General features: G+C 58.1%; 52 protein-coding genes, 1 other RNA gene and 1 pseudogene (2 of these 54 running past the window's edge). 25 read left to right on the forward strand and 29 right to left on the reverse strand.

From position 1 onward, the window contains the following. From ALO43_RS03220 to ALO43_RS03230, 4 genes are all read right to left on the reverse strand, one after another. On the reverse strand, positions 1-9 hold the beginning of the coding sequence (locus ALO43_RS03220; protein WP_005888064.1) for a 5-formyltetrahydrofolate cyclo-ligase. Its footprint begins 603 nt before the window's first position; only the first 9 of its 612 coding nucleotides appear in the window; the start codon lies at positions 7-9; the stop codon falls past the left edge of the window. Positions 10-97: 88 nt separating this feature from the next. Then, positions 98-276, reverse strand: a non-coding RNA gene (gene ssrS, locus ALO43_RS28190) — 6S RNA. Positions 277-306: 30 nt separating this feature from the next. After that, complete coding sequence (locus ALO43_RS03225; RefSeq protein WP_005888066.1) at positions 307-636, reverse strand: cell division protein ZapA; 330 nt, start codon at positions 634-636, stop codon at positions 307-309. After that, positions 633-842, reverse strand: a complete 210-nt coding sequence (locus ALO43_RS03230) for a TIGR02449 family protein (RefSeq protein ID WP_003380080.1) — start codon at positions 840-842, stop codon at positions 633-635. The genes ALO43_RS03225 and ALO43_RS03230 overlap by 4 nt, the downstream gene beginning before the upstream one ends. Before the next feature lie 151 nt (positions 843-993). Between ALO43_RS03230 and ALO43_RS03235 the strand changes: the two genes are divergently transcribed. The 4 genes from ALO43_RS03235 to ALO43_RS03250 all read left to right on the forward strand — a co-directional run bounded on the left by ALO43_RS03235 (position 994) and on the right by ALO43_RS03250 (position 5,425). Then, the gene (locus ALO43_RS03235) at positions 994-1,548 is read left to right on the forward strand and encodes a YecA/YgfB family protein (protein WP_005888068.1); all 555 of its coding nucleotides are present in this window, start codon (positions 994-996) and stop codon (positions 1,546-1,548) included. Positions 1,549-1,625: 77 nt separating this feature from the next. Next, positions 1,626-2,960, forward strand: a complete 1,335-nt coding sequence (gene pepP / locus ALO43_RS03240; protein ID WP_054997094.1) for a Xaa-Pro aminopeptidase — start codon at positions 1,626-1,628, stop codon at positions 2,958-2,960. Next, on the forward strand, positions 2,957-4,144 hold the full coding sequence (gene ubiH / locus ALO43_RS03245) for a 2-octaprenyl-6-methoxyphenyl hydroxylase (RefSeq protein WP_005888072.1): 1,188 nt from the start codon (positions 2,957-2,959) through the stop codon (positions 4,142-4,144). The genes pepP and ubiH overlap by 4 nt, the downstream gene beginning before the upstream one ends. A 51-nt stretch (positions 4,145-4,195) precedes the next feature. Further along, positions 4,196-5,425 carry a 2-octaprenyl-3-methyl-6-methoxy-1,4-benzoquinol hydroxylase gene (locus ALO43_RS03250; RefSeq protein WP_005888074.1) on the forward strand — a complete coding sequence of 410 codons (1,230 nt, stop codon included), beginning with the start codon at positions 4,196-4,198 and terminating at the stop codon, positions 5,423-5,425. 171 nt (positions 5,426-5,596) lie between these two features. Here ALO43_RS03250 and ALO43_RS03255 read toward each other — a convergent pair whose 3' ends face one another. Further along, positions 5,597-6,589, reverse strand: a complete 993-nt coding sequence (locus ALO43_RS03255) for an AraC family transcriptional regulator (RefSeq protein WP_005888075.1) — start codon at positions 6,587-6,589, stop codon at positions 5,597-5,599. A gap of 635 nt (positions 6,590-7,224) precedes the next feature. Here ALO43_RS03255 and ALO43_RS03260 point away from each other — a divergent pair. The 4 genes from ALO43_RS03260 to ALO43_RS03275 all read left to right on the forward strand — a co-directional run bounded on the left by ALO43_RS03260 (position 7,225) and on the right by ALO43_RS03275 (position 11,315). Next, the gene (locus tag ALO43_RS03260; RefSeq protein ID WP_024668693.1) at positions 7,225-8,508 is read left to right on the forward strand and encodes an MFS transporter; all 1,284 of its coding nucleotides are present in this window, start codon (positions 7,225-7,227) and stop codon (positions 8,506-8,508) included. A gap of 214 nt (positions 8,509-8,722) precedes the next feature. Beyond that, positions 8,723-9,304: an alpha/beta hydrolase gene (locus ALO43_RS03265; protein WP_005888081.1), complete on the forward strand. Its 582-nt coding sequence runs from the start codon at positions 8,723-8,725 to the stop codon at positions 9,302-9,304. Between the two features lie 82 nt (positions 9,305-9,386). Then, positions 9,387-10,337: a sigma 54-interacting transcriptional regulator gene (locus tag ALO43_RS03270; protein WP_054997095.1), complete on the forward strand. Its 951-nt coding sequence runs from the start codon at positions 9,387-9,389 to the stop codon at positions 10,335-10,337. A gap of 195 nt (positions 10,338-10,532) precedes the next feature. Continuing rightward, the gene (locus ALO43_RS03275) at positions 10,533-11,315 is read left to right on the forward strand and encodes a MetQ/NlpA family ABC transporter substrate-binding protein (RefSeq protein WP_005888085.1); all 783 of its coding nucleotides are present in this window, start codon (positions 10,533-10,535) and stop codon (positions 11,313-11,315) included. A gap of 167 nt (positions 11,316-11,482) precedes the next feature. Here the strand turns inward: ALO43_RS03275 and ALO43_RS03280 are convergent, their stop codons facing one another. Then, on the reverse strand, positions 11,483-12,739 hold the full coding sequence (locus ALO43_RS03280) for a lipase family protein (RefSeq protein ID WP_024690260.1): 1,257 nt from the start codon (positions 12,737-12,739) through the stop codon (positions 11,483-11,485). 466 nt (positions 12,740-13,205) lie between these two features. Here ALO43_RS03280 and ALO43_RS03285 point away from each other — a divergent pair, with 466 nt between their 5' ends. From ALO43_RS03285 to ALO43_RS03310, 6 genes are read left to right on the forward strand one after another with little or no spacing between them, the layout of a single operon-like run. After that, entirely contained in the window at positions 13,206-13,886 is a 681-nt protein-coding gene (locus tag ALO43_RS03285) for a class I SAM-dependent methyltransferase (protein WP_005888089.1), read from the forward strand. A gap of 35 nt (positions 13,887-13,921) precedes the next feature. Further along, positions 13,922-15,463, forward strand: a complete 1,542-nt coding sequence (locus ALO43_RS03290) for a class I adenylate-forming enzyme family protein (RefSeq protein WP_081004281.1) — start codon at positions 13,922-13,924, stop codon at positions 15,461-15,463. A 16-nt stretch (positions 15,464-15,479) separates the two neighbouring features. Then, a complete protein-coding gene (locus ALO43_RS03295) occupies positions 15,480-16,511 on the forward strand; it encodes a hypothetical protein (protein ID WP_024668696.1) in 1,032 nt (343 codons plus the stop codon). Further along, positions 16,504-17,685: an acyl-CoA dehydrogenase family protein gene (locus ALO43_RS03300; RefSeq protein ID WP_053931650.1), complete on the forward strand. Its 1,182-nt coding sequence runs from the start codon at positions 16,504-16,506 to the stop codon at positions 17,683-17,685. Before ALO43_RS03295 ends, ALO43_RS03300 begins: the two co-directional genes overlap by 8 nt. Positions 17,686-17,720: 35 nt before the next feature. Continuing rightward, positions 17,721-18,107, forward strand: a complete 387-nt coding sequence (locus ALO43_RS28205; protein WP_003403190.1) for an ectoine synthase — start codon at positions 17,721-17,723, stop codon at positions 18,105-18,107. 48 nt (positions 18,108-18,155) lie between these two features. Next, the gene (locus tag ALO43_RS03310; RefSeq protein ID WP_024690263.1) at positions 18,156-19,382 is read left to right on the forward strand and encodes an MFS transporter; all 1,227 of its coding nucleotides are present in this window, start codon (positions 18,156-18,158) and stop codon (positions 19,380-19,382) included. A gap of 127 nt (positions 19,383-19,509) precedes the next feature. On the opposite strand, the gene ALO43_RS03315 is transcribed toward ALO43_RS03310, so the two are convergent. From ALO43_RS03315 to ALO43_RS03335, 5 genes and pseudogenes are all read right to left on the reverse strand, one after another. After that, positions 19,510-20,127 (reverse strand): GAD-like domain-containing protein, encoded by a 618-nt coding sequence (locus tag ALO43_RS03315; protein ID WP_024690264.1) that lies wholly within the window; start codon positions 20,125-20,127, stop codon positions 19,510-19,512. 54 nt (positions 20,128-20,181) lie between these two features. After that, complete coding sequence (locus tag ALO43_RS03320) at positions 20,182-20,799, reverse strand: GAD-like domain-containing protein (RefSeq protein ID WP_024690265.1); 618 nt, start codon at positions 20,797-20,799, stop codon at positions 20,182-20,184. Between the two features lie 54 nt (positions 20,800-20,853). Continuing rightward, positions 20,854-21,471: a GAD-like domain-containing protein gene (locus tag ALO43_RS03325; protein ID WP_005888101.1), complete on the reverse strand. Its 618-nt coding sequence runs from the start codon at positions 21,469-21,471 to the stop codon at positions 20,854-20,856. After that, positions 21,464-22,856 (reverse strand): annotated as a pseudogene (locus ALO43_RS03330) (DUF6861 domain-containing protein). Before ALO43_RS03330 ends, ALO43_RS03325 begins: the two are co-directional and overlap by 8 nt. Positions 22,857-23,025: 169 nt before the next feature. Further along, positions 23,026-26,124: an autotransporter domain-containing protein gene (locus tag ALO43_RS03335; protein WP_054997096.1), complete on the reverse strand. Its 3,099-nt coding sequence runs from the start codon at positions 26,122-26,124 to the stop codon at positions 23,026-23,028. Positions 26,125-26,343: 219 nt separating this feature from the next. Here ALO43_RS03335 and ALO43_RS03340 point away from each other — a divergent pair, with 219 nt between their 5' ends. The 9 genes from ALO43_RS03340 to ALO43_RS03380 all read left to right on the forward strand — a co-directional run bounded on the left by ALO43_RS03340 (position 26,344) and on the right by ALO43_RS03380 (position 37,371). Continuing rightward, on the forward strand, positions 26,344-27,240 hold the full coding sequence (locus tag ALO43_RS03340; protein WP_024668701.1) for a TauD/TfdA dioxygenase family protein: 897 nt from the start codon (positions 26,344-26,346) through the stop codon (positions 27,238-27,240). A gap of 16 nt (positions 27,241-27,256) precedes the next feature. Beyond that, a complete protein-coding gene (locus tag ALO43_RS03345; RefSeq protein ID WP_024690269.1) occupies positions 27,257-28,138 on the forward strand; it encodes an ABC transporter ATP-binding protein in 882 nt (293 codons plus the stop codon). A 175-nt stretch (positions 28,139-28,313) separates the two neighbouring features. Further along, positions 28,314-29,180, forward strand: coding sequence for an ABC transporter permease (locus ALO43_RS03350; protein ID WP_005621338.1), 867 nt, complete (start codon positions 28,314-28,316; stop codon positions 29,178-29,180). Positions 29,181-29,218: 38 nt separating this feature from the next. Continuing rightward, positions 29,219-30,238 carry an ABC transporter substrate-binding protein gene (locus ALO43_RS03355; protein ID WP_005888111.1) on the forward strand — a complete coding sequence of 340 codons (1,020 nt, stop codon included), beginning with the start codon at positions 29,219-29,221 and terminating at the stop codon, positions 30,236-30,238. 112 nt (positions 30,239-30,350) lie between these two features. After that, positions 30,351-31,085, forward strand: coding sequence for an RHS repeat-associated core domain-containing protein (locus tag ALO43_RS03360; RefSeq protein WP_042932076.1), 735 nt, complete (start codon positions 30,351-30,353; stop codon positions 31,083-31,085). Positions 31,086-31,232: 147 nt separating this feature from the next. Next, positions 31,233-31,799 (forward strand): hypothetical protein, encoded by a 567-nt coding sequence (locus ALO43_RS03365; protein WP_005888115.1) that lies wholly within the window; start codon positions 31,233-31,235, stop codon positions 31,797-31,799. Positions 31,800-32,084: 285 nt separating this feature from the next. Next, complete coding sequence (locus ALO43_RS03370; RefSeq protein ID WP_054997097.1) at positions 32,085-33,203, forward strand: efflux RND transporter periplasmic adaptor subunit; 1,119 nt, start codon at positions 32,085-32,087, stop codon at positions 33,201-33,203. Then, positions 33,200-34,270 carry an efflux RND transporter periplasmic adaptor subunit gene (locus tag ALO43_RS03375; protein ID WP_054997098.1) on the forward strand — a complete coding sequence of 357 codons (1,071 nt, stop codon included), beginning with the start codon at positions 33,200-33,202 and terminating at the stop codon, positions 34,268-34,270. The genes ALO43_RS03370 and ALO43_RS03375 overlap by 4 nt, the downstream gene beginning before the upstream one ends. Beyond that, on the forward strand, positions 34,267-37,371 hold the full coding sequence (locus ALO43_RS03380; RefSeq protein WP_054997099.1) for an efflux RND transporter permease subunit: 3,105 nt from the start codon (positions 34,267-34,269) through the stop codon (positions 37,369-37,371). Before ALO43_RS03375 ends, ALO43_RS03380 begins: the two co-directional genes overlap by 4 nt. 132 nt (positions 37,372-37,503) lie before the next feature. Here the strand turns inward: ALO43_RS03380 and ALO43_RS03385 are convergent, their stop codons facing one another. The 12 genes from ALO43_RS03385 to ALO43_RS03440 form a co-directional block, all read right to left on the reverse strand. Next, complete coding sequence (locus tag ALO43_RS03385) at positions 37,504-38,127, reverse strand: class I SAM-dependent methyltransferase (RefSeq protein WP_054997100.1); 624 nt, start codon at positions 38,125-38,127, stop codon at positions 37,504-37,506. A 56-nt stretch (positions 38,128-38,183) separates the two neighbouring features. Then, positions 38,184-38,828 (reverse strand): methionine ABC transporter permease, encoded by a 645-nt coding sequence (locus tag ALO43_RS03390; protein WP_005888124.1) that lies wholly within the window; start codon positions 38,826-38,828, stop codon positions 38,184-38,186. Further along, entirely contained in the window at positions 38,818-39,948 is a 1,131-nt protein-coding gene (locus tag ALO43_RS03395; protein ID WP_054997101.1) for a methionine ABC transporter ATP-binding protein, read from the reverse strand. Before ALO43_RS03395 ends, ALO43_RS03390 begins: the two co-directional genes overlap by 11 nt. Continuing rightward, a complete protein-coding gene (locus ALO43_RS03400; RefSeq protein ID WP_024690274.1) occupies positions 39,945-40,733 on the reverse strand; it encodes a MetQ/NlpA family ABC transporter substrate-binding protein in 789 nt (262 codons plus the stop codon). The genes ALO43_RS03395 and ALO43_RS03400 overlap by 4 nt, the downstream gene beginning before the upstream one ends. A gap of 114 nt (positions 40,734-40,847) precedes the next feature. Further along, positions 40,848-42,206, reverse strand: a complete 1,359-nt coding sequence (locus tag ALO43_RS03405; protein ID WP_054997102.1) for an LLM class flavin-dependent oxidoreductase — start codon at positions 42,204-42,206, stop codon at positions 40,848-40,850. Next, positions 42,206-43,411, reverse strand: coding sequence for an SfnB family sulfur acquisition oxidoreductase (locus ALO43_RS03410; RefSeq protein WP_005888132.1), 1,206 nt, complete (start codon positions 43,409-43,411; stop codon positions 42,206-42,208). The genes ALO43_RS03405 and ALO43_RS03410 overlap by 1 nt, the downstream gene beginning before the upstream one ends. A 25-nt stretch (positions 43,412-43,436) precedes the next feature. After that, positions 43,437-44,609: an SfnB family sulfur acquisition oxidoreductase gene (locus ALO43_RS03415; RefSeq protein WP_234778708.1), complete on the reverse strand. Its 1,173-nt coding sequence runs from the start codon at positions 44,607-44,609 to the stop codon at positions 43,437-43,439. Positions 44,610-45,137: 528 nt separating this feature from the next. Next, positions 45,138-45,866, reverse strand: a complete 729-nt coding sequence (locus tag ALO43_RS03420; RefSeq protein WP_053479816.1) for a hypothetical protein — start codon at positions 45,864-45,866, stop codon at positions 45,138-45,140. Positions 45,867-46,440: 574 nt separating this feature from the next. Then, positions 46,441-47,184, reverse strand: a complete 744-nt coding sequence (tcyN, locus tag ALO43_RS03425; protein ID WP_005888136.1) for an L-cystine ABC transporter ATP-binding protein TcyN — start codon at positions 47,182-47,184, stop codon at positions 46,441-46,443. A gap of 3 nt (positions 47,185-47,187) precedes the next feature. Then, positions 47,188-47,856, reverse strand: a complete 669-nt coding sequence (tcyL, locus tag ALO43_RS03430) for a cystine ABC transporter permease (RefSeq protein WP_005888137.1) — start codon at positions 47,854-47,856, stop codon at positions 47,188-47,190. Further along, complete coding sequence (gene tcyJ / locus ALO43_RS03435; RefSeq protein WP_054997103.1) at positions 47,853-48,650, reverse strand: cystine ABC transporter substrate-binding protein; 798 nt, start codon at positions 48,648-48,650, stop codon at positions 47,853-47,855. The genes tcyL and tcyJ overlap by 4 nt, the downstream gene beginning before the upstream one ends. A 193-nt stretch (positions 48,651-48,843) precedes the next feature. Beyond that, positions 48,844-49,842: a D-cysteine desulfhydrase gene (locus ALO43_RS03440; RefSeq protein ID WP_054997104.1), complete on the reverse strand. Its 999-nt coding sequence runs from the start codon at positions 49,840-49,842 to the stop codon at positions 48,844-48,846. 177 nt (positions 49,843-50,019) lie between these two features. Here ALO43_RS03440 and epsC point away from each other — a divergent pair, with 177 nt between their 5' ends. Then, a complete protein-coding gene (gene epsC, locus ALO43_RS03445; RefSeq protein ID WP_054997105.1) occupies positions 50,020-50,994 on the forward strand; it encodes a serine O-acetyltransferase EpsC in 975 nt (324 codons plus the stop codon). A 14-nt stretch (positions 50,995-51,008) separates the two neighbouring features. On the opposite strand, the gene ALO43_RS03450 is transcribed toward epsC, so the two are convergent. From ALO43_RS03450 to hutC, 6 genes are all read right to left on the reverse strand, one after another. After that, positions 51,009-51,716, reverse strand: a complete 708-nt coding sequence (locus tag ALO43_RS03450) for an anti-sigma factor (RefSeq protein WP_053479818.1) — start codon at positions 51,714-51,716, stop codon at positions 51,009-51,011. Continuing rightward, the gene (locus ALO43_RS03455) at positions 51,713-52,279 is read right to left on the reverse strand and encodes a sigma-70 family RNA polymerase sigma factor (RefSeq protein ID WP_024690280.1); all 567 of its coding nucleotides are present in this window, start codon (positions 52,277-52,279) and stop codon (positions 51,713-51,715) included. Before ALO43_RS03455 ends, ALO43_RS03450 begins: the two co-directional genes overlap by 4 nt. A gap of 104 nt (positions 52,280-52,383) precedes the next feature. Next, positions 52,384-52,917, reverse strand: a complete 534-nt coding sequence (locus tag ALO43_RS03460; protein ID WP_005888144.1) for a DUF3455 domain-containing protein — start codon at positions 52,915-52,917, stop codon at positions 52,384-52,386. A 105-nt stretch (positions 52,918-53,022) separates the two neighbouring features. Beyond that, complete coding sequence (nhaA, locus tag ALO43_RS03465) at positions 53,023-54,198, reverse strand: Na+/H+ antiporter NhaA (protein WP_054997106.1); 1,176 nt, start codon at positions 54,196-54,198, stop codon at positions 53,023-53,025. A gap of 50 nt (positions 54,199-54,248) precedes the next feature. Then, the gene (locus ALO43_RS03470; RefSeq protein WP_054997107.1) at positions 54,249-54,845 is read right to left on the reverse strand and encodes a HutD/Ves family protein; all 597 of its coding nucleotides are present in this window, start codon (positions 54,843-54,845) and stop codon (positions 54,249-54,251) included. Beyond that, positions 54,842-55,552 carry a histidine utilization repressor gene (gene hutC / locus ALO43_RS03475; RefSeq protein ID WP_162235569.1) on the reverse strand — a complete coding sequence of 237 codons (711 nt, stop codon included), beginning with the start codon at positions 55,550-55,552 and terminating at the stop codon, positions 54,842-54,844. The genes ALO43_RS03470 and hutC overlap by 4 nt, the downstream gene beginning before the upstream one ends. Positions 55,553-55,739: 187 nt before the next feature. Here hutC and ALO43_RS03480 point away from each other — a divergent pair, with 187 nt between their 5' ends. Further along, positions 55,740-56,792 carry the 5' portion of a formimidoylglutamate deiminase gene (locus tag ALO43_RS03480; protein WP_054997109.1) on the forward strand. It continues 312 nt past the right edge of the window, so only the first 1,053 of its 1,365 coding nucleotides appear in the window; its start codon is at positions 55,740-55,742; its stop codon lies beyond the right edge, outside the window.

Consider the following 56,792-nt stretch of genomic DNA (forward strand, 5'->3'; position numbering starts at 1 on the left):
GCTGATCATGAGAGAGGTCATGCAGGCTGATCCGAGAGGTTGAAACCAAAGCTGGATCGTCGTTGCCAGGCGGGTTGCCAGGCAACGTGTTGAATATGGACTCCCCGACGTACCGCTGTCGGTGTAGCCCTTGAACCCGAAAGTTCAAGGTGGAGATTGCAGGAGGTTTTAAGGCTTTCCGTCTAGCGGACATGCACACCAACCCCAACGTGCAACCCCCGTGGTTGTGCGTATCGGCTCAGGGACATGACCGACTGGCAAGCACTCCAGGGAGCGGCGCAAGTATACAGAAATGCCCCGAAATAATCAGCCCCGAGTTGAATCCGGTGTGCCGGGCGTGTCTGTGGCCAGCACCAGATCCACCTTGTCGAGCAGGTCGCGCACCTGTTCACGGGTCGAGCCGCTGGTCTGCACGTCAGGCACGTGCTCCTTGTGCAGCAGGTCGTGAGTGATGTTCAGGGCAGCCATCACGGCGATGCGATCGGCCCCGATGACTTTGCCGCTGCTGCGGATTTCACGCATCTTGCCATCCAGGTAGCGGGCGGCGCTGACCAGGTTGGTGCGCTCTTCCTGAGGGCAGATGATGGAGTATTCCTTGTCGAGGATTTGAACGGTAACGCTGTTGCCATTGCTCATGAGTCTTGCTCCAGGGCTTTGAGGCGCGAAATCATTGACTCGACCTTCTGCCGGGCGATTTCGTTTTTTTCAATGAGTTGGGCGCGTTCCTCGCGCCAGGACTTTTCCTGAGCTAATAGGAGTGCGTTTTGGCCTTTAAGTTGCTCGGCGTACTTCAGGAGCAACTCCACACGTTTCATCAGCGCTTGCAGGTCGGTGTCTTCCATTGTTTTCCACTGGATACTTTCTGATGAATGGCAGGGGGGAGCGATGCTCATGCTCAAGCTCGAACCGCCGTCCGGGTGATCTTGTCGCGCGGATAGTCTAGGATACAAGGCCTCCATTCTAGACATTGCGCCGTTTGGCGACTAGCTACCCATGCCCATTCAGAATTCTCCGTACAAAGCGTTTGCCACTCTGCTCAACAGTGGCGGTCACAACGTATCACCTGCCGAGCTGCACGGCCTGCTGTTGGGCCGCAGTTGCGCGGGGGCCGGCTTCGACAGCGAAGGCTGGTTCGCCGATGCCTCGATGCTGCTCGAAACCGAGCCGCAAGATAACATTCGTGCTGCGCTGGTCGGTCTGCAAGAGATGGCCAAAGGTGAGCTCACCGGCGACGACATGACTGTCGTGCTGTTGCTGCCCGGTGATGACGAGCCGCTCACCGAGCGCGCCGCCGCACTGGGCCAGTGGTGTCAGGGCTTTTTGTCGGGCTTTGGCCTGGCCATCGGCGACAAGGAGCTCGGCAGCGAAGCAAAAGCGGTGCTCGAAGACCTGGCTGCCATCGCCCAGGTGCAGGATGCGCTGGAAGAGTCCGAGGACGGTGAGACCGATTACATGGAGGTCATGGAATACATGCGCGTGGCACCGTTGCTGCTGTTCACCGAGTTCAACGAACCTGCCGCGCCGGAACCAAAGCCTTCCCTGCACTGACCGATAGCGACTACTGCGACACCGGCGCGGGCTGATACCGCCTGCGCCGGCAGACTCCATCAGGACTCATGCTGCCAATGATTCAAATCCCGAAGTCCGAATACGCCCGCCGCCGCAAAGCTCTGATGGCTCAGATGGAGCCGAACAGTATCGCGATACTGCCGGCTGCTGTGGTTGCCATTCGTAATCGCGATGTCGAGCATGTCTACCGGCAGGACAGTGACTTTCAGTACCTGAGCGGCTTCCCCGAACCAGAAGCGGTGGTGGTGCTTATTCCCGGACGCGAGTACGGCGAGTACGTGCTCTTCTGCCGCGAGCGAAACCCCGAGCGGGAATTGTGGGACGGCTTGCGCGCCGGGCAGGAAGGCGCGATTCGGGATTTTGGTGCGGACGATGCGTTCCCGATAACGGATATCGACGAGATCCTGCCGGGGCTGATAGAAGGCCGCGACCGGGTGTATTCGGCGATGGGCAGCAACCCCGAGTTTGACCGGCACCTGATGGACTGGATCAACGTGATTCGCTCCAAGGCGCACCTGGGCGCCCAGCCGCCCAAGGAGTTTGTCGCGCTGGATCATCTGCTGCATGATATGCGTCTTTACAAGTCTGCAGCAGAAATCAAGGTCATGCGGGCGGCGGCAGGTATCTCCGCGCGTGCTCATGTGCGTGCGATGCAGGGCTGTCGCGCCGGTCTGCACGAGTTCAGCCTGGAAGCCGAGCTGGATTACGAGTTCCGCAAGGGCGGCTCGAAGATGCCGGCATACGGCTCGATTGTCGCTTCGGGCCGTAATGGCTGCATCCTGCATTATCAGCAGAATGACGCAGCCTTGCGGGACGGTGATCTGGTGCTGATCGACGCAGGGTGCGAAATCGATTGTTACGCCAGCGACATCACCCGCACCTTCCCGGTGAATGGCAGGTTTTCAGCCGAGCAAAAAGCCATTTATGAATTGGTGCTCAAGTCCCAGTACGCAGCGTTCGACGCCATCGGCCCCGAGAAGCACTGGAACCAGGCGCACGAAGCGACGGTCCAGGTTATTACTGCGGGCCTGGTCGAGCTGGGACTGTTGCGCGGCGATGTCGATCAATTGATCGAGACTGAGGCCTACAAAGCGTTCTACATGCACCGCGCCGGCCACTGGCTGGGTATGGATGTGCATGACGTCGGCGAATACAAGGTCGGCGGCGAATGGCGAGTTCTGGAGGTTGGCATGACGCTGACCGTCGAACCCGGGATCTATATATCCCCCGACAATCTGGATGTCGCGAAGAAATGGCGAGGTATAGGTGTGCGAATCGAGGATGACGTGGTTGTAACCAGGCAGGGCTGTGAAATCCTGTCCGGCGGCGTGCCCAAGACCGTCGCCGAAATCGAGGCGCTGATGGCTGCTGCACGGGGGCAGGTCGCATGAGCCGGTTCAATATCGCGATTGTCGGCGGTGGTCTGGTTGGTGCAAGTCTTGCGCTTTCGCTTCAGGCGGGAGCCAAGGCGCGCGGCTGGAAGATCGTGCTGATCGAGCCTTTTGCGCCTGGCGAAGCCTGGCAGCCCAGTTACGATGCCCGCTCTTCGGCGCTGTCGTTCGGTGCCCGGCGTATCTACGAGCGGCTGGGTATCTGGCAGCAGATTTCCCGCCGCGCCGAGCCGATCCTGCAAATTCAGGTCTCGGACCGGGGCCGCTTCGGCGCCACCCGTTTGTCCGCGATCGAAGAGGGCGTTCCGGCGCTCGGCTATGTGGTGGAAAACGCCTGGCTCGGACAGGCTCTCTGGGCCGGGCTCGATCGGGATGTCGTCAGCTGGCGGGTGCCGGCAGAGGTCAGGCAAATGCAGCCGCTGGCTGATGGTTATCGTCTGACGCTGAACGATGACTCCGAGCTGGAGTGCGACTTGGCAGTGCTTGCCGACGGTGGTCGTTCCAGTCTGCGTGACCAGTTGGGGATTGGTGTGCGGCAGCGTCCCTATGACCAGAGCGCGCTGATCGCTAACATTTCGCCGAGCGAAGCCCATTGTGGTCAGGCGTTCGAGCGTTTTACCGATGACGGGCCGATGGCCCTGTTGCCGTTGCCTGACAATCGCTGTGCGTTGGTCTGGACGCGTCCTGGCAACGACACTCAGCGACTGGCCGAACTGGATGACCGCAGCTTTCTCGAAGAGCTGCAGGGCGTATTCGGTTATCGTCTGGGTGCATTGCGTCAGGTCGGCGCGCGCCATGTGTACCCGCTGGCGTTGGTCGAGGCCGAGGAACAGGTGCGCTCGCATCTGGTTATTCTGGGCAACGCTGCCCATAGCCTGCATCCGATTGCGGGGCAGGGTTTCAACCTCTCATTGCGCGATGCCGATGCACTGGCCGAGACATTGCTGAACAGCGACGCACCGCTCGGCGACCTGCCGACGCTGGAGCTGTACCGCGAGCGTCAGCGGCAGGATCAGCAGTTGACCGTTGGCTTTTCCGACAAGGTGACGCGCCTTTTCGGCAGCAGCCGGTCGGCAGTCGCCACTGGTCGTAATCTTGGGTTGCTGGGGCTGGACCTGCTGCCCGTTGCCAAGCGCTGGTTTGCTCGTCAGGCCATGGGGTTGGGGACGCGAACCGATGTGTGAAACAAACAATTTCAATAACCGGCTACGGCCGCAAGCGAGAATAGTTTGACCATGGAAACGCGCGCAGATGTGCTGATTGTCGGAGCCGGAATGGTCGGCAGCGCTCTTGCGCTGGCCTTGCAGGAAAGCGGGCTTGACGTGCTGGTGGTCGATGGTGGCCCGATGAGCGTCAAGCCGTTCGACAGGCAGTCAACGTTCGAGCCGCGGGTCAGTGCCCTGTCGGCCGCCAGCCAGCGGATCCTGCAGCGCCTCGGTGTGTGGGAAGGTATCGTGTCACGTCGTACCAGCCCGTACGCGCACATGCACGTCTGGGATGGTAGCGGCACCGGGCAGATTCACTTTTCTGCCTCCAGCGTGCATGCCGATGTGTTGGGTCATATTGTCGAAAACCGTGTGGTGCAGGATGCGCTGCTCGACCGGCTGCATGACAGCGATATCGGGTTGCTGGCCAATGCGCGTCTCGAGCAGATGCGTCATTCCGGTGATGACTGGCTGCTGACGCTTGCCGACGGGCGCCTGCTGCGGGCGCCGCTGGTGGTTGCGGCCGATGGAGCGAACTCGGCGGTGCGCCGTCTCACCGAAACACCAACCCGGGAATGGGATTACCAGCACCACGCGATTGTCACCAGCGTGCGGACGGCCGATTCCCACAGAAAAACCGCATGGCAGCGTTTTACCGACGACGGCCCGTTGGCTTTTCTGCCGCTGGATCGCGAGGGTGAACACTGGTGCTCGATCGTCTGGTCGGTCACGCCGAGCGAGGCTGAACGCTTGATGCTGCTGGATGACGAGCCGTTCTGCCGCGAGCTGGAAAGCGCGTTCGAGGGCCGGCTCGGTCAGGTATTGAGTGCCGACGCACGCCTGTGTGTGCCGCTGCGCCAGCGTCACGCCAAACGCTATGTGGCCAAAGGGCTGGCACTGATTGGTGATGCTGCGCACACCATTCATCCGCTGGCGGGGCAGGGTGTGAACCTGGGGTTTCTTGACGCTGCCGTGCTGGCCGAGGTGTTGACGCACGCTGCACTGCGCGGCGAGCGCGTGGCGGATACACGTGTCCTGGGTCGCTACGAGCGGCGCCGCATGCCGCACAATCTGGCGCTGATGGCTGCGATGGAAGGCTTCGAGCGTCTTTTCCAGGCCAACCCGCTGCCTTTGCGCTGGTTACGTAATGCCGGGCTCAAGATGGTCAATCAGATGCCGGAAGCGAAAGCCCTGTTCGTGCGCGAAGCACTGGGGTTGTCCGGCGACTTGCCTGAGCTGGCGCGTATCGACGCCCGCTAGGCTCGACGCAGAGCGATAGTGTCCACCCGCACTTATCGTTCCTCACGCTCAGCGTGGGAATGCCTTGGGTGACGCTCTGCGTCACAGATCTGCGCCGCACGGCCTGTTCAGGATTGGACGCAGAGCGCCCAGAGCGTTATGCCGACGTGGAGCGTCGCACGGTAGTCGGGATCACCGCCCCGATGCACTTCGATACTCCTCGGGCGTCAGTCCTGTCCAGCGTTTGAACGCGCGGCTCAGGCTCTCGGTATCGCCGAAACCCAGTAGCCAGGCAATCTCGCTCAATGAAGTCTGTGGCTCGCTCATGTGCAGCAGCGCCAGATTCTGTCGGCACTGGTTGAGCAGCAGGTCATAGCAACAGCCCTCATCTGCCAGATGGCGCTCCAGACTGCGGGGGCTGAGGTGCAGGGCTTCTGCGATGTTTTGCGCAGTGGGCTCGCCATCCGGCAGCAACGTCTCGATGGCCGAGCGCACGCGTTGCTCCCAGATCAGCGAAGGTAGAAGATCGCTGGTGCTTTCCTGCTCATTTACCTGCATCGGACCATCGTCCAGATGACTGTCGAAATCTTCGCCGCCAAACACCAACAGGTTTTCGTTTGCCGAGAAATTCAACGGCGAACGGAACAGGTCTTCCCATGGTCGGGGATCTTCAGGCGCGGGGCGTTGCAGGTGTATGGCCAGAGGGGCATAGCCTCTGCCCAGCCGGTTGCGACAAGTGCGCACGTAAATGGCTGCGAAAGCGTCCAGCAGTTCATGAACCGGCGATTGGCACGACTTCGGTGTGCCGAAGCGGAATTCATAGCGCTCGCCGACTGTTCTGAAGTCCAGCTCCAGAGAGTCCTCAGCCGTCGAGCGGTAACGCACGATTCTCTCGAAAACCTCCCGCAGTGAACCGCTGGCCACCAGCGTATAGCCCAGCGCATGGAACGCAGTGGGGCTGACAAAGCGCGAAACGCGCAGCCCGAGCGCCGGATCGCGGCTGGATGCAACCGCCAGTTGCCAAAGCCTGGCGGTGACGTCTGCCGGAAATTGCATGCTCGCGTCGTCCAGCGACTTTGGGTCTATTCCGGCCCTGCGGCACAGCGCTTCGCTGTCCGTGTCCACAGCGTCAAGTTGCTTGCGCAGAGCGCGGTTCCAGCTGGCGAGACTGCTTGGTTCAGGCATGCGGGCGCCTCTTCCTTGGATCGGTGGCAGTTAACACCGGGTCAGGCCCGGACAGATGTCGCCAGCAGTTCCATTGCCTGACACCAGCGCCAGAATGAGATCATTTGTGACCGTTGTGCAAGCGCCTGAAGAGGTTTCTTGCATTCGGTCTGAAATCTTTTGGCACTGCCCGCTGGAAGTCGGCAGCCATAAGGGCGATGCGCCGCCCAAAATCGCCGGTTTACGCTAGTTGTCGTATAACGCGAAAGGCTAGCCGTGATCGAAAAACCCTTCGGGCGTCCGTACAGCATGGCCGAGCACCGTTTTGACAATTGACAGCGTCATGGCAAATGACTATAACTGCGGCATGTTGTACGACAACATAAGACTTCGATAAAATTGCAACCATAAAAATAATTCAAAGAGTAACAAGTCTATGGTCAGTCTTTTCCTTCAGGCAATAAGTACGCCTGCGTTACGCAAAAAATCTTATTTTTTGCACGAAAAGCTGCGATCAGTGGCGTTTTCCCTCCCTGTACAATTGAAATCTGACGTTACATAAATCCAGCCGCCTCTCGGTTTCGGCCGCGGGACGCTCATCGCCAATCTAAAAATAATCAGGTGAAGAGATGAAGATAAAAGGCATTAGGTGGTGGATGGTGGGCCTGGTCACGGCCGGCCTGGTCGTCAACTACCTCGCACGTAACACGCTGTCTGTCGCAGCGCCGACGCTGATGAGTGAGCTGAGCATTTCCACTGAGCAATACGCGCACATCGTTGTTGCCTGGCAGCTCTGCTATGCCGTCATGCAGCCGGTGGCGGGTTACATCATTGATGCAATAGGCACCAAGATGGGCTTCGCCATTTTCGCGGTGGCCTGGTCCGCAGCCTGTGCGGCAGCAGCGTTCGCAACGGGCTGGCAGAGTCTGGCGATTTTCCGTGGTCTGCTCGGCCTCACCGAAGCTGCCGGCCTGCCTGCCGGCGTGAAGACCACAACCGAGTGGTTCCCGGCCAAAGAGCGTTCGGTCGCCATTGGCTGGTTCAACATCGGCTCGTCGTTCGGTGCATTGCTTGCACCGCCGCTGGTGGTCTGGGCGATTCTGCAAAGTGGCTGGGAGCTGGCGTTTCTGATCGTGGGTGGACTGGGAATAATCTGGAGCGGTGTATGGATGCTGCTGTACAAGCATCCCCGCGATCAAAAGCTGCTGAGCGACACTGAGCGCGATTACATCCTCAGTGGCCAGGAAGCACGCCTGAAGGATGCTCCCGCGCAAAAAGGCAGCTGGAAGCGGCTCTTCAAGAACCGCAACTTCTACGCCATTGCTTCAGCGCGCATCCTCTCCGAGCCTGCCTGGCAAACCTTCAACGCGTGGATTCCGCTGTACCTGATGACGGAGCGCCACATGAACATCAAGGAAGTCGCGATGTTCGCCTGGCTGCCGTTCCTGGCGGCTGATGTCGGCTGCGTGCTGGGCGGTTACCTCAGCCCGCTGTTTCACAAATACTGCAAGGTATCGCTGTTCACTTCCCGCAAGATGGTCATGCTGTTCGGCTGCTCCTGCATGATCGGACCCGCCTGTATCGGCTTGGTCGAGAGCCCTTATACGGCGATCGCATTGCTGTGCATCGGCGGCTTCGCACACCAGACCCTGTCAGGTGCGCTGTACTCGATCACCTCGGATTCGTTCGGCAAAAACGAGGTCGCCACGGCCACCGGCATGGGCGGGATGTTCGGTTTTTTTGGTGCGGCGGCATTCACGATGGTGTTTGGCGTGCTGGTCACCAAAATCGGTTACAGCCCACTATTCGTGGTGCTGGCGGTGTTCGATCTGATCGCTGCGATCGTGGTCTGGAACGTGGCTCGGGAAGTCCCGCAGACCGACGCGTTGGCGATGCCGGAGACCTGCCAGTCAGGCGTGCGTCCTGTGCCGGCGACATGAGGTCCGTCGTATTCCTGTAACCAACGACGAGTAGTCTTTGCTCTGAAAGTGATTTGTTAGGGGCTGTTCCTTGAAGGCAGGGTGCAGTCCCTTTTTTTTTGCCTGTGAATTAATATTCCTTTTGGGAATTAATAAATACCTTCTTATTCCTTAGAGGATTACGCTTCGATCCTTATACTCGCCTTATGAACGCATATGTGCAGGAGGCGAATCCATGCATAAAGAGTCGATCCGGTATCTGATCGTGCCAGGCTGGCAAGGGTCTCCTGATGATCATTGGCAAACCCATTGGCAAAACAGCCTGCCCAACAGCACACGCGTGGAGCAGGCCGACTGGCTCAAACCACGCCGTGAAGACTGGGTGGGCGAATTGCAGCGCACGATTGCGGCCGACAGCACGCCGGTGATCCTGATCGCTCACAGCCTGGGGTGCGTCACGGTCGCGCACTGGGCACAGCTCGCGCCGCTGGAAACGCTACGCCAGGTGCAAGGCGCACTGCTGGTCGCGCCCGCCGATGTCGAGCGCCCTAATTGCCCACCCGCGTTGCGCAACTTCGCCCCGATTCCTGGTGACCTGCTGCCGTTTCCTACACAGATTGTCAGCTCCGACAACGATCCTGCCGTCAGCTCCCAGCGTGCTATCGAAATAGCGCGTCACTGGGGGGCCGAACTCGGCTTTCTGAGTCAGGCCGGGCACATCAACGTCAAGTCCGGCCATAAGCGGTGGGAACAGGGTTTTGCCTATCTCTACAGGCTGCAAAATCGTCTGGAGCAACGCGCGCGCCGTCGCGCATGACCGGACTACCTGTTTATCGGGCCTGTCTGGCCCTGTTTTTTTAACGCGTCAGCCGTCGCAAGGGCTCGCGCGGGAGTGTGTCATGAGCCTTCACGAAACTTTCGGCCAGCCGCTGCTGACCTTTCCCGATGCGGAAAAAAGCCCCCTCAGTATCCGCGCCAAGGCGCTGGTTTTCATCGATCCGCGTTCGCGTCGTCTGCGCGAGGAGATGGAGCAATTGGCGTCTCGTTCGCTGCCTGTTCTGATCCGCGGCGAGTCGGGGACCGGTAAAGAATTGCTGGCACGGCATATTCATCGCGGCAGTGATCGCGCTGGCTTGTTCGTGTCGGTTAACTGCGGAGCGATCAGCCCGACCTATGCCGACGCCGAACTGTTTGGCTACGCAGCCGGAGCCCACACTGGAACCGTCAGCAGCCGGGCAGGATGGTTTGGTTCTGCCAATGGCGGCACCCTGTATCTGGATGAGATCGGCGATTTGCCATTGCCCATTCAGGTCAAGCTGCTCGCCGCGCTCGAAAATCACGAAGTCACCCGTGTAGGCGCACACCAGCCCAGCCCGGTTGATGCACGCCTGGTTGCCGCCACCAGTATCGATCTGGCGCAAGCGGTGGCCGCCGGGAAATTTCACGAGCGGCTTTACCATTATCTCAGCGAAGGGCGGCTAGACCTGCCTGCATTGCGCGAGCAGCCGGGCAACATCCTGCCGCTGGCCGAATACTTTGTCGGCATTTATAGCCAGCGCCTTAACCTGCCAGTGCAACTGATCAGCGAAGACGCGCAACGCACGCTTGAAGCACACAGCTGGCCCGGCAACACTCGCGAGCTGGAGAACGTCATCCACTTTGCCTTGCTGGTCAGCAGCGGCGACGAGATTCAGGCCGAAGACATCAACTTGCCGGACATCGCCACCCCGCTGACGCTGATCGAGCGCCAGGCGCGTCTGCTGCTGCAGAAAGGAAACCGCGAACAGCTTTCCGGGTTACGCAAACTGCTGGAAGCCGTCACTGCACAACTTGACCAAAAGACCGCCTGACAAATCGGTGGCGGGCCCACTCAGACATGCACTGCGCGAAAAAGCATAAGCATTCGCTTAAAAAGTCTTTTCTCGGAATATAAAACATCGGTAATGTCTACATGATGTCGCAGCACTGGATAAGGCTGCGGCAAACCCCTGAATATTAAGGCGCCATCTTTTGATGACGCTCCTGGATCTTGCTAAGGACACCGCATGAAAAAGACGTTTCTGATGACCGCACTGGCGGCAGTATTCTCGATTGGCCTGGCTCATGCCGGCGAAAAGCTGGTGGTCGGCGCGACGCCGGTGCCCCATGCGGAAATCCTTGAACTGATCAAACCAACCCTGGCCAAGGAAGGTGTGGACCTGCAAATCAAGGTCTTCACTGACTACGTACAGCCGAACGTTCAGTTGAGCGAAAAGCGTCTGGACGCCAACTACTTTCAGACCAAGCCATACCTGGATGGCTTCAACAAAGGCAAGGGTACTAATCTGGTGACTGGTGTTGGTGTCCACGTCGAGCCGTTTGGCGGCTATTCCCGAAAGTACAAGAACCTTGCCGATCTGCCTAAAGGCGCAACCATCGCCATCCCAAATGAAGGCAGCAACGCTGGGCGTGCGCTTTTGCTGTTGCAGAAGGGTGGTCTGATCACTCTGAAAGATCCGACCAACGCACTGTCTACCCCGAAAGACATCGCGAGCAACCCGAAGAACTTCAAGTTCCGCGAGCTGGAATCGGCGGTACTGCCGCGCGCACTGGATCAGGTTGATCTTGCGCTGATCAATACCAACTACGCGCTGGAAGCCAAACTCAATCCGAAGAAAGACGCGCTGATCATCGAAGGTGCGGATTCGCCGTACGTGAACTTCCTCGTCACTCGCGAAGATAACGCCCACACCGACGCCATCGAAAAGCTGTCGAAAGCGCTGACCAGCCAGCAAGTCAAAGACTTCATCAACAAGAAGTATGAAGGCGCGGTATTGCCTGCGTTCTGACCCACTGATTATCGCTCCCGCGCTGAGGAACGATAATCTCAACTATTGTGCGACGCTCAGCGTCGCATGCCGTTCTGGATGCTCCGCGTCCGATCTTTTACACACGGAGCGTCACCCACGGCATTCCTACGCTGGAGCGTGAGGAACGATAAGTGCCTGGCTCAAGATCAGCGCTGGCGCATCGCCCCAATCGCCCCACAGTTCCCCGCCATAAACTCCCCCGAAAACGCTTTCTCGACAAAACGTGTCGAGTCCGGCAGAGAGCCGTTCACAGCCCCCGAATGATCCAGTTGCGAATAGTAATGCCATTCAACGCGGTCACCAGCGGCGCACGCATCCTTGACCAGCGCGATCTGGCTGCGGACCGGTGAAACGACATCCTTGCCGCCTGTACCTATAAAAATCGGGATGTCCGACGTCAACGTCGGGTAGGACGACTCGCGGTTCACCTGATCAAGCGCAGCCTCCGGCGAGCGCCTGAAACTGTTGTTGAACGTCAGCCCATCTGCAACAACCTCACGCTCAATGGCATGCAGGCAATCACGCTGACTGACTCCAAACGCAGGCAGTGCACGGTCGCTCAGATAATCAGTGGGCACGAACGACGGGTTGATCAGCCCGGCAGTGCTCAGCCGCAGCAGGTTGTAAGCCAAGGATGGCGTGACCTGATCGCGTGACGTGTCCCGCCCGATAACCCCCGCATACCCTGAAGCCATCGGATAAGGCGTCCCGGTCGCAACTACACCGACAATATTCAACTCCGGTGCGTAGGTTTTCTTGTAGGCCGCCGTCGCAAACGCAGCACGACCGCCCTGCGACTGACCAAACACAACAACCCGCGAAGACAGATTGAAATCCGCCCCCTGAACCGCACGAATGCTGTCCAGAACGCCGTAAGCCAACGGGCTGCTCAGCCCGAATGGATGCAGCCCCGGCGTCCCCAGACCCTCATAGTCAGTGGCCACAATCGCGTAACCGCGCCCGAGCCATTCATTCAGATAGCGCGTGTCGCGACCACTGCGCCCGGCAAAAGAAGGCGCGCAGACATCCGCACTACCAACCGTGCCATGCGCCCACGCCATCAACGGCCATCCACCGTTCGGCGGCGTGCCCTTGGGAGTGAACAGTGCGCCGGAGACTACGACTGGCTGGTTGTTGAGCCCATCGGTGGAGGTATACAAAATACGGACATTCTGGCCAGCATTATCAAGGCTCTGAATGGGCGTCAGTGGCTCGGCGCGCAGCATTCGTCCGGGCGTTGACGGCACTTTATCTGTCCATGCGTAAAACGCGGGAACACCGCCTTCGCCTGGCTGGGTAGCGGCGACAGTTTTCGCGCTAGTGCCTGGTGCTCCGCTACAGCCTGTGAGCAGAGCTATCAGCAAGGCGACCAGAGCGGTCGAGGATCCTGGCGACGAGTACATGAATATTTCTCCGCACGTTCACAGGAGAGGGTGTATCAGTGTCTTCGATAGTAAGCCGATTGAAGTACCAGCGTCACTGAGTGCAGCAGGTCCAGTGCATGAATCGAGCGATGTGAGCAAGCCTGCTATTCTATTCGTACTTTTGAACTAAGACCCTCATATGGATGGATCCTGACATTCGTCGGTGACAAAACACCGGATCCAATACCTTGATTTTTCTTGACAGAAAGTGGGGTTAGGTGTAGATATTTCGCCCGCTGCAATCCGTTTATTAGGCTGTTAAAAATGGATGCGACACGACTAATAATAAAATGGATTTTAAATGATGCCCTATTGTCTCGATCGCCATCTTCTATTCGCTACAGCGCTTCAAAGTCCATAATATCATTGTTGGTATTTGCAGGTCGCGCCGGTAGCGCGAAACAATGTGTTGTACATTGACCTCTAAAATGGACAGGGAGTTACTATGAGAGTAGTGGACAGTTCCGTTCTGAAAAAGTGGTACGACAGCGAGTACAGTGCGTGCAGTAGTGGTACTTTGTTTGGCGAGTTAAGGGAGGAGTTAAAACGGTTTTTATCAAACTTGCCTGATGGTCCTGGTGATGTGCTGGAGCTTGGCTGCGGAGACGGTCGCAACCTCGCGGCTTTGGCGCTTAAAGGCTACAGCCTTAGCGGCGTGGACATGGTTGACAGCACGGTACATAGCCGCCAGCTCAACCCATGGCTAAAGGACATGAATTTTCAGCAAGCGAATATCCTGAACTACACTCCAGCACCTGAAGGTTACGACGTACTGGTGTGTTCTGAAGTGCTCCACTTTTTCACTAAAGATGAGCTTCAACAGGTCATGCCGAAAATAATCGGTGCAGTGAAACCCGGCGGGTATATCGTTCTGGACTTGTTGTCCGACTTGACTCGTTTCTTTCAAGCTACGGGAGAGCCGTTTATCTGGGATAAAGAAGCCGGGCTCTCCATTCAGGACAGCGAGGGCTTTTTTGATCGATGGCTTAGTGGATTCGATATTGTTGATTTTAGTCACTTTTTTGATAATCAAAGTTGGCCACTTACCGACTCCGTAAGCCTGCCAATAGAGCCTTATACTTGGCAAGGTACTTATGTGTCGGTGTGTGCTAAAAAACGTAAGTGATGCCAGGGATGTTTCGCTTAAAAGGAAGTTAAACGATGCAGTTATTTCATCAGGTTATCGCAGATAACGCCAGTCGATATCCGACCAAGCCGGCCATTATTCTAGACGGGCAAGCGACTTCTTATCGGGAATTGCAACAGCGGGTAGATGACATCGCGTCGTTGCTTGCAACGCTCGGTATCCTCCCTGGCGACCGTGTAGGTCTCTATGCGCCTATCTCCATTGACCTGATTGCAAGCTATCTGGGTATGCTGCAAGCCGGAGTGATCAGCGCTGCGACTCATCACACCCTCAGCCGTACCAAGCTGATTCATCAACTCAAGCATTCCGGTGCCCGTGTGTTGATCACCGACTGCACTGATGATTTGCCTGACTTGATCAATGAGGCCGGTCTCGAGCTTGTTTTGCTCACCGTCCCGATTCCAACAGCAATACCTGGGGTTATTCAACTTGCCGAGGCTGTCTCGGGGTACCGCGAGGAAGTGAGCGCCGTAGCCTCATTATTGACCGATGACCCTGAACGCCCCACATCGATATTTTATACCTCGGGATCGACCTTCAATCCGAAAGGCGTACTCGTCAATCACCGCATCATGTTGGCGGCCAGCAGTCGGGTCACGGCTTACCTGGGTAACGAAGCCGATGACCGAATCCTCAGCTATTCAACACTGGCATCGGACTACGGCGTCTATAACGTAATGATGCCGTTGTACGCAGGGGCTACCAGTGTCATTGAGAGCCGGCCTGCAGGTAGTGCAGAAGAAATACTCGCGGTCGTCGAACGCGAGGCGGTGACCGCAATGCATGTCTTTCCTCCGGTATTTTTCCTGCTGGCCAATGCCGGATCTGAGTGGCAGGCACGGGTACCTGCCTTGCGTTATATCTCCAGCAGCGGACAGGCCCTTCATAGCCGTCACATTCAGCGCATTCGCCAGGCGCTGCCTCAGGTGCAGATTTTCTCTAACTACGGACTCACTGAATGCAAGCGCGTGAGCTACCTGCCCCCTGAGGAAATTGATCGACGGCCAACGTCTGTAGGCAAACCTCTGCCCGGTGTCAGTCTGTACTTGCTGGACGAGCATGACCGGGTGATCGACCAGCCTGGGCAGGTTGGCGAGCTGCTGGTGACAAGCGACTACCTGATGCTTGAGTACTGGGACATGCCTGAAGCGAACGCCAGAGCCTTTGTTCACAATGCTTTCGGTCACTCGCGGCTGTACCGCACGGGCGATCTGTTCAAGCAGGACGCAGAGGGCTATCTCTACTATGTTGCCCGCAAGGACGACGTATTTGCGCGCAATATCTGGAACGTGAACCCGCGGGAGATCGAGCAGTGTCTGGCTTCGCACCCGGCGGTTGCCGAAGTGCTGGTGGTGCCGGTCGCTGACGAGTCGGCCGGGCATGTGCCCAAGGCTTGCATCGTGCTTGATAGCGACCACCGTCAGACCAGCGGACAAACGCTGATCGACTATTGCAAGGCGCATCTGGATTGGCACATGGTCCCGACTCAGTGCGTGTTTCTTGAGGCTCTGCCAAAAACCGATTCGGGCAAGTTTTCCGCCAAAGGACTAATCTGATAGAAGGAGCTATGCCATGAAGACGTCACTCCAGCCAAATGTCGACACGCCCCTCGACCGTGACCTGCAACAGAGTGCGATGTTGAAACTTTCAGGACACTTCCACAGTTTGGCAACAGGTGCCACTCAAGTGCCCTTGCAGTCCCTGGACAGTCATCTACGGTGCGAAATCCAGGACCCGCAGGTCCTTGATTACCACGATCGACTCATCTCGGGTGCCGGGCCATTATTTTCCCACTTTCTGGCCAGCGTGCCCTACATCCTCGAGGAACTGGCCAGAGTCGGCGTTGCGCTGACCCGTTTTGCTCAGCTAAATAGCAGGGAAACAGGTCAAACCTTCAGCCTGTTCGAAGTGGACGCCTTTGACGGAAGTAACGGCCGCGCACTCGCGGGTCATTCGCATGGCTTGATTCAAAGCTTTACGTCCTCTCCGAACGCAGCCAATCAGATTACCTTCAATCGGCATGCCGACCCGGCGTTGTCGTTGTTCTTTGCGCAGTCGGTGTTCAAGGTAACAGGCGCTCTGTTGGCTACCCCCGAATACGATCGCTTCAGGGGGGGATTCGACTTCATCTATGAGATGGCCGCATTCCAGTTCTATACCCGTGACCGCGTTGGCCAGATTTCCCACATCAAGCAATTTCTGAAGCCGGGCGGCCTGGTATTTTTTCTGGAGAAGCTCGATCACCCCGATCCGGAAGAATACCTTTTGCGGGAGCGGATCAAGGATGAGCTGTTCAAGACCCGCTACTTCAGTGAAGAAGAGATACGCTGGAAGCGCCAGCAGATGCTCGAACACATGCAAAACGGTCAAGTCGCGCTGGAGGTGCTGGTGAGCGCTCTTTGCGCTCGCTTCAAATGTGTGCACCTTCTATGGAGCAGCAGCAACTTCTGTGAGTTCGTTGCCTCGGACGACCCGCAACAGTTAGAACAGTTTCTGGATCTACTGGGCCCGACAGTCCAGCCAGCGGATTTTTGCTTTGAACGTTCGCGTCTTGGCGCCATAGCTCCTTCGCAAAAAGGTGTTGTGGAGTTTGGCGATGCTTGAGCCTGCCGAGCAAGCGTTCCAGCGCAACGTAGTGTCCTTAATGTGTCAGCGGGCGGCCGCGTATCTGCCTTTGTGGCGAGAGCGGGCTGCTGTGGCCGAAAAAAATCGCCGGCTGAGCAGTAGCACATTCGACGAACTGTTTACCGAAGGCTGGCTGGATCTGATGTCGCCACGCGCGCCTGTCACACGTACGGGTCACTGGCCCACTCTGGTAGAAAGCGCACGGATTGCGGCTCGGGCGTGTGCCTCTACAGGCTGGATGCTGGCGTTGGTGGGTGGTCACGGCTCAATCGCCCGGCGACTGCCCCCCTCCTGCGTAGACCAGCTTTACAGGCATGGTCCACGACAGTTGTTCGCTTCAGCATCTACCAGTACCGATAGCCTGCTGTCCTTTGAGCCAGAAGGTGTTCGGGTTGACGGGCGCTGGCGCTTCAGTTCGGGCATTGAGGATGCTACCTGGTTAATGCTCAACGCCCCCTGCGCTGACCACCCCGAAGCCGCTTGCACCCCGCGCTTTCTGGTGCTGGTCGCCGCCAACGAAGTGGAGAGGCTTCACAGTTGGGACAGCTGCGGCATGGCGGCAACCGGTTCTCACGACGTGCTGCTCCGGCGGTTGTTGGTGCCGCATGACCGCGTCTTCGCGCTGCACGAAGTGTTTGCGCAGGACCCGCTTGCATTGGCGTGCGACTACATCGACAGGTTGCCCCTCGTGCCCTATCTGACCACCTCGATCATTGGCCCGCTACTGGGCTGTGCAGAGGGTGCTCTTGCCGCGTTTGTAGCTGCCTTCAACAGTTCATGGGCGGTAAGTGATCCCCGGATCGCCGAACAGGCTGCTCACTCGGCCGCACAGCTCTACAGCGTCGAGCTGTTGTATGACTCGTTGATCTCCCGGCTGCACGAGGCGGGACTCAGTGACCGGGTTCTGGACGCAGCGCAATTGTTGCAGCTCAAGCGCGACCGCGCCTATCTGGCGCAACAATGCGTGCATGCCGTGCACCGGTTAGTGGAAAGGCTCGGTGCGTCTTCCTTGGTCGCCAGTAACCCGCTTCAGCGTCACTGGCGTGATATCCAGGCGATGGCCGCGCACCGAGACGTGGCCTGGAACGAAACGATGCAGGCCTGTGGCGACGCGATTCTGCGGCCTGCCACTGACAACGCTCAAAAGAATTGAGTTTCCCCCCGTCGGCCACCTCAGAGAGATTTCACATGTTTGTTCGCAACAAAACCGATGTCGAGAACACCCCTTATTTCGTCGAATGGGGCGCCGGAACCAGTCACCGTCTGCTCACTGAACGTGATGCTATGGGCTTTACGCTGTGCCACACCATTGTCCGCGCGGGCACAGAGTCGCTCTTGCATTACCGTAATCATCTTGAGGCGTGCTATTGCATTGGAGGCGAAGGCGAAGTCGAGGACATGCAAGGCAACGTATTTCCGATCCGGCCTGGGGATGTGTATGTGCTTGACCAGCATGATCGGCACTTTCTGCGCGGAGGCAAGGAGCAGGACCTGATACTGGTCAGCGTCTTCAATCCGCCTTTGCGTGGGGACGAGCGACATAACCTCAATGACGGTACGGGATCCGCCTACTGATGTTTCTTCTGGCCGCTATGCCACACTGCTTACTGATAGGAGTTCTCCATGCGTAAGGATTACCTCGCTTTTTTTATCTCGCTTTTTCTATCGAGACTGGCGGATCAGATCCTGTTGTTTATCGTGCCGCTGGTGGTGTTCCAGACCACCAACAGCGCCTCATGGGCCGGGCTGGCTTTCTTTGTCGAATCTTTACCGAGATTTCTCGCGTTTCCGTTGTGCGGTGCCCTGTGCGACAAGTACTCGCCTATCAGAATTCTGCACATCAGTCAGGTCTACCGGGCATTGCTCTGCGTGCTGGCGATGGGGTTCTACGCAATCTTTGGTGGCATTGGATGGCTTGTGGTGCTTTCGGCATTGTGCGGGGTGTTGACCACGCAAGGCATCATGGCTCGCGAAGTGCTCATGCCCCATATCTTTCAGCACTACAGCTACACCAAAACGTTGTCCTATTCCCAGATCGCCGACCAAACGGGGCTGGTGCTCGGGCCTCTGGTGGCGGCTCTGATGCTGGAGGTATGGGCCTGGCACTGGGTGGTGCTCTGGGTCGCCGGATTATTCCTGCTGGCAGACCTGAGTATGTTGGCGTGGCAACGTCTTAGCCGTATTACGCTTGCGGTGTTCGAGCAGCATCAGGACATCTGGCTGCAACCTTTGCGGATTGCTGTTGGGCACATCCGTGGCCTGGCGGAATTGAAAAAGATCATCACGCTGGCGGTAGGGGTCAACCTGATCGTCGGTGTGACGTTGGCGACCTCGGCAGCCATGATGATCGGCGAGTACAGCGCAGGCAAAGACAACTATGCAGGACTGCAGGCGGCGGGTGCGGTGACCACTATCGTGATCCTGTTCTTTCTGGCCCGTGTCGTGTTGCCTCTGCGGGTTCTGGGTGGGGTCGGGTATTCAATGATTGCGATCGGGGCATTTATCAGCGCCCTGAGCCCTAACCTGATCGGCTATGCGGTGGGGTTTCTGTTGATCGTCGGTTTCGACAAGATGTTCAACGTCTACATGCGCACTATCCGGCAGCGGGTGATACCGGCCCAGGACTTCGGCAAGACAGTGGGCGTGATCACGTTGCTGAACAACCTGTCCCAGCCTTTGGCAGGTTTGCTGGTGGCTTTGCTGGCCGCACCCTTGGGCACCCAAAAGGTAATCCTGATACTGGCCGTGCTGACCTCCATTCTCGGGGCAGGCGCAGTGTGGTGGTTTGCAAAGGCCCACGCGCCATTCCCGCCCTTGATGCTTGAGGCTGATCGGGATGCCGGAAAATGAAAAATAGGGCTGACTCCGTTTCGCCGAATCAGGCGAGAGCCGGGGCTGAATCCTTAAAAAAAGCACCGTTTTTGTCCATTACGCAATCCGGGTCAATACCTCCGTGAGCGCTGATCCGTTGGGGGATTCAAACGTCAGGAAATCCCCAATCCTGAAGTGGCGAGAGCTGAGACAGGAATGTTAAGTGCTCGATGGTTTTTACTTTTTGTAAATTTTCTAATTCCATCGGTCCGCCGAGTGCCAAAGCAGGAACGAAACCGTACATTTCATCACTTTTTAGTGGGCCGAGTTTTTCTCGTGCAGGCTCAAAAAAGCCGTCGATGTCGTTGTGATTAGGGCTCATCGAAAAGAAAAATGCATTAACTCCTGCATCCAGCTTTTCTCCTGTAAATCTGGAGATGCGAGAGGAATACCGCGCTCGATAAGATGATATGGTCAGACAATAGCCTTGCTCTTGACCCCATACATAAAGAATGCCGAATGCGCTGCGGGCAATCACATAATAGTTGTCGTTTTTAGGAAGGTTAGTTTCGCTAAGCCAATGGCTAAGTATAGTTTCGTATTCTTGCGGGTTAACGGTCCAGAATATTCCGTCCGCATAACCGCACCATCCGTACTCTTTCCAATATTCAAGCAGCTGGGCGGGTAGTTTTTTCTCGTATCGATCAATGCTTGATTGCGGGACTTCTTGGCGGTCAGTTGTCGGGTTAAAGTCCTTAAGGAATGATGCATAGTGCTCGTCCATTACACAGTCCGTGCTAGCAGAGTCACGAAGAAAGCCAAGTTTTGGTTCCCGACTTTAAACATCAGGAAATCCCCAGTCCTGAAGTGGAGATGTTTGAGATAAAAACGCAAGGTGCTCAATGGTTTTTACTTTTTGCAGGTTTTTTAATTCCACTGGTCCGCCGAGCGCCAATGCGGGTACGAAGCCATACATTTCATCCGCTTTGAGCGGGCCAAGACTTTTTAGCGCGGGCTTGAAAAGGCTGTCTAAGTCATTATGCTCAAGCTGCATTGATGAGAAAAATACTTTAATTCCAAAGTCCAGGTTTTCGCCAGCAAATACTGAGCTGTTGGTAGAGTAGCGTGACATATAGCTGGTTATTGACAAGCTGTCTGCGCTTTTTTCTCCCCAAAGATACAGCTCTCCAAAAGCGCTGCGAGCGATGACGTGGTAGTTGTCACTTTTGAAAGCTTCTATACCTGCAAACCAAGTGTTGAGCAGGCTCTCGTAATCCAGCGGATTCACAGTCCAAAACAGGCCTTCAGCGTATCCGCACCAGCCAAAATCTTCCCAATAATTTAATAGCTGTTCAGGAAGTTTGTTTGTGTACCTGGCAATGCTTGGCGCTGGAACCAGCTGTCGTTCAACTGCAGGGCCAAATTTTTTGAGAAAAAAAGCATAGTGCTCGTCCATCATGCAGTCCAAGCTAGCATTATTACAAAGAAAGCCAATTTCTGGTTCCCGAATTCAAACATCAGGAAATCCCCAGTCCTGAAGTGGAGAGAGCTGAGATAGGAATGTTAAGTGTTCGATGGTTTTTACTTTTTGCAGATTTTTTAATTCCATTGGACCACCGAGTGCCAACGCAGGAACGAAGCCGTACATTTCGTCACTTTTGAGTGGGCCGAGTTTTTCGAGAGCCGGTCTGAATAGATCGTCTAAATCGCTTTCGTCAGGTTTTTTTGACGAGAAAAAAACTTTTATGCCGAAGTCAAGCTTTTCGCCTGTAAATTTAGAGGTTCGTGGAGTGTATCGGGCTAAGTAGCTGTTAATGGTCAGGCAACTACCTTGTCTTTCACCCCACACATAAAGCTTGCCAAAAGCGCTACGGGCTATAACATGATAGTTGTCCTGTTCAAATATATCTGTGCCCACAAGCCATTGTTCAAGTAATTCTTCATAGTCTTGAGGGTTGACCGTCCAGAATATTCCTTGAGCATATCCGCTCCAGCCATGATCTTTCCAGTATTCAAGTAGCTGATTAGGTAGTTTGTTTTTGTACCGATCAATACTTGATGTGGGAACCTCTTGGCGGCTAAATTCTGTGCCGAATTTTTCTAGAAAAAAAGCGAAATCCTCATCCATTTTTAACCCCTTTCTTATCACATCTTTCAAGTTTCGCGTTAATCTTCGTGCTATCACGAATTGACTCAGGAATATCGTTGGCAGCGCTGTCCAATCCGCCTATACGGTTCGACCACTGAGGGCCTATGCTTGAATTGATCCGTTTGTCACCAAAGCCCCCGATAATGTCTTTTCCTCCGGCAAATAAGTCAGGATTATGCAAGGCTGCTAATGTAGACATTTTTTGTGCGGCCAGTAGCTCTGCTTGACTCTCTGCTTCCGATGCACTTATATTTTTTTGACCTTAGTTCATCTATGAAGTCTTGTTTTAACTTTTGTCTAAATTCATTGCGTGCATCCCTCGCCACCTTAGGATCCCTTACAACATCGCCATCCGTAAAAGCCTTCCGCCCTTTCAGGTACTCATCCACCGTCAGGTCATTCAGCCCATTTTGCTGAGCTTCTAGCTGGTCATCAAACTCTTTAGCAAGGTTGCGGTGCTTTTCACTTAATCTAAAGCATGGCACCTCATGCTCCGCCATACCCAACGGTTTCTTCGGCTCAGGCTCGTCCGCACGTCGATTGGGTGGTGGAGGCGGGGGCGGTGACTCCGGTTTGTCCAGCGCCCCTCTACGAGGGCCGGCGTTTTGCAGGTCGGGGTGTCTTTTCAGGGCTTCTTCGTGCTGGAGCATCCATTGGCCCAGCTTCGCACCTTTTGAACTGGCCTGCATTTCGCTGGCAAGCACGCTTGCATTGCCTCGGCCGCGCGTCAGGTAGGCGACGATGGCGCCCAGTAGCAGTATCACCACTTCTTCGTGGCCTTGGGCGATGTGATAGGCGGCGCGGTCAACAACCTGGGGATCATCGCCGCCGAAGGGGTTGAGGCCAGGCTCGCCACGGGTGCCTTCCCAGGCGACTTTGATGCCACGCACGTAATGGTCGAAAATCTGCGGAAGGCCGTCGACGAAAAATTCGGCAATGGAGGCCAGGCCGAGAATCGCCAGGATCCAGGTGCTGACTTCCAGGCCGATTGCGGCACCTGCTGCGCCAGAAGGAAGCGCGCCGATCCCAAAGAAACCGAAGCCGATCCCTGCACCTATCGCGCCTCCGACGAGCGTACTGCCCGCGACGATCATGGCCATTTGGCTAACCACGTCTATCAGGTCGTTGATGATGCTGGCGATGTCGATGGCTGCGAAACGCCGCCCAAGTCGGCGGGCCGCTTGCCATTCGGCGCGGATGAATGCGGTTCTGATATTGCTGATACGGCGAAGGTTGAGCTGTAACGTCGAAACAGGCTCATTGTTGGGGCTGCGCTGGAAGCTGGCTCCAGGCTGGTAGCCCATGCTTCGGCTAAAACGTCGTTCTATATCGAACCACGTTGGCACAATGCTCCATAACGGCATTCGGCGTCTCCCTGACTGCTCCGGCTGGTAGGGGCACGATAGAGAAGGCCGATAATGAAGTCAAAGCGACCTGAGGTTTTCTGATGGGTCCTACACATTGAGTCGCAAAGTCCTGCATGCAGTGCAGCTCTCTGAACTTGCAGAGCTGCACAGTTGGGGATTTTCAGTTTTAAAACGCCAACGTCACCCGCGCATTCAGCGTCTGATCAGACGCATCGCTGCTCACTTGTCCGTTGTAGCTCAGCCCTACGCTCAGCGTGTCGCTCAACCCCAGATCAACACCTGCGCCGAGTACCGCTGCGCTGCGTGCGATCGGTGCGCCGGAGAGTTCGAAGGTGCTGCCGCCGCTGAACGCTGCACGGCTTTCCGGAGTGACGTCGCCATAAGCTCGACGCCAGCCCAGTGTGGCGTTGGGTTTGACGGCGACGCTGCCGACACTCAGACGCGTGGCTGCGCGAAGGCCGAGGGTACTAAAGGTGATGTGATTGTCCTGAGACTTGTTCTCCAGGCTGATCGCGTTGCTGTTTTCATCGAACGCGTCAGTGTCCAGCCGTACGTGTGCGAGGTTGGCGAAGGGTTCGAGCTGCGCGTTACCCATGTCGATGGCGTAACCCAGTTCGCCGAAGACCTGATTGGTCGCCGCTTTGTAATCTTCCTTGAAATGCTCGGACGAGCCCGGCAGGTCCAGCGTGCGTTTGGCTGTCAGTTCATGCCAAGTGCGCACTGCACCGAGGCGCAGGCCCAGTTGGCCCCACTTGGCCCCGGCATAGACACCCAGATGGTAGTTGTCGCTGTCAGTGGAGCCCGACGCATGGCGCAGGTCGAAGCTGCTGTTGCTGAAACCGGCCATTGCGCCCAGGCGCCAAGTGTCGTCGAGCGGCACGTCCGCGCCGAACAGCAAACCGCTGGTGTGGGTGTCGAGGCCCGAGACATCGCGGGTGCTTTCAGTCTTGCCGGTAGCACCGATGGCTTGAGTCCAGACCACGCCACGTGAAGCGTCGCCGGCGAGGGTTTGTGTCGAGCTGCCGAAAGCCTGTGCGGACTGCGCTTGCTGCATGCGGTCATTCAGGGCGTTGCGCACCAGCCGACTGTCTTCGATCAGCGCAGACTGCGTCGATGCATGCAGTTCGTTGGACAGCGCCTTGAAGGTGGCTTGTGCCGTGGAGGCGTCGGACTGCACCACCTCACGCCACAGCGCGTTGTTTGCGCCCGAACTGTCCAGGCCTTGCGCGACGGCGCGGGCGTTGCCGGTGGTCGCCAGGCTGGAAAAGCTCTGTGCGTTGCGATCCAGCGTCAACCCGACATCGGTCGCGGTGTAGTTCAATGTAGGCGTAAGGAACGCAAAGTTGGTTTGCACTGCTGTAAACGCGCCGCTCACGCCGCCGGCTGCCGAGATGATCGAGTAACGGCTCGCGGCCAGCCAGTTGCCGCCTTCGACCAGTGACAGCGTGCTGTTATTGATGGTTGCGCGGCCACTGGCGACAATGCGGTCGGCGTTGCCGTTGGCGTCAGACTCTACCTGGTAAACCGCGCCCTGAGCGAGGTTGACGTTACCGTTCACGTTTAACTGGCCTACCGAATTGCCAGGTGCAACCACGCCGCCCTGAGCGACGTTGATGCCGCCGACGGTGCCGTTGCCACCCAGCGTTGCGCCTTGTTGCACGCTGACGATGGAGTTGCCCAGGTTGCCGTTTACCGCCAGGCGACCCGCTTGCACAGTGGTTGCACCCGACAGGCTGTTGTTGCCGGTCAGGTTCAACGAACCGGCACCGCGTTTGATCAACGCACCGCTGCCCGCCAGGGTGTTGGCGAGTGTGTCGTTCGTGGACTGATCGACCACCAGCGTCGCGTTGTCGGTGATCGTCCCGCTGCCGAATGCCTGGGCATGACCGGTAAGTACGCCGCCGTTGATCACGGTGCCGCCCGTGTAAGTGTTGTTGCCGGTCAGCATCAGGTTGCCGGTGCCGTTCTTGATCAATCCGCTACTGCCGCTTATGTCGTTGCGCCATGCGTCGATGGCGTTGTAGCCGCCAAGGCTGGCATTCATGTTAACCGTGACATTTGAGTTGAACGCCGCGTAACCGTCGCCCGCTGCGTAAAGGTTCAGGCGGCCGTAACCACCAGACTGGTCGATGACTGCATAGCCGGACGAAATCTCGGTGGTCGCCAGAATCTCGCGGCGCTGGCTGGCGTCCAGGTACGGGAAGCGGGTTTCCAGCAGGACTTCAGCGTTGGTCGGCACCACTGGCGCCAGGTTGGTCGGGCCTACCGGATCGAAGCCGTACGTCATGCGCGAGGTGTACAGCGCCTTGTCCTGTGCGTGTTGGGACGTGCGATCGGTGGCCGGGTCGATGCTCGCCATGCAGTTGTTGACGTCGCCGCCGCACTGCGTCGTGAAATAACTCAGTGCCTGCGCACGGGCGTCGGCGCGTAACTGGGCGTTAGCCGGGTTGGACAGGTTGTCGATGGCGAAATAGGTTGCGGTAATGCGCCCGCCCATCACGTCGAAGGGCGAGTGCATGCCGGCTTCGATGCGGTTGTCGCCAATTTCCGAAGCGCGCAGCATCAACTCGCTGAAACGTTCGGGAATCGCGTAGGCCAGTGCGTAGGAAGAAAGATAAGCCGCGTTGGTGTGGCCACTGGGGAAGCCCGAGTCGCTGGCTGGCGTGGTGCTTTCGGCCGGGCGCAGGGACGGCGCAACCACGAACGCCAGGTTTTGACCGTCCAGGCTCTGTCGCCACGGGCGTGGGTACAGATAGTGGGATTTGGCCGGTGTGGTGGATGCATCGTTGCGCACAGCACCTACCAGATCGACCACCTTGCCCAGTGCCGAAGTCGAGCTGCCGGCGCCGTTGCCTTTATCGTCGTACTTGACGGTTTTGTTGCTGTCATCGAATTGAGTGATGGTTGTGAAGGCACCCGCGCCGGTCTTGTAGGCTGCACTCAATGAACCCAGACCGCTGATTGCGCTGTAGCTTTGATCGCGGCGGTCGTCAAAATAGGCGGCTGTTTCCTGCGCCAGGGTACGCGAGTTCGCGCGATCGACCACGATCTGCAGGTTGCGCCGAAGCAGGCTCTGGCCCAAAGCGGTCGGCGTGCCCGTATCCCAGGTTGCACCGGTGGTCCACAAGGTATTGAACCCGGAAAGCAGGTCGACACCGTTTATACGGTTGTCACCTGAACGGCTTGCCGCCTGAACGGATACGGCGAGCAACGAAAGTATCAATGACGACACTATTACATGGGCAACCGGTTTATTGGATCGCATAGCGGGCGCTTCACTCGATTCGGATGAGGCGCCGACCCTAGCAAGCAGTTCTGACACTTCGATGTAACTGTCATGACACATTTATGGTGAATCAGGCCTGCGTGAAATGGGTATGAAATATTCGGCGCTATCGATATTCCCTAACGGTATTTAAAAACTCTTTCTTATGCCTATAGAGTTTCTTCTTTCAGTCTTGTCTGTTCTGGAGTCGGAGTTCTCATGCCAGCAGCCTCCCTCGCTTCATCGTCCGCTCACATCGCCTCGCAATCGTTTGATGTGCGTCCATTCACCGACAAGGTGGGCGCTGAAGTCGTCGGGCTGGATCTGTCCAGACCTTTAAACGACGCAGACTTTGCACGTGTGCATCAAGCGCACCTGAATCATCACGTCGTGGTCTTCCGCGACCAGCACATCACGCCGCAACAGCAGATCGATTTCAGCCGTCGCTTTGGCGTGCTGCAGATCCACGTGCTCAAGCAGTTTCTGCTGCCCGATCACCCGGAGATCCTGATCGTCTCCAACATCGTCGAAAACGGTCAGCCGGTAGGTTTGGGCGATGCCGGTAAATACTGGCATTCGGATCTGTCCTATAAAGAACTGCCGAGCCTGGGTTCAATGCTCTACGCTCAGGAACTGCCCAGTGAGGGCGGCGACACGTTGTTCGCGGACATGCACCAGGCGTGGGACACATTGCCGCAACATCTGCGCGATGCCGTTGAAGGCCGCTCGGCGGTTCATAGCTATACCGCGCGCTATGCCGAAGGCCATAACGCCGCCAGCTGGCGGCCGACCCTGACAGCCGAGCAATTGGCTCAGGTGGTCGAGGTCAGTCACCCGATTGTGCGCACTCATCCTGAAAACGGTCGCAAGGCATTGTTTGTCAGCGAGGGTTTCACCACGCGTATTCTCGGCCTGCCTGAAGCTGAAAGCCGGCAGATTCTCGACGAAATCTACGCCCACAGCGTGAAGCCCGAGCACATATACCGGCATCAGTGGCAGCCCGGCGACATGGTGTTCTGGGACAACCGGTCCCTGATTCACCTGGCTGCCGGTTGCCCGGCCCATCTGCGACGCAAGCTGCATCGCACGACCATTCAAGGCACCGCGCCGTTTTGAGTCAGGAGAGCCTTTCATGAATGCTGTCGCGCAAGGCCACACGGCCAGCACGAGCGCCCAACTGCAACCGGTTGTTCAGCACACCGCCGAACCCTTGCTGCAGGTTCGCGGCGTCAGCCTCGAATACCGCACGCCAGAACGTGTGGTGCGGGCAACGCATCAGGTCAGCTTCGAGGTCGACCCGGCAGATCGCTTCGTGCTGCTTGGTCCATCTGGCTGCGGCAAGTCCACTTTGCTCAAGGCGGTGGCCGGTTTCATTCAGCCCAGCGAAGGCGAGATTCGTCTGGCTGGCAACCAGGTCACCGAGCCCGGTCCGGATCGCATCGTGGTGTTTCAGGAGTTCGACCAGTTGCCGCCGTGGAAAACCGTGATCGAGAACGTCATGTTTCCGCTGCTGGCATCGCGCACCTTGAAGCGCCCTGAGGCGCTGGAGCGCGCACGTTATTACCTGGAAAAGGTGGGCCTCAGCGCGTTTGCCGACGCCTATCCACATACCTTGTCCGGTGGCATGAAAGCACGTGTGGCGATTGCCAGAGCCTTGGCCATGCAGCCGAAAATACTGCTGATGGACGAGCCGTTCGCCGCGCTGGACGCACTGACCCGACGCAAGATGCAGGAAGAGCTGCTGCAGCTGTGGGAGGAGGTGCGTTTCACCTTGCTGTTCGTCACGCATTCCATCGAAGAGGCGCTGGTGGTAGGTAATCGCATCCTGTTGCTGTCGCCGCATCCGGGACGTGTGCGGGCGGAAATCAACAGCCATCAATACGATCTGAAAAGCCTTGGCGGCGTCGGCTTTCAGCAAACCGCCCAGCGTATTCATCGCCTGCTGTTTGACGAAGGTGAGACTGAGCCGGTCGATCGGGAACTGAACTTCCAGGACATCCGGATCGCTTATTGATACGCGCTTCTGCCCGCAGGGGCGTGGGAGCGAGCTTGGTCGCGAAGACGGTAGTTCAGACGATGCATCTTCAGAGAGTGCACCGGCCCTTTCGCGGACAAGTCCGCTCTCACAAAAAAACCGTTTCCCAGAGCGCTGTGTATACGCTTTTTACGACTACCGAGAAACCCAAACCATGAGCCTCGCACCTCCTGCTCGCGAAGAGTACGAAATCACGCTGGAGCCTTTCACTCAGGAAGACCTGGCCCGAGACCTGCCGCTCGCGCAGCGCATCTGGCAGCTGAGCTGGGTGCGCAAAAGCGTGATCATGATCGCCCTGGCCGTTATCTGGGAGCTTGCCGCGCGGCTGCAGAATAACGATCTGCTGCTGCCGAGTTTCCTGCAGACGGCCGCCGCCTTTTATGACGGACTGATCTCCGGCGAGCTACCGGGCAAGGTGTGGATCTCTCTGACGGTGCTGATCCAGGGCTACCTGATCGGCATCGTACTGGCGTTCGCTCTGACCACACTGGCAGTGTCCACTCAACTGGGCCGCGACTTGCTGAGCACGTTGACCGCCATGTTCAACCCGCTGCCTGCCATTGCGCTGCTGCCGTTGGCGCTGTTGTGGTTCGGACTGGGGCAGAACAGCCTGATCTTCGTGCTGGTGCATTCGGTGCTGTGGGCGTTGGCGCTCAATACCTACGCGGGCTTTCTCGGCGTTTCGGAAACCCAGCGCATGGCCGGGCGCAACTATGGCCTGAAGGGCTTGCGCTTCGTCTGGCACATTCTGATTCCTGCTGCCCTGCCATCGATTCTCGCCGGCCTGAAAATCGGTTGGGCCTTTGCCTGGCGCACTCTGATCGCCGCCGAGCTGGTATTTGGTGCCTCGTCCGGCAAAGGCGGGCTGGGTTGGTACATCTTCCAGAATCGTAACGAGCTGTATACCGACAAGGTTTTCGCTGGCCTGGCTGCAGTGATCCTCATTGGGCTGCTGGTCGAGAACCTGCTGTTTGCCAACATTGAGCGCCTGACCGTCAAGCGCTGGGGCATGCAGCGTTGAAACGCCTTCTTCTTTCGAATAATCAGGGTGAGAACCACATGACAACTGCATTTCAACGCCAGGCACTGACTGTGCTGGCAGCCGCTCTCGGCTTGTGCGGTGCCTTGCTCAGCAGCGGCGCGCAGGCGGAAGGCAAGATCAGCATCGCTCAGCAATTCGGTATCGGCTACCTGATCCTCGACGTGGTGCGTGATCAGAAGCTGATCGAGAAACACGGCAAGGAGCAGGGGCTTGACATCAAGGTCGACTGGAACAGCATTTCCGGTGCTACGGCAATGAACGAGGCGCTGCTGGCCGGTGCTCTGGATGTTGTATCGGCAGGCGTGCCACCGATGCTGACCATCTGGGACCGTACCAAGGGCAAGCAGAACGTCAAGGCCATCGCTTCGCTGGGATCGATGCCCAACTATTTGCTGACCAACAACCCCAACGTGAAAACCATCAAGGATTTCACTGACAAGGACCGCATAGCCGTACCTGCTGCCGGCGTGGGTTTTCAGTCGCGCACCTTGCAGATCGAGACCGCCAAGGTATTCGGTAACGACAACTACAAGAAATTCGACAACATCTCGGTGAGCCTTGCGCACCCGGATGCAACGTCAGCGTTGATTGCTGGCGGCTCGGAAATCAACTCGCATTTCTCCAGCCCGCCGTTCCAGTATCAGGCACTGGAAAACCCCAATGTCCACAAGGTGCTCAGCTCTTATGACGTGCTGGGTGGTCAGGCGACGTTCAACGTGCTCTACACCACCGAAAAATTCCACGACGAAAATCCCAAGACCTACAAGGCGTTCTACGCCGCACTGGCCGAAGCCGAGAAGATCATCAAGGCCGACAAGCCGGCTGCCGCGCAGACCTACATCCGCGTCGAACAATCGAAATTGCCGCTGCCGCTGGTAGAGAAAATCGTCTCGGACCCGGAAATCGACTTCACCATCACCCCGCAGCGCACCTTCATCTACGCCGAGAAACTGCATGAGCTGGGCGTGCTGAAAAACAAGGCCGCGAGCTGGAAGGATTACTTTTTCGAAGAAGCGCAGGGTACTGACGGCAGTTGATCAGTGTATGAAAACCTAGCAACTCTACGAGTAGCGGATGCCTCTTCAACCCTTCACTGTGAGGAGCAGTGAGGCGTACCTCGCTTTACCCACCGCTACCTGGTTACTCGCCATGCCTCAGCAAATCAGTCTGTGCCGATACCGTTACGACGCGCTTGACCGTATCGCGACCCGCACACCGCTCGCCAAGGCCATCACGAAGGTATCCCGGCAGTCCGGCCCGCTGCCGGGTTTCAATGGCGAATTGCTTGATTCCATTACCGGTCACTATTTGCTGGGTAATGGCTACCGCGCCTACAACCCCGTGTTGATGCGCTTCAACAGCCCCGACAGTCTCAGCCCATTCGGCAAAGGCGGGCTGAATGCGTATGCATATTGTGGGGGGGATCCGGTTAATCGCGCTGATCCGGACGGACGTGAGTTCATAGATGTATTACTCTCATCTGTCTATATCGGTGGGGGTCTTTTCACGGCAGGCATTGGTCTGATGCTTAATCGTTCATCGATAAGAGCGGTGATCAAAGGAGTAAAGGTGAATTCCGATCTGGATGCACCTCCCGGTCAGCTCGTCACGGTGCCCAGAAGAAAGGCAAATACGACGGAGAGAATTTCAGCTGTTGTTGCGATAGGGGCGGTGGCAAGTGGTATTACGTGGGCCTCTTCTTTTGTTGTCCGAAATGTCGATCCTGACTCAGCTGTCGCTCTCCCATTGACAGCGGTCGCTGTAGCTTTTTTTGTTCCAACTGTAGGCATGCGTAGCTGGGGTTTTGCGCGTACAGAAGCGGCAAAGCGCGCGGCACGCCGAACTGCAAATATCCGTAACGAAGATGAAGTGACCCGCTTATAGGTCATACGTATCTGAGCGCTGATCTAAATACCTATCGACGTTGATAGTATTTTCTGACAACCCCTCGTGCCACTCTGACGTTCCCTGCAACATGCTGCGTCATGTTGCGCTAAACGGAAGTTTGATGGTTGACAGCACGGAGAGGTCATGAATATTAAGACGGCGGTATATATAAAAAAAGGGTGCAGGCCGCACAGTACTCTTATCAAAACGATAGCGACGGTGACAGTACTGTCGACATTGCTGGGCTGTCAGCCTCGCATGACCACCCCGACAGTACCTCTTGAGGTGCCACACTCTGCCGGCAAAGCCGCTGCACTGGAATTATGGCAACGAGACAAGAATGCTCCTGGCGGGTGGAAAATGACCTGCAGCATTCCGTGGGGTCAAAAACTCGTTCAAATGGGCGGCGACTATTCATGCGACAATGATGCTGCTACTGCCTACAGGTTAAGCAATGTTTATCCTCTAGACGGCACTCCGACCGTCATCGCTTTTTATGACGATAGATGCAATGACGGCAATCGTTTTGACGACGATTATTATAAGTACAAATTGACCAAGTCTATAGAGAATTTCTGGCCTAACTCTCTAGCGCCGGACCTTCCGCCGGGTGATGTAACAGACGGGCTGGAATATTTTGAGGGGCTTTATAAAGACGGTATTGACGGGAAATTATCCTGTGTGAATATCTACAAAGAAAGCGCTGAATAAAGATGTGTGGATTTAAGGGGCACTGTGTGCGGCTGTTCATGTTGCACCGGTGACCCCGCGTTTCCCAGCCGGCGTCTCTGAGGGGCATCGGAGGGTAATCCTCCTCGTCAGATCACTCATTCTTGCTCTTCGGCTCAAAAAGACATCGCAGGTCTGGCCCACGCCGGGTTATTCCAGTGCAAAAGTTCTTCGCCCAATGAACCCTGCCCCTCGCGCAAAGTCGCATGCTCACGTTATTCTCTCCTGATATCTCGCCCACCCCTGGCTGCCGCACAAGGAGTCTGCATGCCCGTTCGTCCTTCTAGACTGATTACATTCGGTCTCGCTGCTGCCTTGGCGATGCTGGCGGGGTGTGGCGAGGAAAAGCCGCTCGCTCCGGAGCTGCCAAGGGTTTATGTGCAAACGGTAAAAAGTGCCGACTTCGCGGCCAGCGTGGCGTTGACGGGCGATGTTCAGGCCCGTGTGCAGACCCGCCTGTCTTTCCGGGTCAACGGCAAGATCGTCCAGCGCAATGTGGATGTCGGCGATCGCGTCACTGCCCGGCAGGTGCTGGCCCGACTTGATCCCAAGGACCTGCAGATCAATGTCGATTCCGCCGCTGCCTCGGTGGCTGCCGAGCAGGCTCGCGTGAGCCAGACCCGCGCAGCTTTCGTCCGCCAGCAAAAGCTGTTGCCCAAGGGCTACACAAGCCGCAGTGAATATGACTCTGCTCAGGCGGCTGTGCGCGGTAGCGAGAGTTCGTTGAAAGCGGCGCAGGCGCAGCTGGCCAATGCTCGCGAGCAACTGAGCTACACCGCGCTGATTGCAGATGCGCCAGGGGTGATCACTGCGCGTCAGGCTGAGGTCGGACAAGTCGTGCAAGCTACTGCACCGATTTTCGATCTGGCCCGTGACGGCGAGCGCGATGCGGTGTTCAACGTGTATGAATCGCTGTTTGTCCAGCCGCCTGTCAATCAGCCGGTGCAAGTCACTTTGCTCGAAAACCCGAATATAAAAGTCAGCGGCAAGGTGCGCGAAGTGACGCCTGCCGTCTCGGCGCAGACCGGCACGTTGCAGGTCAAGGTCGCGCTCGATTCGTTACCGCAAGGCATGGACCTGGGGTCGGTGGTCAGTGTGGCGCTGAGCGCACCTGCCAGTGCCAGCGTAGAGTTGCCTTGGGCGGCGCTCACCAAGGACCTTGGCGAGCAATTAGGCAAGCCCGCCGTGTGGGTGGTGGACGAGCAAGGCAAGGTCAACTTGCGCAAAGTCACTGTCACCCGCTACCTGACCGCCAAGGTCATCATCGGTGACGGGCTCAAAAATGGAGAAAAAGTTGTGGTGGCAGGCGGACAGTTGCTACATCCGGACATGCAGGTCGAAATTGCCGAACAGCCTGAACAGCAAAACGCGCAGGTGAAGCCATGAAACGCCTGTCATGTCTGTTGCTGGGCGGCCTTTTGTTAAGTGGTTGCGGCAAGGATGAAAAGCCCCCCGAGCCGGTACGCCCTGTGGTCTTCGTTGAGGCATTGCCTGAATCGAATCTGGCTTTCGGGCGTTTCGCCGGCAACATTCAGGCGCGTTACCAGAGTGTGCTGGGTTTTCGAGTGTCGGGACGTATCGCCCGGCGTAACGTCGACGTCGGCAGCGAAGTGAAGAAGGGCGACTTGCTCGCCACCCTCGATCCGACCGATCAGCAGAATAACGTACGTGCCCGGCAGGGCGACCTGGCCAATGTTCAGGCGCAGTGGATCAACGCGCAGGCCAATGCCCGTCGTCAGCAAGAGCTGTTCGACCGTGGCGTCGGTGCTCAGGCGCAGCTGGACATCGCACTGACTGACCTGAAGACTGCCAGCTCGTCGCAGGAGCAGGCCAAGGCCGCTGCCCAGCAGGCGCGCGATCAATTGAGCTACAGCGAGCTGCGCAGTGATCACGACGCCGTGGTTACCGAGTGGAAGGTCGAAGCCGGACAAGTCGTCACCGCAGGTCAGGAAGTGGTGACTCTGGCGCGCCCCGACATCAAGGAAGCTGTTATCGACCTGCCCGCTGCATTGGCGGAGCAATTGCCTGACGATGTGGTTTTCACCGTTGCCAGTCAGTTGAACCCTGAGATGAACACCACGGCGATCATTCGTGAAATCGAACCTCAGGCCGACAGTACAACGCGCACACGCCGCGCGCGGCTGTCACTGACCGATACCCCGCCAGCGTTCCGGCTGGGTACCGCCATCAGCGTGAAGCTCAGCTCGACCATCTCGCCGCGTATGCGTTTACCGATCAGTGCCCTGCAGGAAGTCGATGGCAAACTTCAAGTGTGGATCGTCGACCCGCAAAGCCAGACGGTGAGCCCCAGAACAGTGAGCATCATCAGTCGTGACAACGACAGCTTTCTGCTGGCAGACGGTGTCAAAGCGGGCGAAAAAGTTGTAAGCGCAGGCGTCAACAGCCTCAAGCCGGGTCAGCAAGTCAAAGTCGATGGGGAACGCTCGCGATGAAAGGGAATTTCAATCTGTCCGAGTGGGCCATCAAGCATCAGTCGTTTGTCTGGTACCTGATGTTCGTCGCGCTGTTGATGGGCGTGTTTTCCTACATGAAGCTTGGGCGCGAGGAAGACCCGTCTTTCACCATCAAGACCATGATTATCCAGACCCGCTGGCCAGGCGCGACGGTGGACGAGACCCTGGAGCAGGTCACCGACCGCATCGAGAAGAAGCTCGAAGAGCTGGACTCGCTGGACTACGTGAAGAGCTATACGCGGCCGGGTGAATCCACGGTCTTCGTTTATCTGCGTGACACCACCAGTGCCAAGGCGATACCGGAGATCTGGTATCAGGTGCGCAAAAAGGTCGACGACATCCGCGGCCAGTTCCCGCAGGGGTTGCAAGGCCCGTCGTTCAACGATGAGTTCGGCGATGTCTACGGCTCGATCTACGCGTTTACCGCAGACGGCTTCTCGATGCGGCAGTTGCGTGACTACGTAGAAAAGGTTCGTGCCGACATCCGCGAAGTGCCTGGTCTGGGCAAGGTCGAGATGATCGGCCAGCAGGATGAAGTGCTCTACCTGAACTTCTCCACGCGCAAACTCGCTGCGCTGGGCATCGACCAGACTCAGGTGGTACAGAGCCTGCAATCGCAGAACGCGGTGACGCCTGCGGGGGTGATAGAAGCGGGGCCAGAGCGGATTTCCGTGCGCACCTCTGGGCAGTTTGCTTCCGAGAAGGATCTGGCCGCGGTCAACCTGCGGATCAATGACCGTTTTTACCGCCTGAGCGACATTGCCGACATCACGCGCGGTTACACCGATCCGCCCAAACCGCTGTTTCGCTTTGACGGCAAACCGGCCATCGGGCTGTCTATCGCCATGCAGAAGGGCGGCAACATTCAGGCGTTCGGCAAGGCGCTGCATGAACGCATGGACGCCACGACCGCCGAGCTGCCTGTTGGCATCGGCGTACACAAGGTATCGGATCAGGCCGAGGTGGTGAACAAGGCGGTAGGTGGCTTTACCAGCGCGTTGTTCGAGGCGGTGATCATCGTGCTGTTGGTCAGCTTCGTCAGCCTCGGGTTTCGTGCGGGACTGGTGGTTGCCTGTTCGATTCCGTTGGTGCTGGCGATGGTATTCGTGTTCATGGAATACAGCGGCATTACCATGCAGCGGATCTCTCTGGGTGCGTTGATCATCGCCCTAGGTCTGTTGGTGGACGACGCCATGATTACCGTGGAGATGATGGTCACACGGCTGGAAATGGGTGAAACCAAGGAGCAGGCCGCGACTTACGCCTACACCTCGACAGCGTTCCCGATGCTCACCGGTACACTGGTAACAGTGGCCGGTTTTGTGCCTATCGGTCTGAACAACAGCTCGGCGGGGGAGTACACCTTCACGCTGTTTGCTGTGATTGCTGTGGCGATGCTGGTGTCGTGGGTGGTTGCCGTGCTGTTTGCGCCGGTGATCGGCGTGCATATTCTCAAGGCCAATATCAAACCGAAATCCGAAGAGCCCGGCCGCATTGGCCGTGCGTTCAACGGCAGCATGCTTTGGGCCATGCGCCATCGCTGGCTGGCGATCGGCATCACGGTAGGGTTGTTCGCCGCGTCGCTGTTTTCCATGCAGTTCGTGCAGAACCAGTTCTTCCCGTCTTCGGACCGTCCGGAAATTCTGGTCGACCTGAACCTGCCGCAAAACGCCTCAATCAACGAGACGCGCAAGGTAGTGGACCGCTTTGAAGCGAGCCTCAAGGACGACCCGGACATTGAGCGCTGGAGCACCTACATCGGGCAAGGTGCGGTGCGCTTCTACCTGCCGCTCGATCAGCAGCTGGAAAACCCGTTCTATGCCCAGTTGGTGATTGTCAGCAAAGGCCTGGAAGAGCGGGGCGCATTGACCGCTCGGCTGCAGACGCGTCTGCGCGATGACTTCGTCGGCATCGGCTCCTACGTACAGGCGCTGGAAATGGGCCCGCCGGTGGGTCGTCCGCTGCAGTATCGCGTCAGCGGCGAGAATATCGACAAGGTGCGTCAGCACGCCATCGAGCTGGCCACGTTGCTGGACCAGAACCCGCATGTGGGCGAAGTTATCTACGACTGGAACGAGCCAGGCAAGGTCCTGCGCATTGACATCAATCAGGACAAGGCCAGGCAACTGGGGCTGTCGTCCGAGGACGTCGCCAAACTGATGAACACCGTGGTCAGTGGTTCTACCGTGACTCAGGTGCGTGACGACATCTACCTGATCAACGTGGTCGGACGCGCTGAAGACGCCGAGCGTGGTACGCCGGAAACCTTGCAAAATCTGCAGATCGTGACCCCGAGCGGTACCTCGATTCCACTGCTGGCATTTGCCAATGTCGGCTATGAGCTTGAGCAGCCGCTGGTCTGGCGGCGTGATCGCAAGCCGACCATCACCGTAAAGGGCTCGGTGCGCGACGAGATTCAGCCGACCGATCTGGTCAATCAGCTTAAGCCGGAAATCGACAAGTTTTCAGCCGGTTTGCCGGTAGGCTACAAAGTCGCGACCGGTGGCACGGTTGAGGAAAGCAGCAAGGCGCAGGGGCCGATTGCCAGTGTTGCACCGCTGATGCTGTTCCTGATGGCGACGTTTCTGATGATCCAGTTGCACAGCGTGCAGAAGATGTTTCTGGTGGCCAGCGTCGCACCGCTGGGCCTTATAGGCGTGGTGCTGGCGCTGATTCCTACAGGTACGCCGTTGGGGTTTGTGGCGATTCTCGGGGTTCTGGCGCTGATAGGCATCATCATCCGCAACTCGGTGATTCTGGTGACCCAGATCGATGCCTATGAGCGCAGTGGGTATCTGCCTTGGGACGCTGTGGTCGAAGCCACCGAACATCGCCGTCGGCCGATTCTGCTGACGGCGGCAGCGGCCAGCTTGGGCATGATTCCCATTGCCCGCGAAGTGTTCTGGGGGCCGATGGCCTACGCCATGATCGGCGGCATCATCATCGCCACGCTGCTGACCTTGCTGTTTCTGCCAGCGCTGTACGTGGCCTGGTATCGCATCAAGGAGCCGACAGACGAACAGCGTAAGGACGCCGAGGACAAGAACGAGAGCGAAAACGCACAGCCTGCGCAAGGATGATTATTGCCCACGCCCCCGGTTTGATTATCGTCCCCACGCTCCGCGTGGGGATGCATTTCTAGACGCTCTGCGTCGCAAAGGGGACGCAGAGCGTCCTGAACTTCTGGCCAATGCGGCGCATTGACACGAGGCCTAGCGCCGCCACACGCTTGCCAGCCACGGCTGCTGTTCCCTCGGCAGCCCCGCTGGACGGTAGTAGTGTTCCAGCTCGGTAAACCCGGCTTCAGTCAGTAATTCGCGCCACGCTTGCAGGTCGTGATAAGCACCATAACGCTCGCCGTTCCAGCCTTCCTGGTTCTGACCGCGCGGGTTGGAGCTGAACAGCACGCCTTCCGGTTTGAGCGTGGCATACAGCTCGCGCAGCACGCGCGGCAGTTCCTGCTTCGGTATGTGGAACAACACCGCATTGGCGAAGATGCCATCGAAGCGGCCTTCCGGCAGGTCGAGTTCAAGGAAGTTTTGCTGAAACACTTCGCAACCGGTTTCGGCACGTGCCATTTCAGCGAAACGCTCGGAGCCGTCGAGCCCGACCGCCACATGCCCCATTGCCGTGAACGTCTTCAAATCACGCCCCGGGCCGCAGCCGAAATCGAGAATCTGCCACGGCTTCGGTCCGTCGATGTGGCGCAGCAATGCATCGATATTCTGGCTGACGTCGTGGTCGCGGGTGCCTTCGCGGAAGTCGTCAGCCACGCTGTTGTAATTACTGACGGTGGTCGAGGTAATCTGCGCAAGGGTCTGTGGGTCGAGTTTCATCAAAGGCGGTCCGGTAAAGGAAGACCGCCAATATACCCTCGGACCGCGCGGGCTGCTCAGCGTCTGTCGAAACTGCGCGCCAGCCGGTCACCGCCCAGTTGCACCAGCGCCACGACCGCCACCAGTAACACGATCACGGTCAGCATCACCTGTGTGTCGAAGCGTTGATAGCCATAGCGATAAGCAATGTCGCCCAGCCCACCTGCCCCGATCGCGCCGGCCATCGCCGACGAGTTGATCATGGTCACCAGCGTGATAGTGAAGCCGCCGACGATGCCGGGACGCGCTTCTGGCAGCAGCACATGCCAGATGATGTGCCAGCGCCGACAGCCCATCGCCTGCGCCGCCTCTACCAGACCGTGATCGACCTCGCGCAGGCTCACTTCAGCTATTCGCGCAAAGAACGGCGTGGCTGCGATGGTCAGTGGCACGACGGCGGCCCATACACCGTACGTGGTGCCGACGATCATCCGCGTAAACGGGATCAACGCCACCATCAGAATCAAAAACGGAATAGAGCGAAACAGGTTCACGAAACCGCCCAGCGCCCGGTTGATCGCTGGTGCCTCGTAGATGCCGCCTTTGGAGCTGGTGACCAGAATCACCGCCAGCGGAATGCCCAGCAGCAATGCGATCAATGACGACACGCCGACCATCAGAAAGGTGTCGAGGGTGCCTTGCAGCAAGCGATCAGTCCACATAGCCCAATACCTCCGCGCGCGGTGCCAGTGTGCGGGCGCGGCCCAGCAGTTCGTCGCGACCGTGCGGCGAGCCGGCAACCAACAGAATCATGTGCCCGATGGCCCGGTCCTGAATACGCTCGACACCGCCCTGCAGCAATTGCACCTTGCCGCCCAGTGTCGCAAACAGCGCTGCCAGGTCAGGCCCTTGGTTGCTTGTGCCGGTGAAATGCACGTCCAGCAACATGGCCGAATCCGGTCGTTGCGGCTGATCGCTCAGGCGCTCGGTCCATTCCTTCGCCAGCCCGAGCTGCAGCGGTGCCAGCAGGGTTTTGCTCATCTCGTGCTGCGGGTCGCCGAACACTTGCCAGACCGGGCCTTGCTCGACGATGCAGCCCTGTTCCAGCACCACGACGCGGTGGCAGATATCGCGGATCACTGCCATTTCATGGGTGATCAGCACAATGGTCAGGCCCAGACGCTGATTGATCTCGCGCAGCAGGGCAAGAATCGACTGGGTGGTTTCCGGGTCCAGCGCTGAGGTGGCTTCGTCGCAGAGCAGTATCGCCGGGTCGTGAACCAGTGCGCGAGCGATGCCGACGCGCTGTTTCTGCCCGCCGGACAATTGCGCCGGATACGCTTTGTGCTTGTCCTGCAAACCCACCAGTTCCAGCAACTGTGCGACCTTGAGCGCTCGTTGCTCTTTCGGCACGCCAGCGACCTTGAGCGGCAGCTCGACGTTCTGCCACACGGTCTTGGCCGACATCAGGTTGAAGTGCTGGAAGATCATGCCGATGCGTCGGCGCAGTTCCACCAGTTTGTCTTCGTTGAACTCGCCGATGTCCACCTGATCGATCAGCACCCGGCCGCTGCTGGGTTGTTCCAGACGATTGAGGGTGCGGATCAGCGACGACTTGCCTGCGCCGCTACGACCGATGATGCCGAAAATCTCGCCGCGCTGGATGGCCAGGTCTATATTGCCCAGGGCCTCCACCGGACCTTGCTTGCCGTGGTAGGTCTTGCCCAGGTTGATGAACCGCACATGGGCGCGGTTCAGCTCCGGGTGCAGCTCGGTGTGTTGCGCCAACTGACCTGTGCCAGTGGTGTCAAATGGTAGTTGCCGTTGCGCGGTTGCCGTCATTCTTTCCACCCTGCCTGGTAGAGCTTGCCGTTGACCTTGTCCAGCGCGGCGCGGACCACCGGCGAGTGCTGGTAGATATCGACGAATTTTGCCAGGCGTGGATCGTCCTTGTGATCGGGTTTGATCACGAACTGAATCACGTATTCAGGGTGATCCATGCCGTCGAACAGAATCGCCGAATCGGCAGGAAAGGTCTTGGCCAGGCGGATATAGGCGGGATAGCCCTGCACCAGATCAGCGTCATCGTAGGCGCGCACCAGTTGCACGGCCTCGACCTGAATGAGCTTGAGCTTTTTCGGGTTGGCGGTGATGTCTTCCTCGGTGGCCTTGTAGCCAACGCCCTCCTTGAGGGTGATCAGTCCGGCTTTGGCCAGCAGTTGCAGACCGCGTCCGCTGTTTATCGGATCATTGGCGATGGCCACGGTGGCGCCGGTCGGCAACTCATCGAAGCGCTGGTACTTTTTCGAGTACAGCCCGACGTTATTGATGATCCCCGGCGCATAAGGCACCAGACCGAAACCGGCGGCTTCATTGGCGTTGGTCAGAAACGGAATGTGCTGAAAGTAATTCACGTCGATATCACCTGCGGCAAGGCTGACGTTGGGCGCGATCCAGTCGGTGAACTCCACCAGCTCGACTTCAAGGCCCTGCTTGCCAGCCTCTTCGACAGCGGCTTCCAGCGGTATCGCAAAGGCTGCCGTGGTGCCGACCTTCAAGGGTTTATCTGCGGCGTAAGCGGTCAGGGTCAACAGCCCGAGGGCCAGTGCTGCGAGGGTTTTGGTCATGGTGCGGTCCTTTAAGAGATTCTTGTTCCTGCGTTCTACACAAAGTCCTGGGGTTCCTTGAATATGGAGCTTTGTGAGAGCTGTGTGTAACCAGCGTGGGAGCGCATGTCATCATCAAATATGTCTATGTGCCGCCCCCGCATGCCGTTCCGGTAAACGATCAGTACCTTCCGGAAACAGTTTTTTACGCAAGGTGCCGTCCTGATAAGCAATCTTGTATGACCCGCGGCGTTGCAGTTCAGGGATGACCAGATCGATGAAATCCTCATAGCTTTCCGGGGTGACGATTCGGGTCAGGTTGAAGCCATCCAGGCCGGTTTCCTCGATCCACGATTCCAGCTCGTCGGCGACCTGTTCGGGCGAGCCGATCAAGGTGATGTAGCGGCCACCCAGCGCGTGCTGGTCGAGCAATTTCTGGCGGGTCCAGTCGTTGTTCTGGAGGTTTTTGGTCGCGGACTGGATGGCATTGTTCTTCACGTACTGAATGGGTTCGTCCAGCTCGTATTCGGCGAAATCAATACCGGTCGATGCCGCGAAATGCGCCACCCCCGCTTCTGCGCTGGCATAACGGCGGTATTCAGCGTGCTTCTCGCGGGCCAGCGCCTCGGTCGCCGCAACAATCACGTTCAGGCCCATGAATACCTTGATGTCCTCCGGGTTGCGCCCGGCCTGTACCGCGCTGGCGCGCACCTTGTTCACTTGCTCGCGGGTCGCCGCCTTGTTCTGGCCGCTGATGAACACGCACTCGGCGTTCTGCCCGGCAAACTGAAGGCCGCGCTCGGAACTGCCCGCCTGAAACAGCACCGGCGTGCGTTGCGGCGACGGTTCGCAGAGGTGATACCCCTCGACCTGATAGAACTCGCCCTGGTGCCGAACCTTGTGAACCTTGCCCGGCTGGGCGTAGACGCGCTGCTGCGTGTCGTTGATGACCGCGTCGTCCTCCCAACTGCCCTCCCAGAGCTTGTACAGCACCTCCAGGTATTCATCGGCCTGGTCGTAGCGCCGGTCGTGCTCGTTCTGCTCGCTCAGGCCCATTGCCCGTGCCGCGCTGTCGAGATAACCGGTGACAATATTCCAGCCCACCCGACCACGGCTCAGGTGGTCCAGCGTCGACATGCGCCTGGCGAACAGGTACGGCGCGTCGTAGGTCAGGTTGGCGGTCAGGCCGAAGCCCAGGTGTGTCGTCACCCCGGCCATTGCAGACACCAGCAGCAGCGGATCATTGACCGGTAACTGAATGGCTTCCTTGAGCGTGACGTCCACCGAGTTCTGGTAGACGTCGTACACCCCCACGATATCGGCGATGAACAACCCGTCGAACAAGCCACGTTCCAGCAGTTTCGCCAGGTCGGTCCAGTATTCCAGGCTGTTGAATTGCGTGGAGGTGTCACGCGGATGCGTCCACAGGCCATGATTGATGTGGCCGATACAGTTCATGTTGAACGCATTGAAAAGGATCTTCTTGCGCGCCATCAGATCGTCCCCCGCAATGGGGGGGGCGTGTCATTGAGGTAGTAATTGCCAATGGCGTGAAACTTCCAGCGCACCGGGTCGTGCAGCGTGTGTACGCGGGCGTTGCGCCAGTGGCGATCGAGGCCGTGTTCCGCCAGGGTGGACTGGCTGCCGGCCAGTTCGAAAAGTGTGCTGCCAGCCGCCAGGGAAATCTCCGTGCTGATGGCGCGTGCCTCGGCCACGGCTATCGAGGCCGCCGCCACATTCTCGGCGTTGCTCTCGGCCTGTGCGATGTCCAGGAATTCTCCGGCCCGTTCCAGCAACGCTTCAGCTGCATGCAGGCGAATGCCGAGCCTGCCGAAGCTGTGCAGGGTCAGCGGATCGTCTACGGCCTTTTCGATACCCGAATCGATCCACGGTCGGGTGCGTGTGCGAACGAACGTCAGAGCGTCCTCGAACGCTGCGCGAGCTATACCGGTGTCGATGGCTGCGTGAAGAATCTGCGCCAGCGGGCCTACTGTCGTGGGGCGCTCGAAAGCGCTCTGGAATGGCACAACGTCGTCGGCGCTGACATACACGTTGTCGAATACCACTGAACCGCTGCCGGTAGTGCGCTGGCCGAAGCCGCTCCAGTCATCGATAACCTTCAGCCCCTCGCTGTCGTGCGCTACGAACACCAGTTGCTGCACGCCATTGTCGTCGATCACCGAGGTGGGAATGCGCTGGGCATACAGCGCGCCGGTTGCATAAAACTTGCGCCCGTTGATGCGATAACCATCGCCATCGCGTGTAAGGCGTGTGGTGCGGTCGTGTGCCGTCCTGGTTCCCAGTTCAGCCAGTGCGTTGCCAAAGCGTCGACCGGCCAGCGCTTCGGCGTACAGCCTTGCCTGCTGTTGCGCGCTGCCGTTCACGCGCAGCACTTCGAGCGCATAAAAATGGTTTTGCGGAATCTGTCCCAGCGAGCCATCGGCTTCGGAAATCAGCTGGATCACCTTGGCCAACGTCACGTTTGAAACACCCGCGCCGCCAAACGCTTTCGGCACGCTGATGCCCCACAGCCCGGACTGACTGTAAACGTCGAGTTCGGCATGGGGCAAACGGCGCTCGCGGTCGCGTCGGGCGCTTTCGGCTTTGAAAATTAGTGCCAGCTCGCTCGCCACGCGCAAAGCCTGAGCGTCACTGGTAATCAGCGCAGCGTTGTCACGCGCTTGAGTATTGAAGCTCATGAAGAGTGTTCTCCAGTGGTCTGGCTCAGATCCAGGAATGGCGAGCGGGCAGGGTACCGTTCAAATGCCAGGTGCCAACTGCGTGGTATTTCCAGCGCACCGGGTCGTGCAGGGTGTGGACGCGCGCGTTGCGCCAGTGGCGGTCAAGATTAAACTCGGCGAGAGTCGCGCGGCTGCCTGCCAGTTCGAAGAGCTTTTCGCTGGCCAGCAGTGATATCTCGGTGGTCAGCACCTTGGCGCGCGCCACGGCAATCGACGCGCGGGCTGCCGATTGCTCGTCTATGGGGCTGGCATTTATTTCGTCCAGCTCCTGTCCGGCTTTACGCAACAGGGCTTCGGCGGCATGCAAATCAAGCTTCAGCTTGCCGATATCGGCGATCACGTACAGGTCGTCGCTGGCACGCTCTACTCTGGCATCGATCCACGGACGGGATTTCTCGCGAACAAAGGCGATCGCATCATCGATTGCGCCCCGGGCAATACCAGCATCGATTGCCGCCTGAATGAGTTGCGACACGGCGCCCTGAATATTGGGTGTCAGTCCCAGACGCCAGTTGTCTATCACCTGTTCGGCATCCACCGGCACGTTGTCGAGCAGCACCGTGCCGCTCGCTGTGGTGCGTTGCCCGAAGCCTGACCAGTCGTCGACGATACTCAGCCCCGGCGAACCGCGTTTGACGAACGCCATGATCTGTTGGCCCTGGTCATCAAGCGCCTTGACCGCCACCCAGTGCGCAAACAATGCGCCGGTGGAGTAGAACTTCTGACCTGTGATGCTCAGGCGGTCGCCTTCAGTTGTGATCCGCGCCTTGAGTTCAAGAGTGTTTTTGGTGCCACGTTCAGGCCCCGCATTGCCGATACGCCAGCCTTCCAGCACGCTCTGGAACAGGGTGCGTTTCTGCTGTTCAGTGGCGCTGTTTTGCAGCAGGTGCAGAATGCCGAACTGATTTTGCGGGATCTGCCCCAGCGCCGGGTCGGCAGTGGAGATGATCCTGAACACTTCCGCCACCGTGACAAACGAGACCTCGGGGCCGCCATAGGCGCGTGGAATGGAAATACTGCCGAGCCCGCTGCGGGTGAATTGTTCTATTTCAGCCCACGGCAAAGCGCGTTGCTGATCGCGGCTCGCAGCAGTAAGGCGTGCAGCTGCTGCGAGTTCATGAGCGGCTGCAATAGCCTCGGCATCGTTGTGCAACACCGTGGCGGGTAACAGTCGGGGAGCAACGTCTGGCTCTTGTGGAGCGTTGACGGTGTGGGCAGTTACGTCAGCGGGATCAGACTCGCGTCGCTCACCGGCAATCGAACCAGCCCTTGGTTTATCCACAGGGGTAGTTGTGAAAGGGACCATCGGAACCTCGTAAAAATAGACCGCTGCGAAAGCGGCTGGGAAAAAATCACGATGTCCGGTGGTCCGGTGCATATACCCTAAGCGTGTATAAGGCTTTTTAAAACATGCTTTTTGGAATAAGCATAGACAGCTATCGCCAGCTGATAGCGACGTCCCGGCATTCACTTTGCGCTGAACACACTGCACATGGCGCCATAACGACGGCAGTGAACAGGATGAAGTGGTTGATGTGAGTAACAACGCACGTAGGCACACCGGGTGTAAGGGACGCTTGTATTAATCAACGCGAACTGATCGTGGTGTGTGGTTTTCCTCGTTAGCGGGAGGACCTTTAAACGACTGTTGGCATACAACCTGTTGCTGTTCGACGGCCCTTTGTCAATGCGTCAATTCACCCAGAGGCTGAACGTTAATGACCCGGGCCGGCGCCCACAACGAGTTGTTTCCTACCCTATCGATAATGCAGTAAGTCACGTCCACTTGTTGTTCGCCGCCGCCCTCCATGATCAGCGTAGGTGGCACGATCAAGTCGACGGATTCTCCGATATCCTCTGTGGTGAGGGGCGGCAGATCCATGCGCAGATCGCCCCAGCGCACAGTGATCTCGTCGTGAACGGCCATGTTCAGGTACGGCTCGATGGCCATCGGCAAACCGCCTTCAAGGTGCCTGCGGGACAGTCCGCGGCGTATGACCGATGGCGCGACATGGAGCGGCGCCAGCCCCTGATTTTCTTCGCTGCTGGCCCCGATCAGTTGTCCGCCAGGTGCGTTCAGCTTGACCCAGAGCTTGCGGCACGGCGAGGTGACGGGTGTCCCGCCTATTTTCATGACCCGGTAGTAGGTCCTCGCCTTGCCGTTCTGAAGAAAGCTTTCGGGCACACGTAGGGCGATGGCTTTGTCGATGTCGGATGGCTCTAAAATCGTTGACGCCACGTAACAGCCATCCCAGAACAGTTCGATAAGGTCCCCCTTATCCATGTTGTCGTAGGGGGCAACGTGAACCATGAGTTGAGACGCGATCCTCACGCCGATGCCGTGTCGGCTGGCCTGCGGTACAGAAGGGGGCTGGAGCCCTGGGCGTGCGGTAGTGCAAGTAGTGTGGCTCATGTTGAGGTGCTCCTGATAATCAGTAATTCAAGTAAAGAATCGTCATAAGTTGTCATGGTCAAGTAATATAAAGCCCGGTTCGGGCGGAGCGATAAGTACCTTAAATAACCAAGTCATGGCAAACATTACAATTGGAGGGAAAGTTTCACTTGAAACTTGAGTGGTTGATCAAATGCCTCATTGAGGTGAGCTAATGTTCTTTGCGGGCACTTGTCAATATACGAAAGATGTTTAACGACTTTTTACTTGAAAAACGGACACTTCCTACACGCGGTATTTGGAAGTGTTTACCCACTGGCAAACAACTGTCCTACCACAAAGTATCAGTTATGCATGCACACGAAAGATGCCGTTACGACCGGGAGGGATGGGCTGTAAACAGGTCATCGTCGTTGATCACAGGGGCGCGCATCAGGCGCGGAGGCTGACGCTTTCAGGTTTTATTATTTCGATGAATTTTCGGAAAATAAGGCGGGAATTCAGCAAGGATCCTGAACGATTAAACCTTTCTGAAATGTAAGAAAAAAGCAGCGCCGGGACGGACGCTGCTTTCGGAGGGTGTGTAGCGGCTTTATCAGGATCGCGTGCGCTCAAGAAACTGCCTGGTGCGTTCTTCCCTGGGGTTCGCAAACAGCGCCTTGGCTTCGCCCTGTTCGACGATTACACCCTTGTCGATGAAGATCACCCGATTGGCGACATCCCTCGCGAAGCTCATTTCATGAGTGACGATCACCATCGTGCGGTTCTCTTCGGCCAGGGCGCGGATGGTGGTCAGCACCTCGCCGACCAGCTCAGGGTCCAGCGCCGAAGTCGGTTCGTCGAACAGAATGACCTGCGGCTCCATCGCCAGCGCTCTGGCGATCGCCACACGTTGCTGCTGCCCGCCCGAGAGTCTGCGCGGGTAAGCATCTTCCTTGCCGGTCAGGCCGACCTTGGCCAGCAATTGGCGACCCAGTGCTTCTGCCGTCGCCAGAGGGATCTTCTTGACCACCACCGGGCCTTCGATGACGTTCTCCAGCGCAGTGCGATGCGGAAACAGGTTGAAGTTCTGAAACACGAACCCGACCTGCTGGCGCAGTTGACGGATCAACCCTTGCTGCTGGCCAACCGAACGCGCGCCATCGATTTCGATGTCGCCGACCTTGATCCTGCCGGCAGTAGGCGTTTCCAGAAGATTCAGGCAGCGCAACAGTGTGGTCTTGCCCGAGCCGCTGGGACCGATGATCGCCACGACCTCGCCTGCTTCGATGCGCAGATCGATGCCCTTGAGGACTTGGTTACCGTTGAATTCCTTGGTGAGTTTTTCAACCACGATCATGCGTCAGGACTCCAGATCATGCCGGTTGACCCTCGCTTCCAGCCTGTTTTGCAGGTACGAAAGCGCAGTGGCAAGGATCCAGTAGATCAGTGCTGCGGCCAGGTACATGGTGAAAATTTCGAAGGTACGTGCGGTGATCAACTGAGCCTGGCGGAACAGCTCGGGCACCTGAATAGTGGCCGCCAGAGCCGTGTCCTTGACCAGCGATATAAAGCTGTTGCCCAGTGGTGGCAAAGCGGTACGTGCTGCTTGCGGCAGAATTGCCCGGCGCAGGGTTTGCCAGCGGGTCATGCCGATACTCGCTGCGGCTTCCCACTGGCCGCGCTCTATGGAGCCTATGGCCGAGCGGAGAATTTCGCAGGCGTAGGCGGCCATGTTCAGCGAAAAGCCGATCAGCGCTGCGGTCAACGGGTCAAGCTCGATGCCCAACTCCGGCAAGCCGTAGTAGATCAGGAACAACTGCACCAGCAACGGCGTGCCGCGAAAGAACGATACGTAGATGCGCGCCAGCCAGTTCACCGGCTTGAAACGCGACAGGCGCATCAGCGCCAGGCCGAAGCCCAGCACTAACCCGAAGAACATACCGCCCAGGCTGAGGAATACTGTGTAGTACGCTCCCTTCAGCAGGAAGGGCGCGGAGTCCAGCGCGAGCTGAAGGCTCTCTTCGATCATTGTGTGACGTCAGCGTTGAAATACTTTTTCGACAGTTTTTCCAGTGTGCCGTCGGCACGCAGTTTGTCGATCGCCTTGTCGATTGCAGCCTGCAGCTCAGGCTCGCCTTTGCGCATGGCAATACCGGATTCCTGACGGGAAAAGGCAACGCCGGCAGGCACGAGTTTGTTTTTGGTCTTGGTTGCCATTTCTAGGGCCGCCAGACGGTCAACGAGAATCACGTCGATACGGCCTACGCTCAGGTCCTGAATTTTTGTTGGGTCATCATCGTAAGTCCTGACGATGGCGCCCGGCACGTTCTCCTTGAGCCACTGCTCGTAGTTGGTGCCCAGGCCTACGCCGACCTTTTTGCCCTTCAGGTCGTCAGCGGACTTGATGGCGTCTGCATTCTTCTTCAGAACCAGCGCCTGAATGCCGGAAATGGTGTAAGGCTCGGAGAAATCGTACTTTTTCTTGCGCTCGTCGGAGATGGTGACCTGGTTGATCACCACGTCCAGACGCTTGGAGTCCAGTGCAGCGAGAATGCCATCCCATTTGGACGGCTGGATCTTGGCCTTCACGCCTAATTCCTTGGCCAGCGCTTCGGAAAACTCTACTTCGAAGCCAGTGAGTTTGCCGTTTTCATCTACGAAGCTGAACGGCGGATAAGTGCCTTCAAGGCCCACATTCAGAGTGCCGCTATCCTTGATTTTCTGCAGTTGCTCGCCAGCCATGGCTTGCCCGGCGATACCGGTACCAAGCATCAGGCCCAGTGCGGAGAAAAGAAACGTACGACGAATAGCGGAAATGTTCATGCGAGCCCCTTGTTGATACGAAAGTGTCTGGCTATTTTCTGACCCGACTGAAGCGACTTGGTGCTGAGGGTTTGGTTTTTTTTCAAGCAGTTACGTCACACCGATGTTCCGGGCGCGACTATATAGCCATCTTCTTATGAATAAAAATAACTAAAAATGCACAGTCCGCCAAAAAACGGAATAAAGACCTCGGTCAATTGCTGAAGGCATCAGGGTAGGCAAACAACGCGGGTGCGCCTCCGGTGTGCAGGAATATCAGCGGGCCGTCATTGAAACGCTGCCGCCCTATGCCGTCCAGCATGCCGGACATCGCCTTGCCGGTGTAGACCGGGTCAAGCAAGACACCCTCATGGCTGGCCACCAGTTTGATCGCAGACAGCGTGCCTGCGTTCGGTTCGCCGTAACGGGGGGCGAAATACTCGTCCCACAGCTCGACCTTGAATGTTTCCGGCAGCGCGATGCCGAGCAATTCGGCGGTGCGTTCGGCCAGGCTCTGTACCTTGGGCAACTGGTCCTCTTCACTGCGCGACACGGTGACGCCGATGACCGGCAATTGCGGCAGTTCATGGGCCAGCGCCAGCGCCAGACCGCTGTGTGTACCCGCGCTGCCGGAGGCCAGCACAACTGCAGCGAACTCAATGCCGGTCTGCTTGATCTGCTCGGCCAGCTCCAAACCGGCGCGCACGTAGCCCAAAGTGCCTATCGGACTAGAGCCGCCGATGGGGACCAGATAGGGATTTTTGCCACTGGAGCGCAGGCGTGCAGCCAGTGCGTGCAGCTGTTCATCCGCGTTATCGAGGTTTTCGACCAGCTCTACCCGAGCATCGAACAGCTCCAGCAGCAGGCGGTTGCCGTTGCTCAGGTAGTTGGGGTCTTCGCTGCCGATGGGGTTTTCCAGCAGGGCTACGCAGCCCATGCCCAGCCGCGCTGCCAGCGCTGCGGTCTGACGCACATGGTTGGACTGGATCGCACCGGCGGTGATCAGCGTATCGGCGCCCTGTGCCAGCGCATCGGCAGCCAGGTATTCGAGCTTGCGAGCCTTGTTGCCGCCCAGTGCCAGGGTCGTGGTGTCATCACGTTTGATGTAGATATCGCGGTCTGCCCAGGCGGACAGGCGTTCGAGCTTCTCCAGAGCCGTCGGCGCACTGATCAGGTCGAGACGATTGAAGCGGGCGAGCTGATGTTTGATCATGGTGATAGATAAGCCGTGTAAAGAGTCACCGGACTATAGGCAGACGTTTCCTACACGGCAACTTCTCTGTGTTTATCATCTGGTCAGCCTGTTCCTGTGGAAATTGTTGTTCTTTGCGTTCGAATGTTTGCCGTAGAGTGAAGGCATCAGCGGCCGTCACTGTCGGTCGACACCCTAATGTGTCAAGGAGAGATCAGCGTGAGTGATATTCCAGAAGCCTCCGCCGACGGCCGTTCCAGCCATTGGCAGTTGCAACGGATCGTCAGCCAGTTGCGCGGTGCGCGGGAAGACTGGCGGGCGCGCAACAGGCGAGTGAGCGGCGAGCACGGCGGGCGTGAGCTGCCTTCTCGTGCGGCCATGGGCGACATTCTCGAGGCGTTGAGTGGCGCACTGTTTCCGATGCGGCTTGGGCCGGTAGACCTGCGCGAAGAGAGCGAGGACTTCTATGTTGGCCACACGCTGGACGTGGCACTCAATGCGCTGCTGGCTCAGGCCCGGCTGGAATTGCGCTATGTGGCCCATCAACAGGGTGGCGACCTAAAGAACATCAATGCTCATGCGCTCAGGTTGATTCAGGATTTCGCCACGGCACTGCCGGGCATCCGCCTGTTACTGGACACTGACGTGCTGGCCGCCTACCACGGCGACCCGGCGGCGCGCAGTGTGGATGAAGTTCTGCTGTGCTATCCGGGCGTCCTTGCTGTGATTCATCATCGCCTGGCTCACCACCTGTACCGGGCTGGCCTGCCGCTGCTGGCGCGCATCAGCTCGGAAATCGCCCATTCGGCGACCGGTATCGATATTCACCCCGGCGCGCAGATCGGCCCGAGCTTCTTCATTGATCACGGGACGGGTGTGGTCATTGGCGAAACCGCCATTATCGGTGAGCGAGTGCGGATATATCAGGCCGTGACGCTGGGCGCCAAGCGTTTCCCTGCGGACGAGGACGGTCAGTTGCAGAAAGGCCACGCACGGCACCCGATCGTCGAAGATGACGTGGTGATTTACGCCGGGGCGACCATTCTGGGGCGCATCACGATTGGCAAAGGCTCGACCATCGGCGGCAATGTCTGGCTGACCCGCAGCGTGCCGGCAGACTGCAACCTGACTCAGGCCAACCTGCTGCAACAGGACGACTGCTCGAAAAAGTGATGCCTGCGTGAAGCTCAGATGACTTTCACCGCCCGCCCGATGAACTGAATCGGGCCGGTGGGTTTGCCGATAGGCGAGCCGGAGGATGTTTCCAGCGTCAGCTCGAACAACTGATTGGGCTGCAGCGGCGGCAGTTTATCCAGCGCAATGTTCAGGCTTTGCCCCGGTTTTACCAGCCCCAGAGAAACCGGGCCTTGCCAGTCGTCGCCTTTGGTCCAGAACTCCAGTGCCTTGTCAGCCGGAACCTCTACCACGCCCAGCGGAATAAGCTGGATTTCCTGCGAATTACTGGCCTGCACTACCCAGCCGGGCGACCTGTCCTGCGGCCCGACCAGAACAACAAGGTAGGAAGTCTGCGCCGGGGCGCGGGTCAGCAGGGTCATGCCTAATACCAGCGATGCCGCCAGCCCGGCCCCAGCCAGCCCGCGCCAGACCGACAGGTTGTCCCACCAGCGCACGCGCGGTCTTGGCGAAACACTGGCGGGCGCGGTGATCTCCAGCAGGTTGCGTTCGATTCGGTGCCACAGACCGGGCGATGGCGTAACGGGCTCGGCCAGTTCCGTCAGGGGCAACAAGCGTTGCTCCCAGGCATCGATGGCCGCTTGCAGGTCTGGCTCGCGGGACAGGCGACGCTGCACGTCGAGCCGATCCTGCGCCGACAGGGTGCCGAGCACGTACTCGCCAGCCAAGTCATGAATGTTGTCGTCTAAAGGCCGGGTCATCCCATGCACTCCCGCAAAGCCGTCAGGCTGCGCTTGATCCAGGCTTTGACCGTACCCAATGGCGCGCCGATTTTCTGCGCGATTTCCTGATGCGAATAGCCGTCTACGTAAGCATGAAAAACACAGTTTCGTCTTACCGGCTCCAATTGCTCCATGCATGAAGTAATCCGTCCTGGATTGACCCGCCAGTCAAAAGCATCCCCGGCTTCCTGCCAGCCTTCCAGGGTCGCCTGTTCATGATGATCTTCGCTGCCGTCTTCCTCGATACGTACCTCGCGGGCGGTGTTGCGCAACGTATTGAGTGCCAGATGCCGGGTCACGCTGAATATCCAGCCACGCGCCGAGCCACGGGAAGCATCGAAACTGGCAGCGCGGGTCCAGATTTTCAGAAAGGCGTCGTGCACGATGTCCTCGGCCAGAGCGCTGTCACGTACCAGCCGCTGGACGACGCCGAGCAATCGGGCGCTTTCCTGTTGATAGAGACGCTGCAAGGCCTGTTTCTCACCGCGAGCGCAGGCCTGCAACGTGGCTTCGTAATCAAAGAGAGATTCGTGCGAGGACAAGATGATCCGCCATCAATGGAAGACTACTGCCTCGTTGACATCACGAGGCTCCCGCGCAGCAGCATAGCTCAACCTCTGCGCGGTCACCCGGCTAATGGCCGCGATCAGCTCGCGGTCCAGAACAGGTAGTCGGCTTGATACTTGACCACTTCCTTCGCACCCTTGTTGCTCTCGGCGCAGGCTTTGGCCGGGGCAACGCCGCCTTTCAGGGCTACACGCTGGATGTAAGTCACGCCAGTCATTGCGCCTTTGCCTTCAGCCGGGTTGGCCTTGACCAGTTGATACGGCAGGTTGCCAGCGCTGGATGGTGCTACGGCCACCTGGGTGCCGGTCACTTTGGAGCCGTCTTTGGCTTCCCAGGTGGCAGGCGGGCCGTAGTAAGTACCGACCTGTTTGCCGCTCTTGTCGTTGAGCACTGCTTTGGGGCCGACGAACGCCCACTCCATTTCGCTAGGCATGTTGGCTTTGGCGCGGCACTCGTAGGTGATTTCGCCAACACCTGTGGTTTGCATGCCGACTTTGTTGCCAGCCGGCACGCGCACGCTTTCCGGAAGGTCGGTCTGAGCCAGGGCCACGGATGACAGGCAGGTGAAGGCCAGGGTAGTACCGGCAAGGCAGAGCAAGCGTTTTGCGTTCATGCAGAAATCTCCAGATTGTTTAACCGCGCTCAGCAACTCGAAGTGGCTGCTGAATGTACTACCCGCGAGAAATCCATCTGGATGCAGTGATTTGAAAATATTTTTTCAATGCCGGCTGAAACGGCTTCGCAATAGCAGTATTCCGGCAATGGCCGCGAGCCCCGAGCCGATCAGCACGCCGACTTTCACCTCGTCGATCAGGTGCTGTGAACCAGGGAATGCCAGGTTGCCGATGAACAGGCTCATGGTGAAGCCGATGCCGCACAGGATCGCCACGCCGTACAACTGCACCCAGTTGCTGCCTTCCGGCAAGGTCGCCAGCCCGGCACGAATCGCCAGTAGTGCGGCAAGGAACACACCGATCTGCTTGCCCGCGAACAGCCCCAGCGCAACACCCAGCGGCACTGGATCTATAAGGTTTTCAAGGGTGATACCGGCCAGTGACACCCCAGCATTGGCAAAGCCGAATACAGGCACTACCGCAAAGGCCACCCAGTAATGCATTTTTTCTTCAAGGAACAACAGCGGCGAGCGCGCCTCTTCCTCGGGTTTGCCCATCGGGATGCACAGCGCGAGCGCGACACCGGCCAGCGTGGCATGCACGCCTGATTGCAGGACAAAAAACCACAGCAATGCGCCGAGCAGCAGATAGGGCAACAGGCGACGGACATGCAGGCGGTTCAGTACGATCAGTACAGCGAGGGTCGCGAATGCGGCAGCGAGCATCGGCAGGTTCAGGCCGGAGCTGTAAAAGAACGCAATGATGGTCACCGCCCCCAAGTCGTCGAGAATCGCCAGCGCAGCCAGAAAGACTTTCAGTGATGTGGGCACTCGATTGCCCAGCAGCGAAAGCACACCAAGCGCGAAGGCAATGTCGGTTGCCGCCGGAATGGCCCAGCCGCTGAGGGTCTGCGGGTTGCCCCAGTTGATCGCGATGTAGATCAGTGCAGGTACCAGCATGCCGCCTGCCGCTGCAAAGCCGGGCAGGGCGCGCTGTCCCCAGGTCGACAGGCCACCGGCCAGCACTTCGCGCTTGATCTCCAGGCCGACCATCAGGAAGAAAATCGCCATCAGCCCGTCGTTGATCCACAGCTCGACCGACAGGCCCAGCCAGACGCTGTGCAGCATCGAGAAATAACTGGCGGAAAGCGCTGAGTTGGCAACGATCAGTGCCGCCAGCGCAGCCATCATCAGGACGATGCCGCCTGCTGATTCAGAAGCCAGAAAGCGGGCAAGAATGGCGATGGCGCGTGGTGTTTCCCGATGTGGAGCCTGAGTCATGGTCGTCCTTGAAACGAGAAGCTGTTTTTATTGTGGTGGCAGGCGGGCGGTTACTGGCCCGTGGCACTGAGCTCGATCAGGCAGCAGCGACTGACGCGAGGAGATTGCAGCTCTATTTCCAGCAAGCCGCCAGGGTTATCCACAAGCGCACAATCATGTTTGCCGAGGACTTCCCATGGCTGACTGTCGACGCTGATCGCCACTTGCGCGGCCATGCTGAACAGCACGAACGTGCTTGCCGAACTGAACAGCCGTTGCGGTTGGCGCACATCGATCCAGTGCAGGCGCGCAGTATACCGGTGTGGCGCATAGATGAGGTTGAAGTCGCGAATCGGGCCATCCAGCAGGGTGCAGCTGACTTGACTGTCGCCGCTGAAGGCAAACGGGTCGGATGGCAACAGCGCGCGACTGGTCATGCCATCTACCGCCAGTGTCATGCCTGCGCCCTGCAAAACGGTAATGATCCGTTGGTAGCCGACGAACACCGAGAAGCCCCCGGAGGTCTCGATGTCGGCAATCGACAGGCGCCAACCGAAACCGTCCAGATCATGACCTGCATCGCGGGCGATTTCTTCAGTGCTGCCGCCACCGTTCTTCCACGGCATGCGCGGGTAATCGGCAGCGCGCAGGAGTCGAGTCTGGCTCATTTGGTAAAGCGTCCTTCAAGGCGATGACGGGAACCTGGGTGTATCAGGCGCGCCGCCGTGACCGGCTGGCGACCTGACCAGGTGCGGCGGCGAATCAGCAGGCAGGGCTCGCCAGCCTCGATCTGCAACAGTTGGCACTCGGCGGCTTCGGCGAGAATCGCTTCAACCACGTGCTCGCCTTCGGTCAGCGGGGCGACCTGAGATAGATAGGCGTAGGGCGTCTGCAGGGTAAAGTCCTGCTTGAGGTAGTCCGGTGCTACCTGAGCATTTACGAAGCGGTCTTCGATCTGCACGGGAATGTCGTTCTCGAAATGCACGATCAGCGAATGAAACACCTTTTGGCCTTCACGCATATCCAGCGCCAGAGCGCGCTCGGAGCCTGCGGCTTCCTCTTTGAGCACCATGACCTTGCAGGTATGGCGATGACCGCGCGTGGCGATCTCGTCGGCGATGTTATGCACTTCGAACAGCGCAGACTGGCTCTTTGGCTCAGCGACAAAAGTGCCGACGCCTTGCATGCGCACCAGCAGGCCTTCGGCGGTCAGCTCGCGCAACGCGCGGTTGATGGTCATGCGGCTGAAACCCAGTTGCGTCACCAACTCGCTTTCCGAAGGCACGCGGTGATGCGGCGGCCAGGTGCCGTTTTGAATCTGCAGCGCGATCATGTGTTTGACGCGGGCGTACAAGGGTGCGGGACTTTCGCCCATCTGGGCAGCCAGGGGAGAAGCGGCGGGCGGAGTCGACACGGATGAGTCCTTGTTCGAGATGATTCAAATACAGCAAAGCGCCAACGCTAACCATTAACCCGGTACACGGCAAGCGTGCGAGCGGTTTACCACTCGCTGGAACGTCTGTATATGTATATACAAATTACCGTGATGAGGTGCCAAGTCAATGTCAGCCTTCTTTGCCGAGCGTGCGCTACTTCCCGACGGCTGGGCCAGCGATGTACGCCTGGAGGTCAGCCAGGAGGGTGTATTGACCCGTGTCGAAGCCAGTGCGCACCGGCAGGGTGCCGAACTCATCGGTGGTCCACTGTTGCCCGGCATGCCGAACCTGCATTCTCATGCGTTTCAGCGGGCAATGGCCGGTCTGGCCGAAGTGGCGGGCAACCCCAACGACAGTTTCTGGACCTGGCGCGATCTGATGTACCGCATGGTCGGGCGTATAAGTCCCGCGCAATTGGGCGTCATCGCTCGTCAGCTGTACATCGAGATGCTCAAGGGCGGTTACACCTCGGTGGCGGAATTTCATTATGTGCATCATGACGTCAGTGGTCTGCCTTACGCCGACCCTGGCGAACTTGCTTTGCAGATCAGCCAGGCGGCAAGCTCGGCGGGTATCGGCCTGACGCTGCTGCCGGTGCTTTACAGCCACTCCGGGTTTGGCGGGCTGGCGCCGAACGAAGGGCAACGCCGGTTTATCCACAGCACTGACAGCTATCTGGATTTGCAGGTTCGTCTGCAAGCTGTTCTGGCGGCCCAGCCGGCGCAACAGCTCGGCCTGTGTTTCCACTCGCTGCGCGCAGTCACCCCACAGCAGATCAGCGAAGTGCTTGCCGCCAGCGACCCGCAGTGTCCGGTGCATATTCATATTGCCGAGCAACAGAAGGAAGTCGATGACTGCCTGAGCTGGAGCGGTCGGCGTCCGCTGCAGTGGTTGTATGAAAACACCCCTGTGGATAACCGTTGGTGCCTGGTCCATGCGACCCACGCCGATGCGCACGAGGTGCAGTTGATGGCGCAGAGCAGTGCCGTGGCAGGACTGTGTCTGACCACTGAGGCCAATCTCGGCGACGGGATATTTCCGGCGGTGGATTACATCGCGCAGGGTGGGCGTTGGGGCGTTGGCTCGGACAGCCACGTCTCGCTCAGCGTGGTCGAGGAACTGCGCTGGCTGGAGTACGGGCAGCGGCTGCGCGACCAGCGTCGCAACCGGCTGCATCGC

Source organism: Pseudomonas tremae (assembly GCF_001401155.1).
In the GTDB taxonomy this organism is placed as follows: domain Bacteria; phylum Pseudomonadota; class Gammaproteobacteria; order Pseudomonadales; family Pseudomonadaceae; genus Aquipseudomonas; species Aquipseudomonas tremae.

Coding starts and splice junctions, on each gene's coding strand:
- ALO43_RS03300 (WP_053931650.1), top strand. CDS start 16,504: ATGCTTGAGCCTGCCGAGCAAGCGTTCCAGCGCAACGTAGTGTCCTTA.
- hutC (WP_162235569.1), bottom strand. CDS start 55,552: ATGGGCGAAAGTCCCGCACCCTTGTACGCCCGCGTCAAACACATGATC.
- nhaA (WP_054997106.1), bottom strand. CDS start 54,198: ATGACTCAGGCTCCACATCGGGAAACACCACGCGCCATCGCCATTCTT.
- ALO43_RS03230 (WP_003380080.1), bottom strand. CDS start 842: ATGGAAGACACCGACCTGCAAGCGCTGATGAAACGTGTGGAGTTGCTC.
- ALO43_RS03335 (WP_054997096.1), bottom strand. CDS start 26,124: ATGCGATCCAATAAACCGGTTGCCCATGTAATAGTGTCGTCATTGATA.
- ALO43_RS03385 (WP_054997100.1), bottom strand. CDS start 38,127: ATGAAACTCGACCCACAGACCCTTGCGCAGATTACCTCGACCACCGTC.
- ALO43_RS03350 (WP_005621338.1), top strand. CDS start 28,314: ATGAGCCTCGCACCTCCTGCTCGCGAAGAGTACGAAATCACGCTGGAG.
- ALO43_RS03405 (WP_054997102.1), bottom strand. CDS start 42,206: ATGGCGCGCAAGAAGATCCTTTTCAATGCGTTCAACATGAACTGTATC.
- ALO43_RS03255 (WP_005888075.1), bottom strand. CDS start 6,589: ATGCCTGAACCAAGCAGTCTCGCCAGCTGGAACCGCGCTCTGCGCAAG.
- ALO43_RS03310 (WP_024690263.1), top strand. CDS start 18,156: ATGCGTAAGGATTACCTCGCTTTTTTTATCTCGCTTTTTCTATCGAGA.
- ALO43_RS03395 (WP_054997101.1), bottom strand. CDS start 39,948: ATGACGGCAACCGCGCAACGGCAACTACCATTTGACACCACTGGCACA.
- ALO43_RS03370 (WP_054997097.1), top strand. CDS start 32,085: ATGCCCGTTCGTCCTTCTAGACTGATTACATTCGGTCTCGCTGCTGCC.
- ALO43_RS03400 (WP_024690274.1), bottom strand. CDS start 40,733: ATGACCAAAACCCTCGCAGCACTGGCCCTCGGGCTGTTGACCCTGACC.
- epsC (WP_054997105.1), top strand. CDS start 50,020: ATGTGTCAAGGAGAGATCAGCGTGAGTGATATTCCAGAAGCCTCCGCC.
- tcyN (WP_005888136.1), bottom strand. CDS start 47,184: ATGATCGTGGTTGAAAAACTCACCAAGGAATTCAACGGTAACCAAGTC.
- ALO43_RS03325 (WP_005888101.1), bottom strand. CDS start 21,471: ATGGATGAGGATTTCGCTTTTTTTCTAGAAAAATTCGGCACAGAATTT.
- ALO43_RS03375 (WP_054997098.1), top strand. CDS start 33,200: ATGAAACGCCTGTCATGTCTGTTGCTGGGCGGCCTTTTGTTAAGTGGT.
- ALO43_RS03280 (WP_024690260.1), bottom strand. CDS start 12,739: ATGTACTCGTCGCCAGGATCCTCGACCGCTCTGGTCGCCTTGCTGATA.
- ALO43_RS03225 (WP_005888066.1), bottom strand. CDS start 636: ATGAGCAATGGCAACAGCGTTACCGTTCAAATCCTCGACAAGGAATAC.
- ALO43_RS03275 (WP_005888085.1), top strand. CDS start 10,533: ATGAAAAAGACGTTTCTGATGACCGCACTGGCGGCAGTATTCTCGATT.
- ALO43_RS03440 (WP_054997104.1), bottom strand. CDS start 49,842: ATGATCAAACATCAGCTCGCCCGCTTCAATCGTCTCGACCTGATCAGT.
- ALO43_RS03360 (WP_042932076.1), top strand. CDS start 30,351: ATGCCTCAGCAAATCAGTCTGTGCCGATACCGTTACGACGCGCTTGAC.
- ALO43_RS03410 (WP_005888132.1), bottom strand. CDS start 43,411: ATGAGCTTCAATACTCAAGCGCGTGACAACGCTGCGCTGATTACCAGT.
- ALO43_RS03390 (WP_005888124.1), bottom strand. CDS start 38,828: ATGTGGACTGATCGCTTGCTGCAAGGCACCCTCGACACCTTTCTGATG.
- ALO43_RS03235 (WP_005888068.1), top strand. CDS start 994: ATGCCCATTCAGAATTCTCCGTACAAAGCGTTTGCCACTCTGCTCAAC.
- ALO43_RS03265 (WP_005888081.1), top strand. CDS start 8,723: ATGCATAAAGAGTCGATCCGGTATCTGATCGTGCCAGGCTGGCAAGGG.
- ALO43_RS03295 (WP_024668696.1), top strand. CDS start 15,480: ATGAAGACGTCACTCCAGCCAAATGTCGACACGCCCCTCGACCGTGAC.
- ALO43_RS03470 (WP_054997107.1), bottom strand. CDS start 54,845: ATGAGCCAGACTCGACTCCTGCGCGCTGCCGATTACCCGCGCATGCCG.
- ALO43_RS03365 (WP_005888115.1), top strand. CDS start 31,233: ATGAATATTAAGACGGCGGTATATATAAAAAAAGGGTGCAGGCCGCAC.
- ALO43_RS03460 (WP_005888144.1), bottom strand. CDS start 52,917: ATGAACGCAAAACGCTTGCTCTGCCTTGCCGGTACTACCCTGGCCTTC.
- ALO43_RS03260 (WP_024668693.1), top strand. CDS start 7,225: ATGGTGGGCCTGGTCACGGCCGGCCTGGTCGTCAACTACCTCGCACGT.
- ALO43_RS03270 (WP_054997095.1), top strand. CDS start 9,387: ATGAGCCTTCACGAAACTTTCGGCCAGCCGCTGCTGACCTTTCCCGAT.
- ALO43_RS28205 (WP_003403190.1), top strand. CDS start 17,721: ATGTTTGTTCGCAACAAAACCGATGTCGAGAACACCCCTTATTTCGTC.
- ALO43_RS03290 (WP_081004281.1), top strand. CDS start 13,922: ATGCAGTTATTTCATCAGGTTATCGCAGATAACGCCAGTCGATATCCG.
- ALO43_RS03450 (WP_053479818.1), bottom strand. CDS start 51,716: ATGACCCGGCCTTTAGACGACAACATTCATGACTTGGCTGGCGAGTAC.
- ALO43_RS03285 (WP_005888089.1), top strand. CDS start 13,206: ATGAGAGTAGTGGACAGTTCCGTTCTGAAAAAGTGGTACGACAGCGAG.
- ALO43_RS03345 (WP_024690269.1), top strand. CDS start 27,257: ATGAATGCTGTCGCGCAAGGCCACACGGCCAGCACGAGCGCCCAACTG.
- ALO43_RS03380 (WP_054997099.1), top strand. CDS start 34,267: ATGAAAGGGAATTTCAATCTGTCCGAGTGGGCCATCAAGCATCAGTCG.
- tcyL (WP_005888137.1), bottom strand. CDS start 47,856: ATGATCGAAGAGAGCCTTCAGCTCGCGCTGGACTCCGCGCCCTTCCTG.
- ALO43_RS03250 (WP_005888074.1), top strand. CDS start 4,196: ATGGAAACGCGCGCAGATGTGCTGATTGTCGGAGCCGGAATGGTCGGC.
- tcyJ (WP_054997103.1), bottom strand. CDS start 48,650: ATGAACATTTCCGCTATTCGTCGTACGTTTCTTTTCTCCGCACTGGGC.
- pepP (WP_054997094.1), top strand. CDS start 1,626: ATGATTCAAATCCCGAAGTCCGAATACGCCCGCCGCCGCAAAGCTCTG.
- ubiH (WP_005888072.1), top strand. CDS start 2,957: ATGAGCCGGTTCAATATCGCGATTGTCGGCGGTGGTCTGGTTGGTGCA.
- ALO43_RS03420 (WP_053479816.1), bottom strand. CDS start 45,866: ATGAGCCACACTACTTGCACTACCGCACGCCCAGGGCTCCAGCCCCCT.
- ALO43_RS03320 (WP_024690265.1), bottom strand. CDS start 20,799: ATGGACGAGCACTATGCTTTTTTTCTCAAAAAATTTGGCCCTGCAGTT.
- ALO43_RS03355 (WP_005888111.1), top strand. CDS start 29,219: ATGACAACTGCATTTCAACGCCAGGCACTGACTGTGCTGGCAGCCGCT.
- ALO43_RS03340 (WP_024668701.1), top strand. CDS start 26,344: ATGCCAGCAGCCTCCCTCGCTTCATCGTCCGCTCACATCGCCTCGCAA.
- ALO43_RS03315 (WP_024690264.1), bottom strand. CDS start 20,127: ATGGACGAGCACTATGCATCATTCCTTAAGGACTTTAACCCGACAACT.